Annotated in this window: 51 protein-coding genes and 1 tRNA gene (1 of these 52 running past the window's edge); 28 read left to right on the plus strand and 24 right to left on the minus strand. The window is 73.5% G+C overall.

Features of this window, described 5'->3' with window-relative positions; genetic code table 11:
- Window positions 1-21: 21 nt before the first annotated feature.
- The 5 genes from ABZS66_RS12540 to ABZS66_RS12560 are packed head-to-tail and all read right to left on the minus strand — an operon-like array spanning window position 22 to window position 4,136.
- Window positions 22-975, minus strand: a complete 954-nt coding sequence (locus tag ABZS66_RS12540; protein ID WP_354757225.1) for a zinc-binding alcohol dehydrogenase family protein — start codon at window positions 973-975, stop codon at window positions 22-24.
- Window position 976: 1 nt separating this feature from the next.
- A complete protein-coding gene (locus tag ABZS66_RS12545) occupies window positions 977-1,339 on the minus strand; it encodes a hypothetical protein (protein WP_354757226.1) in 363 nt (120 codons plus the stop codon).
- Window positions 1,336-2,199 carry an extradiol ring-cleavage dioxygenase gene (locus ABZS66_RS12550; RefSeq protein WP_354757227.1) on the minus strand — a complete coding sequence of 288 codons (864 nt, stop codon included), beginning with the start codon at window positions 2,197-2,199 and terminating at the stop codon, window positions 1,336-1,338. Before ABZS66_RS12550 ends, ABZS66_RS12545 begins: the two co-directional genes overlap by 4 nt.
- A gap of 18 nt (window positions 2,200-2,217) precedes the next feature.
- Window positions 2,218-3,000 carry a citryl-CoA lyase gene (locus ABZS66_RS12555; protein ID WP_354757228.1) on the minus strand — a complete coding sequence of 261 codons (783 nt, stop codon included), beginning with the start codon at window positions 2,998-3,000 and terminating at the stop codon, window positions 2,218-2,220.
- The gene (locus tag ABZS66_RS12560; protein WP_354757229.1) at window positions 2,985-4,136 is read right to left on the minus strand and encodes a CoA transferase; all 1,152 of its coding nucleotides are present in this window, start codon (window positions 4,134-4,136) and stop codon (window positions 2,985-2,987) included. The genes ABZS66_RS12555 and ABZS66_RS12560 overlap by 16 nt, the downstream gene beginning before the upstream one ends.
- Before the next feature lie 387 nt (window positions 4,137-4,523).
- Between ABZS66_RS12560 and ABZS66_RS12565 the strand changes: the two genes are divergently transcribed.
- From ABZS66_RS12565 to ABZS66_RS12595, 7 genes are all read left to right on the plus strand, one after another.
- Window positions 4,524-6,290, plus strand: a complete 1,767-nt coding sequence (locus tag ABZS66_RS12565; protein ID WP_354757230.1) for an amidohydrolase family protein — start codon at window positions 4,524-4,526, stop codon at window positions 6,288-6,290.
- Between the two features lie 532 nt (window positions 6,291-6,822).
- On the plus strand, window positions 6,823-9,435 hold the full coding sequence (locus ABZS66_RS12570; RefSeq protein ID WP_354757231.1) for a glucosidase: 2,613 nt from the start codon (window positions 6,823-6,825) through the stop codon (window positions 9,433-9,435).
- Window positions 9,432-11,375: an amylo-alpha-1,6-glucosidase gene (locus ABZS66_RS12575; RefSeq protein ID WP_354757232.1), complete on the plus strand. Its 1,944-nt coding sequence runs from the start codon at window positions 9,432-9,434 to the stop codon at window positions 11,373-11,375. The genes ABZS66_RS12570 and ABZS66_RS12575 overlap by 4 nt, the downstream gene beginning before the upstream one ends.
- Before the next feature lie 104 nt (window positions 11,376-11,479).
- Complete coding sequence (locus ABZS66_RS12580) at window positions 11,480-12,451, plus strand: hypothetical protein (protein WP_354757233.1); 972 nt, start codon at window positions 11,480-11,482, stop codon at window positions 12,449-12,451.
- 53 nt (window positions 12,452-12,504) lie between these two features.
- The gene (locus tag ABZS66_RS12585; RefSeq protein WP_354757234.1) at window positions 12,505-12,936 is read left to right on the plus strand and encodes a hypothetical protein; all 432 of its coding nucleotides are present in this window, start codon (window positions 12,505-12,507) and stop codon (window positions 12,934-12,936) included.
- A complete protein-coding gene (locus ABZS66_RS12590) occupies window positions 12,937-13,263 on the plus strand; it encodes a hypothetical protein (RefSeq protein WP_354757235.1) in 327 nt (108 codons plus the stop codon).
- Window positions 13,264-13,565: 302 nt separating this feature from the next.
- Window positions 13,566-17,459 carry a ThuA domain-containing protein gene (locus ABZS66_RS12595; protein WP_354757236.1) on the plus strand — a complete coding sequence of 1,298 codons (3,894 nt, stop codon included), beginning with the start codon at window positions 13,566-13,568 and terminating at the stop codon, window positions 17,457-17,459.
- A gap of 33 nt (window positions 17,460-17,492) precedes the next feature.
- On the opposite strand, the gene ABZS66_RS12600 is transcribed toward ABZS66_RS12595, so the two are convergent.
- Window positions 17,493-17,747: an acyl-CoA-binding protein gene (locus ABZS66_RS12600; RefSeq protein ID WP_354757237.1), complete on the minus strand. Its 255-nt coding sequence runs from the start codon at window positions 17,745-17,747 to the stop codon at window positions 17,493-17,495.
- A gap of 9 nt (window positions 17,748-17,756) precedes the next feature.
- Window positions 17,757-18,773, minus strand: a complete 1,017-nt coding sequence (locus ABZS66_RS12605) for a medium chain dehydrogenase/reductase family protein (RefSeq protein ID WP_354757238.1) — start codon at window positions 18,771-18,773, stop codon at window positions 17,757-17,759.
- Between the two features lie 82 nt (window positions 18,774-18,855).
- On the opposite strand from ABZS66_RS12605, the gene ABZS66_RS12610 reads away from it, so the two are divergent.
- Window positions 18,856-19,449: a TetR/AcrR family transcriptional regulator gene (locus tag ABZS66_RS12610; protein WP_354757239.1), complete on the plus strand. Its 594-nt coding sequence runs from the start codon at window positions 18,856-18,858 to the stop codon at window positions 19,447-19,449.
- Here the strand turns inward: ABZS66_RS12610 and ABZS66_RS12615 are convergent.
- The gene (locus ABZS66_RS12615; RefSeq protein WP_354757240.1) at window positions 19,430-20,404 is read right to left on the minus strand and encodes an NAD(P)-dependent alcohol dehydrogenase; all 975 of its coding nucleotides are present in this window, start codon (window positions 20,402-20,404) and stop codon (window positions 19,430-19,432) included. The two genes, ABZS66_RS12610 and ABZS66_RS12615, sit on opposite strands and share 20 nt — an antisense overlap.
- 103 nt (window positions 20,405-20,507) lie before the next feature.
- On the opposite strand from ABZS66_RS12615, the gene ABZS66_RS12620 reads away from it, so the two are divergent.
- Window positions 20,508-22,322, plus strand: a complete 1,815-nt coding sequence (locus ABZS66_RS12620; RefSeq protein ID WP_354757241.1) for an ankyrin repeat domain-containing protein — start codon at window positions 20,508-20,510, stop codon at window positions 22,320-22,322.
- Between the two features lie 30 nt (window positions 22,323-22,352).
- A tRNA-Ser gene (locus tag ABZS66_RS12625) sits at window positions 22,353-22,425 on the plus strand.
- A gap of 2 nt (window positions 22,426-22,427) precedes the next feature.
- On the opposite strand, the gene ABZS66_RS12630 is transcribed toward ABZS66_RS12625, so the two are convergent.
- On the minus strand, window positions 22,428-22,802 hold the full coding sequence (locus ABZS66_RS12630) for a DUF488 family protein (RefSeq protein WP_354757242.1): 375 nt from the start codon (window positions 22,800-22,802) through the stop codon (window positions 22,428-22,430).
- Window positions 22,803-22,960: 158 nt separating this feature from the next.
- On the opposite strand from ABZS66_RS12630, the gene ABZS66_RS12635 reads away from it, so the two are divergent.
- Window positions 22,961-23,611: a hypothetical protein gene (locus ABZS66_RS12635; RefSeq protein ID WP_354757243.1), complete on the plus strand. Its 651-nt coding sequence runs from the start codon at window positions 22,961-22,963 to the stop codon at window positions 23,609-23,611.
- Window positions 23,612-24,133: 522 nt separating this feature from the next.
- On the opposite strand, the gene ABZS66_RS12640 is transcribed toward ABZS66_RS12635, so the two are convergent.
- The 3 genes from ABZS66_RS12640 to ABZS66_RS12650 form a co-directional block, all read right to left on the minus strand.
- Window positions 24,134-24,874, minus strand: coding sequence for a BTAD domain-containing putative transcriptional regulator (locus tag ABZS66_RS12640; protein ID WP_354757244.1), 741 nt, complete (start codon window positions 24,872-24,874; stop codon window positions 24,134-24,136).
- A 73-nt stretch (window positions 24,875-24,947) separates the two neighbouring features.
- Window positions 24,948-25,604, minus strand: coding sequence for a response regulator transcription factor (locus ABZS66_RS12645; protein ID WP_354757245.1), 657 nt, complete (start codon window positions 25,602-25,604; stop codon window positions 24,948-24,950).
- On the minus strand, window positions 25,601-26,728 hold the full coding sequence (locus ABZS66_RS12650; RefSeq protein ID WP_354757246.1) for a histidine kinase: 1,128 nt from the start codon (window positions 26,726-26,728) through the stop codon (window positions 25,601-25,603). Before ABZS66_RS12650 ends, ABZS66_RS12645 begins: the two co-directional genes overlap by 4 nt.
- Window positions 26,729-26,845: 117 nt before the next feature.
- Here ABZS66_RS12650 and ABZS66_RS12655 point away from each other — a divergent pair, with 117 nt between their 5' ends.
- Window positions 26,846-27,700, plus strand: coding sequence for a S41 family peptidase (locus ABZS66_RS12655; RefSeq protein ID WP_354757247.1), 855 nt, complete (start codon window positions 26,846-26,848; stop codon window positions 27,698-27,700).
- A gap of 659 nt (window positions 27,701-28,359) precedes the next feature.
- Here the strand turns inward: ABZS66_RS12655 and leuC are convergent.
- Genes leuC through ABZS66_RS12675 form a run of 4 tightly spaced genes read right to left on the minus strand, consistent with a single transcriptional unit; the run spans window position 28,360 to window position 32,234 of the window.
- Window positions 28,360-29,727: a 3-isopropylmalate dehydratase large subunit gene (gene leuC / locus ABZS66_RS12660; RefSeq protein WP_354757248.1), complete on the minus strand. Its 1,368-nt coding sequence runs from the start codon at window positions 29,725-29,727 to the stop codon at window positions 28,360-28,362.
- Window positions 29,724-30,350 carry an isochorismatase family protein gene (locus ABZS66_RS12665; protein WP_354757249.1) on the minus strand — a complete coding sequence of 209 codons (627 nt, stop codon included), beginning with the start codon at window positions 30,348-30,350 and terminating at the stop codon, window positions 29,724-29,726. Before ABZS66_RS12665 ends, leuC begins: the two co-directional genes overlap by 4 nt.
- Window positions 30,351-30,390: 40 nt before the next feature.
- Entirely contained in the window at window positions 30,391-31,590 is a 1,200-nt protein-coding gene (locus ABZS66_RS12670) for a CoA transferase (RefSeq protein ID WP_354757250.1), read from the minus strand.
- A complete protein-coding gene (locus ABZS66_RS12675) occupies window positions 31,587-32,234 on the minus strand; it encodes a GntR family transcriptional regulator (RefSeq protein ID WP_354757251.1) in 648 nt (215 codons plus the stop codon). Before ABZS66_RS12675 ends, ABZS66_RS12670 begins: the two co-directional genes overlap by 4 nt.
- Before the next feature lie 55 nt (window positions 32,235-32,289).
- On the opposite strand from ABZS66_RS12675, the gene ABZS66_RS12680 reads away from it, so the two are divergent.
- Window positions 32,290-33,201: a hydroxymethylglutaryl-CoA lyase gene (locus tag ABZS66_RS12680; RefSeq protein WP_354757252.1), complete on the plus strand. Its 912-nt coding sequence runs from the start codon at window positions 32,290-32,292 to the stop codon at window positions 33,199-33,201.
- Window positions 33,202-33,217: 16 nt separating this feature from the next.
- Here the strand turns inward: ABZS66_RS12680 and ABZS66_RS12685 are convergent, their stop codons facing one another.
- A complete protein-coding gene (locus ABZS66_RS12685; RefSeq protein ID WP_354757253.1) occupies window positions 33,218-34,771 on the minus strand; it encodes a CocE/NonD family hydrolase in 1,554 nt (517 codons plus the stop codon).
- A gap of 98 nt (window positions 34,772-34,869) precedes the next feature.
- Here ABZS66_RS12685 and ABZS66_RS12690 point away from each other — a divergent pair, with 98 nt between their 5' ends.
- The 6 genes from ABZS66_RS12690 (at window position 34,870) to ABZS66_RS12715 (ending at window position 41,998) form a co-directional block, all read left to right on the plus strand.
- A complete protein-coding gene (locus tag ABZS66_RS12690) occupies window positions 34,870-35,433 on the plus strand; it encodes a helix-turn-helix domain-containing protein (RefSeq protein ID WP_354757254.1) in 564 nt (187 codons plus the stop codon).
- Complete coding sequence (locus ABZS66_RS12695; RefSeq protein ID WP_354757255.1) at window positions 35,430-36,191, plus strand: cyclase family protein; 762 nt, start codon at window positions 35,430-35,432, stop codon at window positions 36,189-36,191. The genes ABZS66_RS12690 and ABZS66_RS12695 overlap by 4 nt, the downstream gene beginning before the upstream one ends.
- On the plus strand, window positions 36,188-37,789 hold the full coding sequence (locus ABZS66_RS12700) for a thiamine pyrophosphate-binding protein (RefSeq protein WP_354757256.1): 1,602 nt from the start codon (window positions 36,188-36,190) through the stop codon (window positions 37,787-37,789). Before ABZS66_RS12695 ends, ABZS66_RS12700 begins: the two co-directional genes overlap by 4 nt.
- Window positions 37,790-37,848: 59 nt before the next feature.
- Window positions 37,849-38,805 (plus strand): DUF1861 family protein, encoded by a 957-nt coding sequence (locus ABZS66_RS12705; RefSeq protein WP_354757257.1) that lies wholly within the window; start codon window positions 37,849-37,851, stop codon window positions 38,803-38,805.
- Between the two features lie 46 nt (window positions 38,806-38,851).
- Entirely contained in the window at window positions 38,852-41,677 is a 2,826-nt protein-coding gene (locus ABZS66_RS12710; protein ID WP_354757258.1) for an AAA family ATPase, read from the plus strand.
- 84 nt (window positions 41,678-41,761) lie between these two features.
- On the plus strand, window positions 41,762-41,998 hold the full coding sequence (locus tag ABZS66_RS12715; RefSeq protein ID WP_354757259.1) for a hypothetical protein: 237 nt from the start codon (window positions 41,762-41,764) through the stop codon (window positions 41,996-41,998).
- A gap of 101 nt (window positions 41,999-42,099) precedes the next feature.
- On the opposite strand, the gene ABZS66_RS12720 is transcribed toward ABZS66_RS12715, so the two are convergent.
- From ABZS66_RS12720 to ABZS66_RS12735, 4 genes are all read right to left on the minus strand, one after another.
- On the minus strand, window positions 42,100-43,137 hold the full coding sequence (locus ABZS66_RS12720; protein WP_354757260.1) for a DUF4238 domain-containing protein: 1,038 nt from the start codon (window positions 43,135-43,137) through the stop codon (window positions 42,100-42,102).
- Window positions 43,138-43,192: 55 nt separating this feature from the next.
- Entirely contained in the window at window positions 43,193-43,714 is a 522-nt protein-coding gene (locus ABZS66_RS12725; protein ID WP_354757261.1) for a hypothetical protein, read from the minus strand.
- A gap of 47 nt (window positions 43,715-43,761) precedes the next feature.
- Window positions 43,762-45,162: a S28 family serine protease gene (locus tag ABZS66_RS12730; protein ID WP_354757262.1), complete on the minus strand. Its 1,401-nt coding sequence runs from the start codon at window positions 45,160-45,162 to the stop codon at window positions 43,762-43,764.
- Between the two features lie 93 nt (window positions 45,163-45,255).
- Complete coding sequence (locus ABZS66_RS12735; RefSeq protein WP_354757263.1) at window positions 45,256-45,870, minus strand: hypothetical protein; 615 nt, start codon at window positions 45,868-45,870, stop codon at window positions 45,256-45,258.
- Between the two features lie 27 nt (window positions 45,871-45,897).
- On the opposite strand from ABZS66_RS12735, the gene ABZS66_RS12740 reads away from it, so the two are divergent.
- Window positions 45,898-46,203, plus strand: a complete 306-nt coding sequence (locus tag ABZS66_RS12740) for a GlsB/YeaQ/YmgE family stress response membrane protein (protein WP_354757264.1) — start codon at window positions 45,898-45,900, stop codon at window positions 46,201-46,203.
- Here ABZS66_RS12740 and ABZS66_RS12745 read toward each other — a convergent pair.
- Both ABZS66_RS12745 and ABZS66_RS12750 read right to left on the minus strand, forming a co-directional pair.
- Window positions 46,122-47,348: an MFS transporter gene (locus tag ABZS66_RS12745; RefSeq protein ID WP_354757265.1), complete on the minus strand. Its 1,227-nt coding sequence runs from the start codon at window positions 47,346-47,348 to the stop codon at window positions 46,122-46,124. The genes ABZS66_RS12740 and ABZS66_RS12745 overlap by 82 nt on opposite strands.
- The gene (locus tag ABZS66_RS12750; protein ID WP_354757266.1) at window positions 47,345-47,893 is read right to left on the minus strand and encodes a helix-turn-helix domain-containing protein; all 549 of its coding nucleotides are present in this window, start codon (window positions 47,891-47,893) and stop codon (window positions 47,345-47,347) included. Before ABZS66_RS12750 ends, ABZS66_RS12745 begins: the two co-directional genes overlap by 4 nt.
- 100 nt (window positions 47,894-47,993) lie before the next feature.
- Here ABZS66_RS12750 and ABZS66_RS12755 point away from each other — a divergent pair, with 100 nt between their 5' ends.
- The 7 genes from ABZS66_RS12755 to ABZS66_RS12785 all read left to right on the plus strand — a co-directional run bounded on the left by ABZS66_RS12755 (window position 47,994) and on the right by ABZS66_RS12785 (window position 54,450).
- Window positions 47,994-48,809 carry a trypsin-like peptidase domain-containing protein gene (locus ABZS66_RS12755; protein ID WP_354757267.1) on the plus strand — a complete coding sequence of 272 codons (816 nt, stop codon included), beginning with the start codon at window positions 47,994-47,996 and terminating at the stop codon, window positions 48,807-48,809.
- A gap of 23 nt (window positions 48,810-48,832) precedes the next feature.
- The gene (locus tag ABZS66_RS12760) at window positions 48,833-49,822 is read left to right on the plus strand and encodes a MoxR family ATPase (RefSeq protein ID WP_354757268.1); all 990 of its coding nucleotides are present in this window, start codon (window positions 48,833-48,835) and stop codon (window positions 49,820-49,822) included.
- Window positions 49,823-49,825: 3 nt separating this feature from the next.
- Window positions 49,826-50,743, plus strand: a complete 918-nt coding sequence (locus ABZS66_RS12765; protein WP_354757269.1) for a DUF58 domain-containing protein — start codon at window positions 49,826-49,828, stop codon at window positions 50,741-50,743.
- Window positions 50,744-50,825: 82 nt separating this feature from the next.
- Entirely contained in the window at window positions 50,826-51,788 is a 963-nt protein-coding gene (locus tag ABZS66_RS12770; protein ID WP_354757270.1) for a VWA domain-containing protein, read from the plus strand.
- Complete coding sequence (locus ABZS66_RS12775; protein WP_354757271.1) at window positions 51,788-53,365, plus strand: VWA domain-containing protein; 1,578 nt, start codon at window positions 51,788-51,790, stop codon at window positions 53,363-53,365. The genes ABZS66_RS12770 and ABZS66_RS12775 overlap by 1 nt, the downstream gene beginning before the upstream one ends.
- 98 nt (window positions 53,366-53,463) lie before the next feature.
- A complete protein-coding gene (locus ABZS66_RS12780; protein WP_354757272.1) occupies window positions 53,464-53,892 on the plus strand; it encodes an Hsp20/alpha crystallin family protein in 429 nt (142 codons plus the stop codon).
- A 207-nt stretch (window positions 53,893-54,099) separates the two neighbouring features.
- Window positions 54,100-54,450 (plus strand): MmcQ/YjbR family DNA-binding protein, encoded by a 351-nt coding sequence (locus ABZS66_RS12785; RefSeq protein WP_354757273.1) that lies wholly within the window; start codon window positions 54,100-54,102, stop codon window positions 54,448-54,450.
- On the opposite strand, the gene ABZS66_RS12790 is transcribed toward ABZS66_RS12785, so the two are convergent.
- On the minus strand, window positions 54,447-56,045 hold the full coding sequence (locus ABZS66_RS12790; protein WP_354757317.1) for a Rieske 2Fe-2S domain-containing protein: 1,599 nt from the start codon (window positions 56,043-56,045) through the stop codon (window positions 54,447-54,449). The genes ABZS66_RS12785 and ABZS66_RS12790 overlap by 4 nt on opposite strands.
- A gap of 146 nt (window positions 56,046-56,191) precedes the next feature.
- Between ABZS66_RS12790 and ABZS66_RS12795 the strand changes: the two genes are divergently transcribed.
- On the plus strand, window positions 56,192-56,306 hold the start of the coding sequence (locus ABZS66_RS12795) for a hypothetical protein (RefSeq protein ID WP_354757274.1). Its footprint extends 596 nt past the window's final position; only the first 115 of its 711 coding nucleotides appear in the window; the start codon lies at window positions 56,192-56,194; its stop codon lies beyond the right edge, outside the window.

Here is a 56,306-nt window from a genome sequence, read left to right on the forward strand (position 1 = left end):
CACCCAGGGTGTGAGGGGTGTTCAGAGTGGTGCAATACCGATCTCGCGGCGGCGGGCCTGGCTCGACCAGGCCGACGGGGCCTCCGCGAGCGGGATCTCCTGGTGGTCGACGGTGAGGCGGCCGGCGAGGGCGTGGTCGGCGATGAGCCGGATCGTGGCGCCCTTCTCGGTGGCGCTCAGCTCGTTGTTCGTGTAGCCGAGCACCCGCAGCGAGCCGCTGCGCAGCGTCGCCGAGTCGAGCGGGGCGGTCTCGCCCGCCGAGCTGCCGAGGTTGACCAGGCGGCCGTGCGGGGCCAGGGTGCGCAGCGCGGCCGCGGCCGGGACGCCGAACAGCGGGTCGAGGACCAGGTCGGCCGGGCCGTCCAGGGCCTCCCGGAGGCGGGCGGCGAGGCCGGCCACGTCGTCGCCGTCACCCAGCGGTACGACCGCGTCGGCGCCGAGCCGGCGGGCGCGCTCCTGGGCGGCCGCGGACCGGCAGGCCGCGACCACCCGGCGGGCGCCGTGGAGGCGGGCGATCTGCAGCGCGGCCTGGCCGACGATCCCGCCGCCGCCGAGGACGAGGACCTGCTCGCCGACCCGCAGCTCGCCGCGCCAGGTCAGCGCCTTCCAGGCGGCGACCGCCGACAGGCCGAGGGCGGCGACCAGCTTCGGGTCGACGCCGTCGGGCAGCGCGACGACGTCGGCCGCCGGGACCACGACGCGCTCGGCCATGGAGCCGTCGCCGGGGCGCATGCCGGCGTCGGTCGGGAACCACACGGGAGTGCCGTCGTCGAGGGTGCCGACGCCCTGCACGCCGGGGACGTACGGCAGCGCGGGCGCGCCGAAGTACGAGGTACCGGTGGCGCACAGGACGTCGAGCGGGGTGATGGGCGCGGCGGTGAGGGTGACCGCGACGAAGCCGTCGCCGGGGACCGGGTCGGGCCGGTCCACGACGACGGGCGGCTGTCCACACTGGACAACGGTGAGGGCGCGCATGTCAGGTCGCGATGTCCGGGTACGGCAGGTCGAAGTGGGCCAGCCGGACGGCGTACTGCTTCTGGAACGCGAGCGGCTCCTCGTGGTCGCGCTCGAACATGGCGATGAACAGCGTGAGCGTGAGGAACGGGTGCGCGCCGAGCTCGAACAGCTTCACGTAGTCGTGCTCGACGAGCGCGTCCCGCTCGGTGTCCTCCAGCCGCAGCCAGGTGGTGGCCTCGCCGCTGTGGCTGTTGAGCAGGCTGGCGCCGAGCGACGTCTCCCACCAGGCGACCGTGCCCGCCGGGTCCTCCCGGTAGCGCTCCACCAGGTCCGGATCGCGGTCCACCGTGTACAGGAACTTGTCCAGGAGGTACTTGCTCATGCCGGCGCTCCGTTCGGGTACCAGGTGAAGTACGCCTCCATCGTGTGGAACAGGTCGTAGGTGTCGACGTAATCGGCCTTCCGGCCGTCGCCGGCGACGCCCATCATGAGCATGAAGTCCATGAAGCCGTGGGTCGCGTTGCCCGGCGCGTGCAGGCTGTCCAGGGTCACCTCGGACAGGCAGCCCTCGATGTCGCCGGTGGCGATCCACTCGACGGCACGGCGGTCGAACTCCGGGTCGGGGCCGTGCGGGCCGAACTGGCGCGGCCCGCCGAGCTCCAGCGACAGGTGCCCGGTGCCGACGACCGCGACCCGCAGGTGCGACGGCCACGACTCGACGAGCTCCCGGATCGTGCGGCCGAGCTGCACGAACCGCTTCGGCTGCGGCAGCGGCGGCGCGAAGATGTTCGTGTACACCGGCACGATCGGCAGGTCGGCCTCGGGCCGCAGGGTGATGATCGGGCAGGTGACGCTGTGGTCGATGCGCAGCTCGTTGCTGAACGCGAGGTCGAACCCGGCGTCGAGGCCCTCGCGCAGGATGTGCGCCGACAGGTCCTCCTGCCCGCGCAGCAGCATGCGCGGCAGGCCGAACTCGCGCTCCTCGTTGTACCAGTTGGCGTCGTAGAACGGCGCCTTGCCGACCAGGAACTGCGGCATGTTGTCCAGCCACAACTGATGGAAGTGGTCGGAGCCGACCATGACGAGCACGTCGGGATTCGCTCTGGTCAGCGTCTCGCGGAACTTGAGGATCTTGCGGACCCACTCGTCGGCGAACGGCGGGCGGTCCTCGCCGGTGGCGGTCGACGCCTTGTAGTAGAAGGGGTGGTGGGTCGAGGCGATGACCGCGACAACTTCGGCCATGGCGGTCCTTTCCGGAACCTAGGGGGTGTAGCGGGCGTTGCGGTCGACGGTGCGGTAGATCTCCATGCCGAGGCCGGTGCGGCGCTCCTCGGCGAGGTGGCCGAGCAGCCCGGCGGCCCGGGCCAGCAGCGCGAAGCCGCGCAGCAGGTCGACAGGGAGGCCCAGGTCGGCGAGGGCGGCGCCGCAGACGCCGGCGCCGTTGAGCGGCAGCGTTCGGCCGAGGATCGCCGGGTGGACCCGGCCGATCGCCTCGAACAGCCGCAGGTGCGGCCCGCGCAGGCCCTCCTCGTCGGCGATGCGGATGAGCACCGGGGTGCGCGGGTCCTGGACCTTGTGGACCGGGTGGCCGAGGCCGGGCACGAGGCGGCGGGCCTCGCGGGCGGCGGTGACGGCGTCGGTCGCGAGCGCGTCCCAGCCGGCGTCGTCCTCCGGCAGGTCCCCGGCGGCGGCGAGGGTCTCGGCGAGGAACCGGCCGGCGTCCTCGGTCACGCCCAGGAAGCGGGAGCCGCCGCCGAGCAGGCCGGCCGCCAGCGCGCCCTGCAGCGACTCGGGGGCGGAGACGTAGGTGACCCGGGCGGCGATCGCCGTGGGCGTGAAGCCGTGGTCGGCCAGCGCCACCAGTACCGTCTCGAAGACCCGCGTCTCGGCGGGCGTGGGACGGCGGCCGGCGACGAGCCAGAACGCCAGCTCGCCGAAGCCCACCTTCCCCATCAGGTCGGCGGCCAGGTCCTGGCCGAGCAGCCGGATCTGGTCGGCGTCGGACGTGCCGATCCCGGTCGGGAAGCTCAGCTCTTCAGCCACTGGCGGATCTCCTCACCGTGCTCGTCGAGGTCCGGCGGCGGCAGCTCGTAGCGGGCGGCCGTGCCGGAGAAGCGGATCGGGTTGCGGATGCCGGGCACGCCGCCGGCGAGCACGACCGGGTCCAGGCCCAGCTCGTCGGCGAGGCGCACCCCGCCGTCGATCGTGTTGATCGGCGCGCACGCGACGCCGGCCGCGGTGAGGTCGCGGAACCACTCGTCCTTGGTCCGCGTCGCGAGCCGCTCGACGAGGTACGGCCGCAGCGCCTCGCGGTTGGCGGTGCGGTCCTGGTTGTGCTCGAACCTCGGGTCGCCGACCAGGTGCTCCAGGTCGAGGACCTGGCACAGCTTGCGGAACTGCCCGTCGTTGCCGGCGATGACGATGAGCTCGCCGTCGGCCGTCGGCAGCGGCTCGTACGGGAACAGGCTCGGGTGCGCGTTGCCCATGCGGAACGGGACGGTACCGCCGGCGACGTACCCGCTGGAGTGGTTGACCAACCCGGACAGCGCCGACGACAGCAGGTTGACCTCGACGTGCTGCCCGGAGCCGGTGGCGTCGCGGTGGCGCAGCGCGGCCAGGATGCCGATGCTCGCGTGCAGCCCGGCCATCACGTCGAAGACCGAGATACCGGCCCGGTACGGCGGGCCGTCGGGGTCGCCGGTGAGGCTCATCAGCCCGGAGATCGCCTGCACCATGAGGTCGTAGCCGGGCAGCGCGGCGCCCGCGCCCGAGCCGAAGCCGCTGATCGACGCGTACACGATGCCCGTGTTGCCGGCCGACACGGTCGCGTAGTCGAGCCCGAACCGGGCCAGGCCGCCGGGCTTGAAGTTCTCGATGAGGACGTCGGCGCGGGCGGCCAGGGCCTGCGCGACGGCCAGGTCCTCGGGGTCGCGCAGGTCGAGTGCGATGGAGCGCTTGTTGCGGTTGATGCCCAGGTAGTACGTCGAGACGCCGTCCCGGACGGGTGGCATCCAGGTGCGGGTGTCGTCGCCGCCGGGGCCCTCGACCTTGATCACCTCGGCGCCGAGGTCGGCGAGGAGCATCGTCGCGTAGGGGCCGGCGAGGATCCGCGAGAAGTCCGCCACCAACAGGCCGCTCAGCGGCCCCGGCGGCCGGTCGGCCTGCTCGGTGTGCGTCATCAGCACCCTCTCCGGTCGGCTGTCCGTTAGACGGACGATCGTCCGCGCCTTGTCAGTCTCAGTCTCCGATGGGGTGCTGTCAACCGCCTCCGGCCCGTTCCCAGCATCCTGTCACGCGGCTGGCCGGGCGCCCGCGGAACCCCGTTCGTCAGCGCTGACCGCTAGACGGACCGATGTCCGAAGCCAGCCGCTCCGTCCACCCGCCAGATGGCCGCACCTCGGCCCTCATCCGGCTCGCTGTCCGCTGGGCGAACATGGGTCCGGATGGCAACTGGAAATGTGTCCTTGACAACACGAGGTCACAGGCACAGTGTGATGTCGATCGGTCCGCTAGACGGACGATCGTCCGCCAATTTGCACCGTGAGCTCACATTCCCAGGAGTACTCATGGCAGACACCCACGGCCTCTCCCGCCGCGGCCTGATCGTCGGCGGCGGCACCGTCGCCGCGGCCGCCGCCCTCGCCGCCCCCTCCCCCGCCCACGCCCACACCGACGGCCGCGCCGACGACGAGGACCTGCTCCTCGTCAACGGCCGGATCCACACCATGGACGACCGAGACTCGGTCGTGTCGTCCGTCCGCATCGCCGGCGGCCGGTTCACCGCCGTCGGCCGCGACGCCGAGCGCGGCGGCGGCGCGGCGCGGAAGATCGACCTGCGCGGCCGCACCGTCGTCCCCGGGCTCATCGAGAGCCACAGCCACTTCGTCAGCCTCGCCAACCGCCCCGGCTACCACGTCGCCGAGTGGGAGCTGGCGAAGAACGTCGCCGAGGTCCTCGCCTTCCTCAAGGCCCGCCGCAGGACCGTCCCGCCCGGCGGCATGATCACCGCGATGGGCGCCGGCACGCCCCGCATGTTCGCCGAGCAGCGGCTGCCCACCCTGGCCGAGATCGACGCCGTCGTGCCGGACCGGCCGGTGTTCCTGTACCAGAGCGGCTTCGGCCCGGCCCGGGTCAACACGCTCGGGAAGCAGTTCTTCGAGTCGATCACCGACCTGCCGGTCACGGTCGCCGAGGACGGCACGATCGCCGGCGGCAACCCGAACATGGCCAACCGCGCGCTGTACCACCTCCGCATCCGCCAGACGTTCGCGGACAAGCAGCGCAGCGCGCTCGACGCGATGGCGTACACGGCGAGCGTCGGGCTCACCACGATCCTCGACCAGACCCTGGTCGCGACCGCGAACGGCACCCTGAACCCGGCGGCGCTGGACCCGCAGCCGACCGACGGGCTGCCGACCCTGAACCACTTCCGGATGTACGACGCCTGGCTCGCCCTGCACGCCGAGGGCCGCGCCTTCATCCGGCTGCAGATGAACTTCCTGCACAACCAGGGGTACATCGCCGAACTGGGCGGCCTGGACAAGCAGCTGCCGGAGCTGCGCGAACGCCTGAAGAACCAGTTCCCGTTCTTCGGCGACGACATGCTGCGCACCGGCGGCATCGGCGAGTGGGCGGCCCCCTTCGCCCTGCCCACCAACGCCAACGGCTACGCGGTCTGGCTGGAGTCGCAGCGCCTCGTCGCCAAGGCCCGCTGGCGCAACGAGAACGCCCAGGCGGGCAGCGCCACGTCGACCGCCGCGATCGAGCAGGTCGTCGCCACGTACGAGGCTGTCGACGCCGAGTTCGGCATCAAGGACCTCCGGTGGGGCCTGCAGCACGCCGACTACGCGACGCCGGACCAGCTGGCCCGGCTCAAGAAGCTCAACTGCGGGGTGTCGGTGTCGGGCTTCCGCTGGCTGGGCGGCCTGCCCCGCGCGGACGGCCTGCCGGTGGGCCCGCTGTTCAAGGACATCCTCGCCAGCGGCATCCCGATGGGCATGCACGAGGACGGCATCCACATCGCGCCGCACAACCCGTGGTTCGCGCTGCACTACGCGACGACGGGCCTGAACGTCCTGGGCCAGCAGATCAACCCGGGCCAGCAGATCACCCGCCAGCAGGCGCTGCGCTCCTACACCCGGGGCAACGCCTGGTACCTCAACCGCGAGGACGACCTGGGCTCGATCGAGCGCGGCAAGCTCGCCGACCTGGTGGTCCTGGACCGGGACTACTTCACGGTCGCGGACGCGGCGCTACGGGACACCCGCGCGATCCTGACGCTCGTGGACGGCAAGGTGGTCCACGACACCGGCACCCTCTCCGGCCACCGCTGACTCCAGCCCGGGTCTCGGTCGATCGACCGACCTAGAGAGCACACGGCTCGGTCGGTCGACCGAACGAACGCACTACGCCACTCGCCTACCCGGCTGCCCGGTCCGGTCGGTCGGTCGACCGACCGAAACCACCACCCCAACACCACCTCGGTCGACCGACCGACCGAACGCACCACGCCGCTCGCTCACCCGACTGCCCGGCTGCGTGGGTTCGGTCGGTCGGTCGACCGACCGAACCCACCAAGCCAGCACCACGTCAGTCCGTCAGTCGGTCGGTCGATCGAACTCGCCACAGCAGCACCACGTCAGTCGGTCGACCGACCGACACTCGCCACGCCAGCTAATCCGCCGCAAAGCGGCGAAGGCGGCAGCGCCCTCCATGATCCATGGAGACTTTTGGCTGTCATGGCGACCAGAACTTGCCATCGATCATGAACGGCGCGGACCTCATCGGCGGGGATCGAACAGCGGAGCGCCGGTCACGCCGGGCGGGTGACGTCGGGCGGCGGCGGCTGATGATCCGCTTGTCCATGTGAGCAATCCGGAACGGGAGCGGGTGGCCTCCTTCGGGCGGCCCGAGGACGGGCTGGCGGAGGCCACCCCCTGGTACCAGTGGGGGCCGTACCTCAGCGAACGCGCATGGGGCACCGTGCGCGAAGACTACAGCGACAGCGGCACCGCCTGGGAAGCCTTCCCCCACGACCACGCGCGGTCCCGCGCCTACCGCTGGAACGAGGACGGCCTCGGCGGCATCAGCGACGTCGGCCAGCGGGTCTGCTTCGCGCTCGGGCTGTGGAACGGCCAGGACCCGATCCTCAAGGAGCGCATCTTCGGCCTCACGGGCAACGAGGGCAACCACGGCGAGGACGCCAAGGAGTACTGGTGGTACCTCGACGCCGTGCCCAGCCACGCCTGGATGCGCTGGCGGTACCACTACCCCCAGCGGGCGTTCCCCTACGAGCAGCTGGTCAGCGAGAACCGCCGCCGGTCCCGGGCCGAGCCGGAGTACGAGCTGCTCGACACCGGCGTCTTCGACGACGGCCGGTACTGGGTGGTCGAGACCGACTACGCCAAGGCCGAGCCGGACGACGTCCGGATCCGGGTGCGGCTCACCAACACCGGCCCCGAGCCGGCCACGCTGCACGTGCTGCCCACGGTGTGGTACCGCAACACGTGGTCCTGGGACGACAACGTGACCAAGCCCCGCCTGGCGACGGCCGGTGAGGACGCGATCGGGATCGAGGGGCCGCTGGTCCTCCAGGCCGCCCCCGGGCCCGACGGGACGATGCCGAGCCAGCTGTACTGCGAGAACGAGACCAATGCCCTGCGGCTCTTCGGCGCGCCGGCGGTCACGCAGTTCCCGAAGGACGGGATCAACGACCACGTCGTGCACGGCGCGCCCACGGTCAACCCCGCGCGGGAGGGCACGAAGGCCGCGTTCTGGTACCGCGTGACGGTCGCACCGGGCGAGACCGCACACCTGTCGCTCCGGCTGGCCCCGCAGGCCGACCCGAAGGCGTTCGGCCCGGGGTTCGACGCGGTGCTGGAGCAGCGCCGGGCCGAGGCCGACGCGTTCTACGCGGAGCTGACCCCGGAAGGGACGAGCGACGAGGACGCCCGGACCATGCGGCAGGGCTTCGCCGGCATGATCTGGGGCAAGCAGTTCTACCACTACGACGTCGCGCGCTGGCTGAACGGTGACCCGGCACAGCCGCCCCCGCCGCCCGGGCGGCGCACCGGGCGCAACGCGAGCTGGCGGCACTTGGACGCGGCGGACATCATGTCGATGCCCGACCCGTGGGAGTACCCCTGGTTCGCCGCCTGGGACTCCGCCTTCCACGCCGTCGCGCTCGCCCACCTGGACCCGGCGTTCGCGAAGTACCAGATGATCCTGCTCTGCCGCGAGTGGTTCCAGCACCCGAACGGGGCGATCCCGGCGTACGAGTGGGCGTTCGACGACCTCAACCCGCCGGTGCAGGCCTGGGCCGCGATGCAGGTGTACGACATCGACGGCCGGCGCGACACCGCGTTCCTCATGCGGGTGTTCTCCAAGCTCGTGCTGAACTTCACCTGGTGGGTCAACCGCGAGGACCACGACGGCAACAACGTGTTCGAGGGCGGCTTCCTCGGGCTGGACAACATCGGCCCGATCGACCGCTCGCACCTGCCGCACGGCTACCGGCTGGAGCAGTCCGACGCGACCGCCTGGATGGCGTTCTACTGCCTCAACCTGCTGGAGATGGCGCGCGAGCTGGCCAAGCAGGACCCGGCGCTGCACGACCTCGCGGTCAAGTTCCTGGAGCACTTCGCGCTCATCTCCGAGTCGATGCGCGAACGCGACCTCTGGGACGAGCAGGACGGCTTCTACTACGACGTGCTGCGCGGGCCGGACAACACCGCGGTGCCGCTGCGGGTGCGCTCGATGGTCGGCATCATCCCGTTGTTCGCCACGAAGGCGCTGCACGAGGACGAGTTCGAGCGGGTCCGCCGGTTCGCCAAGAGCTTCGCCGACATCCCGGAGCACCACGTCGTGGGGACCCCCGACACGCGGTTCGTCGCGGTCGGCGTCGCGGCCCACGGGCGGGTGCGGCGCATCCTCAAGCACCTGTTCGACGAGGAGCACTTCCTCTCGCCGTACGGGCTGCGCGCGCTCTCCCGGTGGCACGCCGACCACCCGTTCACCGTGGAGCTGCCCGGCTGGACCGCGAGCGTGGGCTACGAGCCGGCCGAGTCGGTCACCGGCATGTTCGGCGGGAACTCCAACTGGCGCGGGCCGCTGTGGGTGCCGCTGAACTACCTCGTCCTGCGCACGCTGGAGGACTACCACACCAACCTGGGTGACTCGGTGAAGATCGAGTACCCGACCGGATCCGGGCAGCAGCGCACCGCCGGCGAGATCGCCGAGGATCTCCGGCAGCGGATGCTCTCGCTGTACCGCAGAGGCCCCGACGGCCGCCGTCCGGCCTCGGGCTGGGTGCGGACGCTCCAGGACGACCCGCACTGGCGGGACAACCTGCTGTTCTACGAGTACTTCCACGCCGACGACGGCGCCGGGCTGGGCGCCACGCACCAGACCGGCTGGACCGGGCTGCTGGCCGAGCTCGTGGCCCGGCCCGTCGGGCGCCGCACGGAGGTGGAGCGATGATCACGTTCGGCCGGCAGGTCTGCGGCGACCTCGGCGCCGCCGCCGCGCGCGAGTGGCTGGTGACCGACGGCCTCGGCGGGTACGCGATGGGCACCGTCGCCGGCCTGCGCACCCGGCGGTACCACGGCCTCCTGGTGGTTGCCGAAACGGGCGCCGGAACGGGCGCCGGAACGGGCGACGAAGCGGGCAACGGAACGGGCAACGGAACGGGCGGCAGCGCGCGGCGGCTCGGCCTGGCCGCGCTCGATCCGGTGGTGACGGTCGGCGACCGGCGCTGGCGCCTCGCCACCGACGAGTGGGCCGGCGGTGCCGTGGATCCGGCCGGGCATGTGCACCTGGCCTCGTTCGCCCTCGACAACGGCGTGCCGGTGTGGCGATGGGACCTCGGCGACGTGGTCGTCGAGCGGGAGATCGCGATGGCCCACGGCCGTGCGGCGGTCGGTGTGGTGTTCCGGGTACTGCGGGCGCCGCGCCCGGTCACCGTGGAGCTCATCCCGCTGTGCACCTGGCGGGACCTGCACGGCGAGCGCCTGGCGTTCGGCGATCCGCAGGTGACCCCGGTCGCGGGCGGCTTCGAGTTCGAGGGCGCCTACCGGGTGGGCGGCCCCGGCTGGCAGCCCGGCGGCGAGTGGTTCCACGGGGTGTACGCCCGCGAGGAGGCCGCCCGCGGCCTGAACCCGGTCGAGGACCTGTGGGCGGCCGGCCGATTCACCGCCACGCTGGAGCCCGGCGCGGCGATGGAGGTGACGGCGGTCGCCGGCGGCGGCCCGCTGCCGAGCGCCGCGTCGCTGGTCACCGCCGCCCGCAAGCGGGCCCGGAAGCTCGCCCGCCAGGCCGGCTCGGGGGTCCCCGCACCGCTGGCGGTCGCCGCCGACCAGTTCGTCGTCACCACCCCGACCGGCCCGTCGGCGGTGGCCGGGTACCCGTGGTTCGGCGAGTGGTCGCGGGACCTCATGACGTCGTTCGAGGGCCTGTTCCTCACCACCAACCGGCCGGCCGAAGCTCGCGACGTGCTGCTGCGGGCGGGCGCGACGCTCTCGGAGGGGATGCTCGCGAACACCGCCGACACGGGGACCCTGGAGTACAACACCGCCGACGCGGCGCTGTGGTTCCTGCATGCGATCGGGCGGTACCACGCGGTCACCGGCGATCTCGACACGGTCGCGCTGCTGGCGGACGCCATGGACGAGGTCCTGCGGTGCCACCAGCGCGGCACCCGGTACGGCATCGCCGCCGACCCGGCCGACGGCCTGCTCACCCAGGGCAAGCCGGGCTTCGCCCTGACCTGGATGGACGCCCGCGTCGACGGCCAGCCGGTGACCGACCGCCAGGGCAAGCCGGTCGAGATCAACGCGCTGTGGATCGCGGGCCTGTCGGTGACGGCGTCGCTCTTCGACCGCCTGCGCCGCCCGCACGACTGGTCCACCGCCGCGGCCCGCGCCACCGCGTCGTTCCGCCGCCGCTTCCCCCGCCCGGACGGTGCCGGCCTCTACGACGTGGTCGACGGCCCGTGGGGCGACGACGCCTCGGTCCGGCCCAACCAGCTGCTGGCGGTGGGTCTTCCGCACGCCCCGGTCGACGACCCGGCCGTGGTCGAGCTGTGCCGGGCGGAGCTGCTGACGTCGCTCGGCCTGCGCTCCCTCTCCCCGTCGTCCCCGTCGTACGTGGCGCACCACCGCGGCGGCCCGCACGAGCGGGACCACGCCTACCACCAGGGCACGGTCTGGCCCTGGCTGATCGGCCCGTTCACAGACGCGGCGCTGCGGGTGGGCGCCGACACGACGGGCCTGCTGGACGGCCTCGACCTGCACCTGTCGGAGTGGGGCCTGGGCTCGGTCTCGGAGACCGCGGACGGCGACGCCCCGCACACCGCGACGGGCTGCCCGTTCCAGGCCTGGTCGGTGGCCGAGCTGCTCCGCGCCCACGCCCTGCTCCACTGAGGCGGAGCAGGAGCAGGCGCGGAACAGGCGCGGAACGGGGCAGCGCAAGATCGTCCGGTCGGGCATACTGGCCGTCCCCGCACCCCGCCGGCCGACGGAGCACCATGAACCAGCCGCACGACCCCTTCGACGATCTCCAGGACTGGGCGAAAGAGGCAGAGCGGCGACAACGGCGGGCGCACCGGTGGCGGTCCCTGCGGCACCCCGCCGTGCGCAATACCGCGTTCGTCGTCTCGGCGGCGGTGGCGGCGGTAGTGCTGGCGGCCGCGATCGGCGCCGTGCGCAGTCCGGACGACGCCGGGGAGCCGGCGGCCGCCTACCCGACGCAGTCCGTGCCCGAGGGCGTCACCGCCACGACGTCGGCGAGTGCGGTGGTCGTCAGCGGGCCGTTCGACGGTACCCCCGCGGCCGCCTATCCGAAGGGTGAGGCCGGCATCACGATGCCACCGGCGACCGCCGTGGCCGGGTTCACCGTGGCGCAGGTGCAGGCGGCGCTCGCGCAGGTCCGGGCGGCGCTCGTGGCCGGGCGGCTGGACCGCACGATGCTCGTCGGGCACGACCCGTCGGCGTTCCTGGCGCTGCTCGCGCCGAACATCCGCGACGACATCCAGGGCTGGTTCACCAAGGGTCGGCACAGCGGCGTCGCGACCTGGGTCGACCCGTCCGTCACGCTCGACCCGGCCGAGCCGCCCCGGGTCAGCGGCCGGGTGACGTTCGCCGCGGCGACCATCGACGACGTCCCGACGCTCCAGGTGACGACCAACTTCGTCTGGGTCTACGCCTTCACCGGCGGTGCCCAGCCGATCGCCGCCGTGCACGACGAGATCCGCTGGGACTTCCCGACCCACCCCCGGCTCCGCAAGGGCGACGAGGGCGTGTGGATCGGGAACACCAGCTCGTACCTGGCCTGGATCAACTGCGCCGCCGCCGCGAAGGGCCTGCTGGCCCCGGACCGCGGCACGGGCGGCGCGGCGCCCGCGGCGAGCGAGGACCCGGACGCGTTCCTGCGCCCCGACCACGCCCTCGCCATCACCGACGGCTGCGCCGGTGCGTCACCGGGAGCGTCCGCACCGTGAGCCGCCACGCAGCAGACGGGTCGTCGGCGCCGGGCGTGGTTACGCTCGATGCCATGGGGACTGACAACGGGGACGAGTGGACGCCGCGGTCACGGGTCGGCGCGGTGGTCGTCGCGCTGCTGAACGGTGACGCGGAGGGGGCCGAGCGGGCCGCCGGGCAGCCCCCGGAGCCGCACGACACGCCGGTGCTGGACGCCGCGATCCGCCTGGCCGTGCGCAGCCTCTTCGACGAGGACACCCCGCCCGAGGACGTCGCCGCGTTCGTGGCGTCGACGGCCCAGGACGTGGACCTCGACCCGGCCGCCGCGGAGGCCCTGATCCGCACCCAGCTGGGCGAGGAGGGCCTCCTGGACGGGTTCCCGCCCCAGGTGGTGACCGACACGACCTGGTCGATGCTGGGGTATCTCTGCGACCGCCAGCTCGGCCGCGAGGACTCCTTGCAGCTGGTCGAGCAGGCCGAGGAGACGGCCATGCCGGCGGCATAGGTGGACGATCCGCACATCCACGTCGAAGCGGGCATCCCGCGCTCCGGGCCGACCGTGCGCAACCTGCTCGCGTCCACGTTCGGGCTGGTCGGGGAGCTGCCGGCCGAGGTGGAGACCGGGTGCGGGCGGCGGGTGCGGACCGCGATGACCTCCAGCCGGCCGGAGAGCGTCACGTGCCTGGCCTGCCGGGAGCATGCGCACCGGCAGCACCTGCGCCTCGCCGACCAGGTCGAGGAGCTGTCGCGGATGGCCGGGTCGGCCGTCACGCCCGCGCAGGGGGCCGAGGCCGCGGCCCGGTTGCGGGAGACGGCCCGGCGCTTCGCCTAGGCTCTGGCCCAGGCCGCAGCAATTTATGAAGATGAAACCGTTGTGGGGTGTCGGCGAGTCTGCTTAACTGTCCGCACCGCGCCGAGAGAGCGCTCTCTCCAAGATCGGCTCGACCGCCGCGGTGGAAGGGAGGACAACCCCGGCGATCGCCGCCGCACACGGCGATCGGCAGCCACACCCCACCATCCGGTCGGCACTCCGTGGCCCTGGCCGCCTTCGGCGAGGCGACGCGACGGGCCGCGCGACCGGTCCCGCAGACGTGATCGGCGCACGTCGCACATCGACATCCTGACAGGAGCGTCATGTTTCGCAGAGTCCTGCTCTGCGTCGCCGTCGTGCTCGCCGCCACGGGGATCAACGCCGTCCCGGCCTACGCGGCCGACTTCTCGGTGCTTGTCTTCAGCAAGACCGCGGGGTTCCGGCACGACTCGATCCCGGCGGGCATCGCCGCGATCCAGCAGCTCGGCACGCAGAACAACTTCACCGTCGAGGCCACCGAGGACGCCGGCCAGTTCACCGCCACGAACCTGGCCCGGTTCAGGGCGGTCATCTGGCTGTCCACCACCGGCGACGTCCTCGACGCCGCCCAGCAGACCGCGTTCGAGAACTACGTCCGGGGCGGCGGCGGCTACGTCGGCCTGCACGCCGCGGCCGACACCGAGTACGACTGGGCCTGGTACGGCAACCTGGTCGGCGCGTACTTCGCCAGCCACCCGGCGATCCAGCCGGTCCGGGTCCGGGTCGAGGACACCGTCCACCCGTCCACGGCCGGCCTGCCGGCGACCTGGAACCGCACCGACGAGCTGTACAACTACCGCACCAACCCGCGCCCGAACGTGCACGTGCTCGCCAACCTCGACGAGACGAGCTACACGGGTGGCTCGATGGGCACCGACCACCCGATCTCGTGGTGCCGCGCCTACGACGGCGGCCGCTCGTGGTACACCGGCCTCGGCCACACCATCGAGAGCTTCAGCGAGGCCAACTTCCGCACCCACCTGCTCGGCGGCATCCGCTACGCCGCGCAGGGCACCGGCTCCTGCACGGTCGGCACCAACCCGCCGGCCGGGGGCACGTTCTCGCAGGTGAACCTGGCCAAGGGCGTCGCCGAGGTGGGCGAGCCGATGGGCCTGACGGTGCTGCCGAACCGGGGCGTGCTGCACACGTCGCGCGACGGCGTCATCCGGTACACCGACGTCAACGGCAACACGAAGGTCGCCATGACCCTCGCCGTGTACAGCCACGACGAGGAGGGCCTGCAGAGCATCAAGGCGGACCCGAACTTCGCGACCAACAAGTGGGTGTACGTCTACTACGCCCCGCCGCTGTCGACGCCGGGCGGCGACGCGCCGGCCAACGGCACGGCGGCCCAGTTCGCGCCGTTCAACGGCTCGAACCGGCTGGCGCGCTTCACGGTGCGCGACGACTACACGATCGACCCGAACTCGGGCGTCACCGTCCTCGACGTGCCGACCAGCCGGGGAACGTGCTGCCACGTCGGCGGTGACATCGACTTCGACGCGCAGGGCAACCTGTACCTGTCGACGGGCGACGACACCAACCCGTTCGAGTCGGGCGGCTACGCGCCGCTGGACGAGCGGGCCGACCGCAACCCGGCCTACGACGCGCAGCGCACCTCGGGCAACAGCAACGACCTGCGGGGCAAGGTCCTGCGGATCAAGCCGGGCGCGACCGGCGGCTACACGGTCCCGGCCGGCAACATGTTCGCGCCGGGCACCGCGAGGACCCGTCCCGAGATCTACGCGATGGGCTTCCGCAACCCGTTCCGGATGAGCGTCGACAAGGCCACCGGCGTCGTCTACCTCGGCGACTACGGCCCCGACGCCGGCACCGCCGACCCGAACCGCGGGCCGGCCGGCACGGTCTCCTTCGAGCGGATCGCCCAGCCGGGCTTCTACGGCTGGCCGTACTGCTCGAACTACAACACGCCCTACAACGACTACACCTTCCCGAGCGGACCGTCGAACGGCCTGTACAACTGCGCCGGCGGCCCGACGAACAACTCGCCCAACAACACCGGCATCACCGCCCTGCCGGCCTCGCAGGCCGCGTGGCTGCCCTACGGCGGTGCCGGCCCCTCGCGGCCGGAGCTCGGCGGCGGTGGGCCGATGGGTGGCCCGGTCTACAACTTCAACGCGGCGCTGGTCTCCGATGTGAAGTTCCCGGCCTCCTACAACGGGAAGGTCTTCCTCGGCGAGTTCACCAGCCGTTGGATCAAGACGGTCACCCTGAACGGTAACGGCACGGCCGGCGCGATCGAGCCGATCCCGTGGTCCGGAACCGCGATCATGGACATGGAGTTCGGGCCGGACGGCGCCCTGTACGTGCTCGACTACGGCACCACCTGGTTCGGCGGCGACGCCAACTCGGCCCTGTACCGCATCGAGTACAACAGCGGCGCCAACCGGGCACCGATCGCCCAGATCGGCGCCACCCCGTCGACCGGCGCGGCGCCGCTGACCGTGCAGTTCAGCTCGGCCGGCAGCAACGACCCGGACGGCGACCCGATCACGTACGCCTGGGATTTCACCACCGACGGCACCACCGACTCCACGGCGGCCAACCCGACGTTCACCTACCCGGCGAACGGCGAGTACATCGCGACGCTGACGGTTCGGGACAACGGCGGGAGGATCTCGACGGCCAGTACGGTCATCGGGGTCGGTCGGCCGTCGATCACGCTGGTCACCCCGGCCGACGGATCGGTGTTCCAGTTCGGCGACCTGGTGCCGTTCCAGGTGCAGGTCACCGACCCGAACGCCGGCACCATCGACTGCAACCGGGTCGTGGTCAACTACGTCCTGGGCCACGACAGTCACGGTCACCCGATCACCAGCAAGAACGGCTGCAGCGGGTCGATCCAGACCACTGTGGATGGTGAGCACGACGCCAACGCGAACATCTTCGGGGTTCTCGCCGCGGTGTACACCCCGGTCAGCGGGACCGCGGTCCAGGACCAGCACGTGCTGCAGCCGCGGACCCGGCAGGCCGAGCACTACGGCACCATGAACGGCGTCCAGCTCGCCGCCAAGGCCAGCGCGCACGGCGGCAACGCCGTCGGGTACGTCGAGAACGGCGACTGGATCTCCTTCACGCCGTACAACCTGGCCGGCGTCACCGGTTTCAAGGCGCGGGTCGCCTCGGCCGGCCTCGGCGGCACACTGACCGTGCGGGTCGACTCGCCGACCGGCCCGGCCGTGTCGACGGTGCAGGTCGCCCCGACCGGCGGCTGGGAGACGTGGGTCGATGTCAACGGCACGGTGAACCCGCCGGCCGGCACGCACCAGTTGTACCTGGTGTTCACCGGCGGTACCGGCGGATCGCTGTTCGACATCGACGACTTCACGTTCACCTCGGGCACCACCCCGCCGCCGCCCACGTCGACCAACCTGGCCCTGAACAAGCCGGCGACGGCGTCCTCGACCGAGGCGGGCGCCTACCCGGCGACCGCGGCGGTCGACGGCTCGCTCACCACCCGGTGGGCCAGCGCGTTCGCCGACCCGCAGTGGATCCAGGTCGACCTGGGCCAGTCCTACGCGATCGACCGGGTGAAGCTCACCTGGGAGGGCGCGTACGGCTCGGCGTACCAGATCCAGACGTCGGCGAACGGCACCACCTGGACCACGGTCAAGACCGTGACCGGGGCCGACGGCGGCGTGGACGAGCACACGGGCCTGGGCGCCACCGGCCGCTACGTGCGGATCAACGGCACCACCCGGGCGACGGCGTGGGGCTACTCGCTGTGGGAGTTCGAGGTGTACGGCGGGAGCACCCCGCCGCCGCCCACGTCGACCAACCTGGCCCTGAACAAGCCGGCGACGGCGTCCTCGACCGAGGCGGGCGCCTACCCGGCGACCGCGGCGGTCGACGGCTCGCTCACCACCCGGTGGGCCAGCGCGTTCGCCGACCCGCAGTGGATCCGGGTGGACCTGGGCCAGTCGTACTCGATCAACCGGGTGAAGCTCACCTGGGAGGCCGCCTACGGCTCGGCGTACCAGATCCAGGTATCGGCCGACGGCACCAACTGGACCACCGTGAAGACGGTGACCGGCGCCGACGGCGGCGTGGACGAGCACACGGGCCTGGCGGCCACCGGCCGCTACGTCCGGATCAACGGCACCACCCGGGCCACCGCGTGGGGCTACTCCCTGTTCGAGTTCGAGGTCTACAGCTGACCTCCTGACCCGTGGGCAGCCTGCGGTCCGCTCCTACGACCGCAGGCTGTTCACCAGGGCGACGTAGTCGCGCTGGGCGTCCTCCTGGGACGTGCCGGCCACGGCCTTCCAGGCGTCGTACTTCGCCCGGCCGACCTGGTCGAAGATCCCCGGGCGGCTGCCGGTGGCATCGCCCTGGGTGCCCTGCTTGTACAGCGCGTAGAGGCGCAGGAGCACGTCGTTGGACGGGCGGGACGGCAGGGCCTTGGCGTCGGTCTGGGCCTGCTCGAAGTCGTCAGTCAGGGACACCCCGGCAGCCTACGGCACCAGGACGACCTTGCCGGCCACAGTGCGGGACTCGGCCAGCCGCATCGCCTCCGCCGCCTCGGTCAGCGGCAGCCGCGCCGCCACCTGGGCGGTGATCCGGCCGTCGGCCATCGCCCGCAGCACCTGGGTCAGGTCGGCGCGCAGCCGCGCCCGGAAGCGGTCGCGGGCCAGGGCGCGGCCGGCCCAGATGTTGTAGAAGTACGCGCGCCGGCCGTTCGGCAGCGCGTTCCAGCGCCACACCCGGGACAGGATCCGCAGCACCGGGAGCTGCTTGTTGCCCGCGTCGTCGCGGGTCGTCGCGCTGCCGTAGGCGACCAGGGTGCCGCCGCGGGCGAGCAGGCGCCACGACGCGTCGACGCTGGGGACGCCGAGGTGGTCGAAGACCGCGTCGACGCCGCCCGGCGCGAGGGCGCGCACCGCGGCCGGGACGTCGGCGCGGTAGTCGACCGGGGTGACGCCCAGGGCGCGCAGGTGGTCGTGGTGGCGGGGCGCCGCCGTGCCGATCACCCGGGCGCCGGCCAGCAGGGCGAGCTGCACCAGCACCGTGCCCACCCCGCCGCTCGCCCCGTGGACCAGCACGGTCTGGCCGGCCCGCACGCGGGCCTTGCGGTACAGCATCTGCCACGCGGTGATGCCGTTGACCACCACGGTCTCGGCCGCGGCGGGGTCGAGGCCGGCCGGGACCGGGACCACGTCGGCCGCGTCGGCGACGACGTGGCTGGCCCAGCCGCCGACCTTGGTCAGCACCGCGACCCGCTGCCCGAGCAGCGCCGGGTCGGCGCCCGGGCCGGCCGCGTCCACGACGCCGACCAGGTCGTAGCCGGGGACGAACGGGAACGGGGGCTGGTCGTAGTACCGGCCGCGGCGCATCTGCTGCTCGGCGAACGACACGCCGGTCGCCTCGGTCCGGATGAGCACCTGGCCCGCGCCCGGGTCCGGCATCGGAGTGCGGCGCACCTGAAGGCCCTCGGGCTCCACCACGCCGGGCAGGACGATCTCGGTCCGCATGATTATTGCTCCTCACGTTTGTTAGAACATCTAACGCAAGTATTATGGCCTCACAGGACGAGTGTCAAGCGGAGGATCTGGCATGGGGCCACGCGAGCGGTACCGGGAGCAGGTCCGCGACGAGATCAAGGCGCACGCCTGGGAACAGGTGGCGACGGCCGGCGCGACGGCGCTGTCGCTCAACGCCATCGCCAAGCAGATGGGCATCAGCGGTCCCGCGCTGTACCGCTACTTCGCCAGCCGCGACGACCTGATCACCGACCTGGTGCTGGACGCGTACCGCGACCTGGCCGAGACGTGCGAGGCGGCGTACGCGGCCGGGGACACGCCGGCGGGCCGGCTCACCGCGACGGCGGCCGCGATCCGCGGATGGGCCCTCGCCGCCCCGCACCGGTACCTGCTCATCTACGGCACGCCGGTGCCCGGCTACGCGGCCCCGCCGGAGTCGACGGCGCTCGCCTCGCGGATCATGCGGCTGCTGCTCGACGGCTTCACGGCGGCCGGTGCCGCCGCGACGGAGGCCGACGAGCACGCGCTGCGGTTCTGGACGCGCGTGCACGGCGTGCTGAGCCTGGAGGTCGCCGGCCACTTCACGGGCATGGCATTCGACCCCGCGCGGCTCTTCGCCGCCGAGGTGTCCTCAGTGGTACCGCCGGTCAGCCCGCCTGTTCGGTGAGGGTGATCACGACGTTGCCGACCTTGCGCCCGGTGTCGACGTAGCGGTGCGCCTCGGCGAGGTCGGCGAGCGAATACCGGCGGTCGATGACGATCCGCAGCTCGCCCGCCTCGACGAGCTCGCACAGCTTGGCGAGGGCCGCGTGCTTGCGCACCGACATGCCGGTGCGCACCCGCGGCCCGCCGGTCACCGCCGTGCGCACCGCGTGGACGTTGTTCACCAGCCCGGTCGTGGGCAGGTAGCTGCCGTTGCGGGCGAGCACGGGCCGGCAGGCGGCGAACGAGCTGCGCCCGACGGTGTCGAACACGGCGTCGTACGACTCGCCGCTCCCGGTGAAGTCCTCGACGGTGTAGTCGTGGACGCGCGTCGCCCCCAGCGACGTCACGAGCGCCGCGTTGCGCCCGGAGCAGACCCCGTGCACCTCGGCCCCGAGGTGCCGGGCCAGCTGCACGGCGTAGGTGCCGATGCTCCCGGACGCCCCGATCACGAGCACCTTCTGCCCCGGCCGGACCTTCGCCAGGTCGTGCAGGAAGTACCAGGCGGTGGTGAACCCGTCGACGGAGGCGGCCCCCTCGGCGTAGCTGAGCCCCGCGGGCAACGGCGCGACCGAGGCCCGCTCGGCGATGGCCTTGTACTCGGCGTTGGCCCCGACCCCGAACCCGGTGAACCCGAACACCCGGTCCCCGAGCGAGAACCGCCGCACCCCGGCCCCGGTGGCCGCGACCTCCCCGGCGAACTCGAGCCCGAGCACCCGGATCCCCTTGCGGGGCCGCCGCAGCCCGAGAACGACCCGCCCCCACCGCGGCTCCCCCCGCCGCATCCCGCACTCGGCCGAGGTGACGGTGGTGGCGTGCACCCGCACCAGCACCTGCCCGGCCCGGGGCTCGGGAACGGGCACATCCACCGCCGTGAGCACGGACGGCGGACCGTACTCCCGGAACATCACCGCACGCATGCGCTCATGGTGCGGCAGTCCCGCTGTGACTCGACTGAGAACTACCGGCCGCCGGCGAACGCCGACAAATACTGCTCTGCCATCCCGCTATTACACTCGCCGCATGGTCCGGGCCCCGCATCCGTCGGCGGTGCCGGACTGGATGGTCGAGGGCGCCACCGCGCGGCGGCTCGCCGGGGACTGGCGCGGGGCCTGCGCCGTCGCCGGGGTCGACCTCGACGTCGACCTGGGCGCGATCCGGCGGGTCCACGGCACCGAGGTCCTCCGGCGGGTCGAGGACGACCTGACGCACCTCGCGCCCGACCTGCTCCGGTGGCACCTGCCGCGCCGTCCCGACGGGCTGCTGCGCAGCGGGTTCTGGTACCCGCTCGCCCTGTTCCCCGACGGCCATGCCCTCGTCGCGTATCCGCCCGCCTGGTTCGACCGGCCGCAGCGGATCGCCGTGCGGTTCGTGCGCCTCGGCGTCCCGGGCCGCGCCGGGACGCCGGACGACAGCCTGCTCCTCCTTCGCGAGCTCTGGGATTCCAGGTGTACCGCGCAGCTGCGCGCCCGCTGCGGCGGCGTGACCCGGCTGCCGTTCTTCACCACGGGCGGCGCACGGCTGGACGACGACGCGGTGGCGGGCGACGGGCCCGAGGGCCGGGTCGAGTTCATCGCGCAGATCGACGACGAGGGCCGGCCCGCCGACGCGTGGGGCGCCGCCGGCTTCGACCTCGACGTGCTGCTGTTCGACCCGCGCTGGGGCCGCGACCGCACCGACCCGGCGGCGTTCGAGCCGGCCGCCGCCGTCCTGGCCGGCCCGCCCGCCGGGGCCGGCACCGCCGAGCGGGCGGATCGTTCCGATCGGCGCGCGGCCGTGGTCGGCCGGGCGCTGGGCTGGCTGCGGCCCGCGCACTGGTGGCTCGCCGAGGCGGCCGGGCGCGTGCGGCGCCACCTGCTCGACGTGCGGGCGAACGCGCCGTGGGACAACGACCCGGCCCGGGTCCTGCCGTGGCGGACCGACCTCGCCGAGGACGCCGGGCTGTTCCGCGTCGACCTGCGCGGGCGGTGCCTGGTGCTCGACCGGCTCGGCACCCCGCGGCCCCGGGCCCGCCTCGTCGCCACCGCGCGGTACCGCCACGCCGACGCCGAGCGCGAGGCCGCCGAGGCCGCCGAGTTCGGCGTGGTGCTCGACCGGATCCCGCGGATACCGCACGGGCTGGCCCGCCGGCCGGCCGAGCTCGACGCGCTGCGCAGCGGTGAGCTGACGCCGGACGACCTGCACCCGCTCGTCCACGCGGCGCTGTTCCCCGACCGGCCGCCGCCCCGGCCGCGGCCGGCCCCGCCACTGCCGGCGGCCGTGCGGGTGCACTGCGACGAGGCCACCCACGAGGTGGTGCTCCGCGGCGGTACCGTCGCCGTCCCGCACCGGCCCGCCGAGGTCGAGCGGGAGCGCGTGCTGGAGGCGCTCGGCGGACACGTCGCCGGCTGCGTCGCGGCGCGCGACGGCTGGCGCGACCCGGCCGTGCGGATGCCCCGCCGGATGCGGGCCCTGCGGGCCGAGCTGCTCGCCCGGGTGTGGCACGGCGACGGCCCGGCCGTCCTGGCGGCGGTCGTGCAGGGCGTCGACCCGCACGTGCGCGACGAGCGCGGCCGCACGCTGCTGCACCTGCTGCCGTGGCTGTCCGACGAGGAGGGGCGGCGCTCGTCGCCGGCGCTGGTCCGCCGGCTGCTCGACGCCGGCCTCGACATCGACGTCCGCGACCTGACCGGCGAGACGCCGCTGCACAGCGCCGTCGCGCTCGGCGCGCCCGGCCTGGTCCGCGGCCTGCTCGGGGCGGGCGCCGACCCGTTCGCGATGAGCGGCGGCCCGAACCCGCGCGCCGCCGCCTGGACCCTGCGCCCCGAACTCCAGTTCCTGCGGGCGATCCGCCGTTAGGCCCTGTCCTGGCCTAGACTCTCGGCCGGCAGGACCGTAGCGCAGAGGTTGTCGCACCGCCCTGCTCAGGCGAGGGACGCCGGTTCGAATCCGGCCGGTCCTGCCCTATCCGCCTCCGCCTTCGCCTTCGCCGAGCACTCCGGCGAGCACGGCGGCGTGGCTGTGCTCCAGGTCGCGGGTCGCCGTGAGCAGCGTGACGGGGCGCGCCTGCGCCAGGTCACGCAGGTGGCCCAGGGCCTCCTGCCGCTCGGGGGCGGACAGCTCACCCTCGTAGCGCTTGCGGAACTCGGCGAAGCGCTCCGGCCGGTGCCCGTACCACCGCCGCAGCTCGGTCGACGGCGCGACCTCCCGCAGCCACTCGTCGAACCGGTCGGCATCCTTGCGCAGGCCGCGCGGCCAGACACGGTCGACGAGCACCCGCCGGCCGTCGCCGCCCTGCGGGTCGTCGTAGATCCTGCGGGTCCGGACCGTCGCCGTCATACCGACAGGTCTTCCCCACGCCGGACAAGGTGAACACGGCCGCAGGGTAATTCCGCGATCAGCATAACGTATGCACGAGGCCCGATCACTCGGGCGAACAGTCCTGTTGAGCTGGGGTTATGCCGTCGTACGCTCGTCGCTCACGACGACAGGAGGCAATGTTGGTCGATCCCGGCATGGTCACGTGGGCCCAGGTGGTACTGCTCAACGATCGCCCGCTCCGCTACGAACTGGTGCAGGCGCTCCGGATCATGACGACCGTTCATCCGCAGGTGTACCGCCCGCGCCTGGCGCGAGCGCTCTGCACCCTGGTCGACTCCTTCGCCCCGGCCACTCCCGAGACGGCGACGGCACCACTGCTGTCCGAGGCGGCCGGCGTTCTGCGCGAGTGGTCCACGGAGGCGGTCCGCACGAACGCGTTCCAGGAGCCGATCACCCGCCGGCGCGCCCAGGACGACGGCCCGGACTGGGACCTGCTGGCGCTGTCGGTGGCCCTGGAGGGGACGGGCCGCCGCGACGCGGCACTGGCGGCGATCGAGGCCCTGGTGACGGCCGACCGCGCCCGCCGCACGACCCCACGCAGCCGCCTGGCGAGGGCCCTGCTCCACCAGGCCGCGATGCTGTCCCGCCGCGACCGCACCCCGGCGGCCGCGAAGCTCCGCGAGGAGGCCGAACGCCTGCTGCGCCAGGCCGGACCCGAACCGAGGAGCAACGAGCTGGCCGCCTTGCTGACCGATTCGCCGGCTCCCCGGCTACCCAAACCACGCCCGACGCCCACGACAAGCTGGACGACCCCGATCCGCCACTAGCCCTCGCGCGCTCGGTTGCGAGCGCCGCACGCGACCGACGTCCACGGTCAACTCGACCCACCACGAACGCCGGACGCGGGTTCCTGGCACGACGGCGATGGCAGCGTCCGTGGCCCCGGTGCGAATGCGCCGGGGCCACGAGCGGTGTCTGGCGGGCCCGGTCACACGGACGGCCGGGCCGGCCCAGGGCGACCGACACGCGCGGACGAACCGTTCGCACGGACGGCCGCGGCGCGCAGCCGGTGACGGCCACCACCGAACGGGCCCATGCGGAGTGCCGAGCCGCACGCCAGCCCTACGGCGGCCAGGACGCGGCGGCGAGCGGCCGCTGACGGCCGCGGCGCGCAGACGGTCAAGTCCACCCCACTGGCGGGCCGGCGCCGAGTGCCGAGGCACGGCAGCCCGCCCCTACAGCAGCCCATCCCTACAGCAGCCGGGACGCGGCGGTGAGCGGTCGCGAGCACGGCAGCGGCGCGCGGCCGGTCGCGGACACCGCCGAGCGGGGCGGCGCGGAGTGCCGGGTCATGCGGCCGCCCCCGCGGTGGCCGGTACGCGGCGGTGCGTGGTCGTGAGGACGGCCGCGGCGGCCGACAGGGCGGGTGGGATGCGGACGCCGAGCTCGGTCGACACGTCGCAGCCCAGGGCGAACGCTTCGCGGGCGCGGCCCTCGTGGCCCGTCGCGGCCAGCCGGGCGACGATGCGCACGATGCGCCGCTCGTCGTGCGGTGCGGTGCGGTAGGCGCGCTCCAGCCAGTACACCTCGTCGAGGACCCGGCCCTCGGCGGCGGCCAGGTCGGCGAGGCGGTCCAGGACCATCAGATACTGCTGGCGGGTGCGCTCCCGGGCCGCCTCCAGGCCCGGAGTGTCGTCGCCGGCGAGCAGGTCGCCGCGCCACAGGCCGGCGCAGGCGCGCAGCTCGGTGGCGCCCGTGCCGAGGCCGCCGCCCGCCACCGACTCGGCCGCGGTGGCGAGCCGGAACGCGTCGACGGGCGCGTCGAGCACGAGCAGTTCGCCCTGGCGGCGGACGATCCCGCCATACCGCTCGCGCAGCCTGGCCAGCACATTGCGCAGCCGGCGGCGGGCCGTGCGGGCGGGCGTGCTCGGCCACATGACGCCGGTCACGACCGGCAGGTCGGCGGTGCCGCCGCCGCGGACAAGATGCCGCAGGAGGCGCTCGGCGTGCGTCGGCGGACATGTGACGTCGGCGCCGCCCGCGAGGATGCGGAAACCGCCGAGTGCCCTGATCTCAACCCGTTCGTTCATGCCGTCAACGCTAGGAATTGCGGCGGTCCGGCACATCGGAGCACGGCATGGTTCCGGGAGTCAGACCCAGGGACTACTGCGGCCCCGCGAGACCCGTCTCATAGGCGTAGATGACGGCCTGGACCCGGTCCCTGAGGCTGAGCTTGGCCAGGATGCTGCCCACGTGGGTCTTCACCGTGTGCTCGGACACGCCGAGCCGCTCGGCGACCTCGGCGTTGCTCAGGCCGGCCGCGATGGCGGCGAGCACCTCGCGCTCGCGGGCGGTGACGCTCTCGTCGACCGGCCGGCGGGACGGCACCGGGACGGCCCGCACGAACTCGGTGACGAGCCGGCGGGTCGCGGCCGGGCTCAGCAGCGAGTCCCCGCCGGCGACGACCCGCACCGCGCGCAGCAGGTCGGCCCGCGGCGAGTCCTTGAGCAGGAAGCCGGACGCGCCGGCGCGCAGCGAGTCGAAGACGTACTCGTCCAGGTCGAACGTCGTGAGGATGATGACCCGGGCGCGCGGCGCGTGGCGGGTCACCTCGCGGGTCGCGGTGATGCCGTCCATGCGCGGCATCCTGATGTCCATGAGCACCACGTCGGCGTCGGTGTCGCGGGCCAGGGCGGCCACCTGGTCGCCGTCGGAGGCCTCGCCGACCACGCGCATGTCCGGCTGGGAGCCGATGAGCAGGCCCATGCCGACCCGGATCAGCTCCTCGTCGTCGGCGAGCACGACCCGGATGGGGTTCACCGCCCCAGCTTCAGCCGTACCGTCCACGTCCCGCCCTCCGCCCCGTACGACAGCGCGGCACCGACGCTCGCCGCCCGCTCCAGCATGCCCCGCAGTCCGTGCCCCAGCTCGGCCCGGCCGGCCCCCGCGGGGACGGGGTTGCGCACCTCGATCGTTAGCTCCTCCGCCCCGTCCCGGACGTCGACGGCGACCGGCCGGCCGGGGGCGTGTTTCAGCGCGTTGGTCAGCGACTCCTGCACGATACGGAACGCCGCCAGCCCGGCGGCGCCCGCGACCACCCGCGGCTGCGGCATGTCGAGCGTGACGTCGACGCCGGCCTGCCGCATGGTGTCGACCAGCTTCGGGATGTCGGCGGTGGTCGGCAGCGGCCGCAGCTCCTCGTCGTCGCCGGCCCGGACCGTGCCCAGCAGCCGCCGCAGGTCGGCGAGGGTCTCCCGCCCGGTGCGGGCGATGAGGTCGAACGCCTGCGTACCGCCCGCCGTCGCCCCCTCCGTCGCCGCGGCCCCGCCCTCGGCGAGGACCACCATCACGCCGACCGAGTGGCCGAGCAGGTCGTGCATCTCCCGGGCGATGAGGTTGCGCTCCTCGGCAACGGCCCGCGCCGCCTCGGCCCGTCTTCGGGCGCGCTCGGCGACCACGCGTCTTCGGTACTGCTGCAGGACCGCCCGCTGCGAACGGGTCAGGACGCCGGCCAGCCAGGCCACGAACACGACGAGCGTGAGGTTGAACGCCTCGAAGGGCTCCGAGTCATACGGCCGGGTCACGAACATCAGCGGCACCGCCAGCAGCGACGTGGCCAGGCAGACCAGCGACTGCCACACCCGCGCGTAGGCGGCGACGGCGTGGAGCGCGACCAGCGGCCCGATCGGCACCAGCGGGCTGGGCCAGCCGTTGAACCCGAACGCCAGCGCGAACGGGGCGATCGCCAGGTTCACCAGGAACGGCGCCCGCCGGCGGAAGGTGAGCGGCAGCGTCATGCCGGCCGCCGTCACGAATGCCCACGGGGTCACCACGCAGTCGCAGTCCGGCTCGTCGGCGGTCAGCGGCAGCACCGTCGCCGCGCAGGCGAGCACGGCGAGGAAGCCGTCGAGGGCCAGCGGCCACCGGGCCGCCCACCTGGTCATCCGGCGAACCCAGGCGTCGCGCATGCCGGACTGTAGCATCGCAGTTTCGCCATGGGCGCAGCATCGCGCACGGGCGTACCACGGCCGGTGGTACGCACCCGCCGTACCGTCAAACCCATGACGGACGAAGGCCCCACCCTCGCCGGTCTCGTGGCCCGGCTGACCGCCTGGCTCGACCGGCTCATGCCCACCGGCGCGCGGCAGGCCGCCCTGGTCGCCGCGCTCACCGCGCGGTTCGGCGCGGACCCGTCGCCGGTGACCGCGGAGGGCGTGGCCGCCGTCGAGGGCGAGGCCCGCCGCCACTCCCGCCACCTGGCCCTCCACCACGAACCGTCGGGCACCCTCCCGCCCCACACCGAGTCGCGCGGCTGGCCACCGCTCGATCCGGCCGTGGTGCGCGCCCGTGCCGCCCACGTGACAATGGTCGAGCGCCGCTCCGGCGGCGCCTGCGTCATCCGGCTGACCGACCTCGACCCGGTCGACCTGGCCGAGCCGTATGTCGAGGCCGCGTTCGCGCTCGCCGAGGGCGCCTCCCGCATCGTCCTGGACCTGCGCGACAACGGCGGCGGCGACCCGGGCACCGTCGCACTGATCTGCGGCCGATTGCTCGGCGTGACCGAGCTTTCCACGGTGGTGTACCGCGACCGCGAGCACCGCTGGACGACGCCCGCCGGCCGCTGGCTCCGCCAGCCGCTGGACGTCCTGGTCAGCCCACGCACCTTCTCGTCCGGCGAGGCACTGGCCTACCACCTCCAGTCCCGCGGCCGCGCCATGGTGCACGGCGAGACAACCCCGGGCGCGGCCGACCACATCACCCCGATCCGCCTGCTCCCGACGGTGCGCGCGGAGTTACCGGAGGCGTACGTGATCGACACCGTGACCGGCACCAACTGGGAGGGCGTAGGCGTCGTCCCCGACCTGCCCTGCCCGGAGACGGAGGCCCTGAACCGCGCCCTGGAGGCGGGCCGCTGAGGGCCGCCCGCCGCAGCTGCACTCCACCGCGCGACGCCCACACCTCGGCCCCGCGGCGCGGGAGGGGCGGCCGCAGCGCGGGTAGTTCGCGCGGCCATCCTCCACCGAGCCATAGCCGTAGCCGGGGCGCGGGTAGTTCGCGCGGCTACGCGGTCATTGCGCCCCTCCCCCACCGCGGTCCCGCGGCGCGGGAGGGGCGGCCGCAGGGCGGGTAGTTCGCGCGGCCATGCGGTCATTGCGCGATGCCCCTCGCCGTGGTCCCGCGGCGCGGGGCAGCTGCGCGCGGCCATGCCCCGCCGAGCCATAGCCGCGGCGTGGACAGCTCAAGCCGCCATGCCCCCCCGCGCCGTGCCCTCACTGGGCGCCGCCCGCGGGCATCGGGGCCGCCCGCACACGCCGAGACTTCGTCGTGTGCGGACGATGCCGCAACGCCACCGAGCCGTCGTCGCGGTGATGGCCGCCCCCGCTTGTCGCCGTCTCGCCGTGTCCGTTGCGCCGCCTCCGCTGGGCTTCGCGGAGTGGGCTTCCATGATCGTGGGAAACTTCTGGCTGCTATGACGACCAGATCGTTCCCACGATCATGGGGCGGCGCGGGGATTGCCGGGCGTGGAGTGGGCGGTCCGGCCATCGCGGGTGCGCTAGTCGTGGGAAGCAGGGGGTCAGGGGAGGTCGGACGGGGACGTCAGGCGGCCGGTCACTGCCGTGGCCGCCGCCACCGGCGGGGAGACCAGGTGGGTGCGGGCGCCCGGGCCCTGGCGGCCCTCGAAGTTGCGGTTCGACGTCGAGGCGCTGCGGCGGCCCGGGGGCAGGCGGTCGGCGTTCAACCCGACGCACATCGAGCAGCCCGAGTTGCGCCACTCGGCGCCCGCCGCCTCGAAGACCGCGGCCAGGCCCTCGCGTTCGGCCTGTTCGCGGACGCGCATCGAGCCGGGGACGATCAGCATCGTGACGCCGTCCGCGAGGCGGCGGCCGCGCAGGACCGCGGCGGCCGCTCGCAGGTCCTCGATGCGGCCGTTCGTGCACGAGCCCACGAAGACCGTGTCGACGGGGACGTCGCGCATCGGGGTGCCGGGGGTCAGGCCCATGTAGCGCAGGGCCGACTCGGCCGCCGCGCGGGCCAGCGGGTCGGTGAAAGCGTCGGGGTGCGGGACCGTGGCGGTGATCGGGACGGCCTGCGCCGGTGTGGTGCCCCAGGTGACGTACGGGCGCACCGCGGAGCCGTCGATCGTCACGGTGCGGTCGAACGTCGCGCCGGGGTCGGTTCGGAGCGAGCGCCAGGTGTCCGGCACCGCGGGCGGGGACGGGGTGGCCGCCAGGTAGGCGAACGTGACCTCGTCGGGGGCGATCATGCCGGCCCGGGCGCCGAACTCGATCGACATGTTGCACAGGGTCATCCGGCCCTCCATGGAGAGGGCCGTGACGGCGCTGCCGCGGTACTCGACCGCGTGGCCGATCCCGCCGCCGACGCCGACCTCGGCGATGACGGCCAGGATCAGGTCCTTCGCCGTGACGTCCGGGGGCGGCGTGCCGGTGATCTCGACCGCCATCGTGCGCGGGCGGTACTGCCACAGCGTCTGTGTCGCCAGGACGTGCTCGACCTCGGTGGTGCCGATGCCGAACGCGAGGGCGCCGAAGGCACCGTGGGTCGACGTGTGGGAGTCGCCGCACACGATCGTCGTGCCGGGGCGGGTCAGGCCCAGCTGCGGCGCGACCACGTGGACGATGCCCTGGTCGGGGTCGCCGAGGGAGTGCAGGCGGATGCCGAAGTCGGCGCAGTTGCGGCGCAGGACCGAGACCTGTTCGATGACGTCGAGGAGCGGGCCGGTCGTCGGGACCGCGTGGTCCTCCAGGGCGAGGGTCAGGTCGGGGCGGCGGACCCCGCGGCCGGCCGCCCGCAGGCCGTCGAACGCCTGCGGGGAGGACACCTCGTGGAGCAGGTGGAGGTCGCAGTACAGCAGGTCGGGCTCGCCGGGCGCCGACCGCACCACGTGGGCGCGCCAGACCTTGTCGAACAGCGTCGAGGTCACCGCGCCAGCCGCTCGACGACCGCGGCCTCGTCCCAGACCTCGGCGTACTTCGCGGCCAGGTCGAACAGGTTGGCCTCGTGCGGGCGCGGGTCGCGGTCGCCGACGGCCTGGCGGACCACGATCGGCACGTAGCCGTGGGAGATCGCGTCGACGGCGGTCGCGCGCACGCAGCCGCTCGTGCTGACGCCGCACAGCACCACCGTGTCGACGCGGAGGGCGGCGAGCGTGGCGCTCAGGGACGTGCCGAAGAAGGCGCTCGCGTACTGCTTGGCGATGACCAGGTCGCCCGGCCGGGGCGCGATCTCCGGCATGATCTCGCCGAGGTCGCCGCCCTCGCCGGCGACGAAGCTGCGCAGCGCGCCGACCTTGCGGAAGAACAGGCCGCCGTCGACCCCGCCGGGGCCGTACTCGACCCGGGTGTAGATGACGGGCACGCCGCCGTGGCGGGCCGCCGCCAGGACCCGCCCGGTGGCGTCGAGGCAGTCGCGGCTGCCCATGTACAGGTCGGCGCCGGGCTTGAAGTACGCCCGCACCATGTCGATGACGAGCACCGCGGGCGACTCGCCCCACTCGAGGTGGCCGCCGAAGCCCGCGGCCGCGTAGTCATCGTCGAGCTCGCTCATGCACCCTCCGCTTCGCTCCGGAACCGCTCATGCGCCCTCCTCAGATCACGCCGGCGCCGGTGAGCCGGCCCAGCTCGTCGTCGCCGAGCCCGAGCAGGCCCCGGTACACGTCGTCGTTGTCGGCGCCGAGCGCCGGGCCGGTGGACCGCACCTCGCCCGGCGACGCGGACAGCTTCGGGAACACGTTCTGCATGGAGATCTCGCCGACGGCGGGGTCGGTGAGCGTCACGATCGCCTGCCGGGCCGCGAAGTGCGGGTCGGCGAACATGTCCTTCGCCTTGTAGATGCGCCCGGCCGGGACGCCCGCCTCGTGCAGCACGGCGAGCAGGTCGTCGGCCTTCAGCCCGGCCGTCCAGGCCGCGATGACCGCGTCGAGCTCCTCCATGTGCTCGCCCCGGCTGCTGTGGGTGTGGTACCGCGGGTCGGCCGCCAGCCCGGGCTGCCCCATGACGCCGGCGAGGCGCCCGAACACGCTGTCCTGGTTGGCCGCGATGAGCACACTGTCGCCGTCGGCGGTCGGGTAGACGTTGCTGGGCGAGACGTTCGGCAGCACCGGCCCGGTCCGCTCCCGCTGGTAGCCGGCGACCTGCCACTCGGGCAGCAGCGACTCCATCATGGCGAGCACCGACTCGTAGATGGCCGCGTCGACGACCTGGCCGCGGCCCGACTGCTTGCGCTCGTGCAGGGCGACGAGCGTGCCGATGGTGGCGTACATGGCCGCGAGCGAGTCGCCGAGCGAGATGCCGGCCCGCGACGGCGGCTGGCCGGGCGAGCCGGTGACGTACCGGATGCCGCCCATCGCCTCGCCGATCGAGCCGAACCCGGCCTGCTTCGCGTAGGGGCCGGTCTGGCCGAAGCCGGTGACCCGCGTGACGATCAGCCCCGGGTTGCGCTTCCACAGCTCCTCGGGGGCCAGGCCCCAGCGCTCCAGGGTGCCCGGCCGGAAGTTCTCGAGCAGCACGTCGGACTGCGCGACGAGCCGCCGGACCAGGTCCTGGCCCTCGGCGGTGCGCAGGTCGCAGGTGACGGAGCGCTTGTTGCGGGCCACGACGGGCCACCACAGCGACTGCCCGTACGGCTTCTCCCGGCCCCACTGCCGCATCGGGTCGCCGCGCTTCGGGTCCTCGATCTTGATGATCTCGGCGCCGAAGTCGCCGAGCAGCTGGCCGCAGAACGGGCCGGCGAGCAGCGAGCCGAGCTCGACGACGCGGACGTCGCGCAGGGGCAGCGGGCGGGTCATGCATTCTCCTCGATGTTCCGGGGGCCGAGCAGCGACGCCCGCGCCGACAGCAGGTGCGCGCGCATCACGGCCTCGGCCCAGTCGCCGTCGCGGGCGCGCAGGGCGGCGACGATCTCCAGGTGGTGGTTGACGCTGCGGCGGTGCGCCGCCTCGTCGAACGCGTGCAGGGTGCGCATGAGGACGGAGGCGTGGACCAGGTGCGCGACCGTGGCGGCGACCACCGGGCTGCCGGCCAGCCCGTTGAGCGTCGCGTGGTAGTCGGCGTTGAGGCGGTACACCTCCTCCAGGCGACCGGCCTCGGAGTGCTCCTTGAGCTCGGTCGCGATGGCGTCGAGCCGGTCGATGTCCGCGGCCGAGGCGGTCGTGGCGGCGGACCGGGCGGCCAGCCCCTCGAGGCGCGCGCGGATCTCGAAGATGTGGTCGAGGTCCTCCCGCGGGTACTCGACCACGCGGGCGCCCTTGTTGGTGGTGAGCTCGACCAGCCCCTCGGCCGAGAGCCGGCGCAGTGCCTCGCGGACCGGGGTGCGGCTCACGCCGAGCTTCTCGGCGAGGTCCACCTCGCCGAGCCGCTCCCCGGGCGCGTACTCCCCGCCGAGGATCCGCTCCCGCAGCTGCTCCACCGCGCGTTCGCTGGCCGCCGTCATGTTGTATACATCTAGCCCATAGGCGCCGCCGGGGCAAGGGTGCTAGAACACCACCATGTCCGTTGAGATCGTTGAGGTGGGCCCCCGCGACGGCCTGCAGAACGAGCAGGCCCTCGTGAGCACCGCGGCGAAGATTGCATACATCGAGGCGCTCGTGGCCGCCGGCGCGCGGCGGATCGAGGCGACCAGCTTCGTCCACCCGAAGCGGGTGCCGCAGATGGCCGACGCCGAGGCGGTCATGGACGGGGTGCCCCGCGTCGCCGGGGTCAGCTACATCGGGCTGGTCGTCAACGCCCGCGGGCTGGAGCGGGCGCTCGCCGCCGGGGTCGACGAGGTCAACGCCGTGATCGTGGCCACCGAGACGTTCAGCCTGCGCAACCAGGGCATGTCGGTCGGCGCGGCGGTGCGCTCGTTCGCCGCGATCAGCGCCGGCGCGCACGCGGACGGCCGGCGGGTCACCGCGACGATCGGGGCGAGCTTCGGCTGCCCGTTCGAGGGCGAGGTCGGCCCGGGCGCGGTCGCCGAGCTGGCCCGGCAGTGCGCCGACGCGGGCGCCGACGAGATCGCCCTGGCCGACACGATCGGCGTGGGCGTCCCGGCCGACGTCGACCGGCTCGTCGACGCGGTCCGCGCGGTGACCGGCCTGCCGCTGCGGTTCCACTTCCACAACACGCGCAACACCGGCTACGCCAACGCGCTGCGGGCCGTCGAGCGCGGCGCCGCGGCCCTGGACAGCAGCGCCGGCGGGATCGGCGGCTGCCCGTTCGCCCCGGCGGCGACCGGGAACATCGCCACCGAGGACCTCGCCTACGGCCTGCGCCGCTCGGGCGTCGCCTCCGGCCTGGACCACGACGGCATCGTGACCGCGGCCGCGATCGTCGGGCGGGAGCTCGGCATCACGCTGCCGGCCCTGCTCGGCCGAGCCGGCGACTTCCCCGGGGTGGTGGCGGCGCGCCCGGGGCCCTGACGCGCCGCCCTGGGCGTCACCGCACCGGCACGTCCACATAGGACCCGCCGGCGACGGTGACGGTGCTGCCGGACGCGTTCGCGTCGTAGTACAGCGGATCCGTCGTGTCGACGACGAGCGTCAGCGAGTGCCCGGCCGGCAGGTCGTAGGCCGTGGCCGAGAGCGACACGTCCACCGACCGGCTGCCGCCGGCCGTGCCGAGCCAGGTCACGGGGGCGTGGGTGATGAGCTTGGCGTTGCCGAGCAGGTCGAGGTCGTAGAGGTACGCGACCAGCGTGCCCTGGGCCGCGGTTCCCGTGAGATTCAGGTGTACCGAGGGGATCCCGCGGATCCGCAACGCGCTCGACGGCCGCTCGGCCGCCCAGACGCCGGCCCGCAGCCGGTCCACGGCCGGCAGCCAGATCTGCGGCTGCTGCCCGGTGAACGCGCCGACCCCGTTGGTGAGCAGCACGACCCCGCCGCCGGCGACGGTGTCGAGGTCGCCGGGGAGGGTCTTGCTCCAGCCGGTGCTGGGCGCGCCGCCGAGCAGGCCGGTGCCGTCCCACCAGCGGATCTGGCCCAGCCCGTACCGCCGGCTGGTCACCGACGGCCAGGACGGGTACGCCTCGGCGGCGGCGTTGAGCGGGGTGAGCTGGACGGCGGGCTCGCCGGCGATGCCGGTGTCGACGCCGCCGAGGTACTGGTCGAACCACCGGCGGACGCTGGTCCACACCGCGTTGTCCAGCCCGATGATGCCGGTCAGCTCGGCGATCGCGTGGTCGCCGGGGCGCAGTTCCAGGCGCTTCGGGGTGGTCAGCCGGCCGAAGAGGTCGACGAGCTGGTTCGGCGGGAAGAACGAGTCGCCCCACGCGTTGGCGATGAGCACCGCGGGACGGTTGGCGTTGATCGCGTCGAGGTACGTGGCCGGCGAGCGCACCCGCGCCCAGGCCTTCACCTCGTCGACGTTGCGGTTGGCGTTGAAGTCGGCGAGCTTGCCCGACAGGTCGGTGCCGGGGTTGCCGAGCAGGTCGGCGGCCAGGCCCAGCAGCCCGGCCGACTGCTGGTGGCGGGTGTTGTCGCCGTAGAGCGAGTACACCAGGTCGGTCCAGCCGCTCATCATGGCGACCACCCGGATCCGGCGGTCGGCGGCCGCGCCGAGCAGGCTGATCCCGGCGCCGTACGAGACGCCGGCCGCCCCGATGCGGGCCGGGTCGGTGGCGGTGTTCGCGATCGTCCAGTCGATGACGCGGGACAGGTCGGCGAGGTCGCGCGGCCCGGCGGTGTCGATCTCGCCGCCGGACGACCACCAGCCGCGCGGCGTGTAGGAGACGACGACGTAGCCGCGCTGGGCGAACGCGGTGGCCTGGGCGAGGTACTCCAGGTCGTTGAGCCCCCAGCTGGACGGGAACACGATCGCGGGGTAGCGGCCGGCGGCGGCCGGCGCGACGACGTTGGCCTTGAGCGTGACGCCGTCGCCCTGGATGTCGACGAACCGGACGGGGGTGGTGGCCGCCGCGCTCGCCGGCAGCGCGGGTCCGGTGAGGCCGGCCAGCACGGCGACGACGAGCACGGCGAGCAGGCGGAGACGCATGCGGTACCTCCTCGTGGCGGGTGGCGGCAGCGTAGGAGTGGGTACCGAGAATTTGAAGTTCGTGACATTCTCATTACCGGCGGGTAACATGCTGGGTCGTGCTGTACGGAGCCCGGACGCCGCGGCGTCGCGACGCGCAGCGCAACCGCGCAGCCATCGTCGAGGCCGCGAGCGAGCTGATGATGACCCGGCCGGACGCCATTCCGATGCCGGAGATCGCCCGGCGCGCCGGCGTCGGCCAGGCCACGCTCTACCGGCACTTCCCGGACCGTTCGGCGCTCGCCGACGCCGTCGTCGACCACCAGCTCGACCGGCTGGAGCAGGCGGTCACCGACGACTTCCGGTACCTGCTCGGCGAGGTGCTGCGCACGCAGGTCGCGATGCGGCCGCTGGTCGCGCTGGTGCGCCGGTTCGACCAGGCGACGCGGGAGCGGTACCTGCGGCGGGTGGTCACCGCGCTGGCCGGTCCGCTGCGCCGCGCGCAGGCGGGCGGCCGGGTCCGCCCCGACCTCGTCCCGGGCGACCTCATGCTGCTGTTCACGATGCTGGCCGACGTGACCGAGGAGCACGCCGAGCGCTCGATCGCGCTGCTCCTCGACGGCGTTTTCACCCCGGACGGTGCATTGACCCCGGATGGCGGTGGATCTACGGTCGCCGCATGACTGTGCTGTCCGACCTCGTGAAGGCGCTGTCCTCCGGAGCGATCGAGGTCGTCGACCTGACCGCGCCGCTGTCGCCGTCCACGCCGATCCTCACCCTGCCGGAGCAGTTCGGGCAGACCTGGCGCTTCTCGCTCGACGAGATCAGCCGCTACGACGAGCGCGGCCCCGCCTGGTACTGGAACAACTTCACCACCGGCGAGCACACCGGCACCCACTTCGACGCCCCGATCCACTGGGTCACCGGCAAGGACGGCGCCGACGTCTCGCAGGTGCCGGTCAACCGGCTCGTCGCACCGGCCGCGGTCATCGACTGCACGGCCGAGGCGGCCGCCGACCCCGACTTCCTGCTCGAGGTCGACCACATCAAGGCCTGGGAGGCGGCCAACGGACCGCTCCCCGCGGGCGGCTGGCTGCTGTACCGCACCGGCTGGGACGCCCGCAGCGCCGACGAGGCCGCGTTCGCCAACGGCGGCCGCACCCCCGGCATCTCGGTCGAGTGCGCGAAGTGGATCGCCGAGGAGGCGCCGGTGCAGGGCGTCGGCGTCGAGACCGTCGGAACGGACGCCGGTGCGGCGCACTCGTTCGACCCGCCGTTCCCGTGCCACGCGCACCTGCTCGGCAACGACAAGTACGGCCTGACGCAGCTGCAGAACGTGGCGCTCCTGCCGGCGACCGGCGCCGTCATCATCGCCGGCCCGCTGCCGATCGTCAGCGGCTCCGGCAGCCCGTGCCGGGTGCTGGCCCTCGTCGAGAAGTGAACGTCGCCGAGGCGGTCGCCCGCATCCTGGTCGCCTGCGGGGCCGACCACGCCTTCGGGCTGATCGGCTCCGGCAACTTCCACGTCACCAACGCGTTCGTCGCGGCCGGCGGGCGGTTCACGCCGGCCGTGCACGAGGGCGGCGCCGCCAGCATGGCCGACGGCTGGGCCCGCACCACCGGCCGGCCCGCGGTGCTCACCGTGCACCAGGGCCCGGGCGTCACCAACGCGTTCACCGGCATCGCCGAGGCCGCCAAGAGCCGCACGCCGCTGATCGTCCTCGCGCCCGAGGCGACCAACCCGCGCTCCAACTTCCACCTCGACCTGCCCGCGCTGGCCGCCGCGGTCGGCGCCGGCTTCATCCGGGTCTCCTCGGCGGCGGACGTCGTCGCCGCCCTGCGCGAGGAGCGCACGGTCGTGCTGGGGCTGCCGCTCGACGTCCAGACCGCGGAGGCGCCCGGCGGGGCGTCGATACCGCCCGCGCCCCCGAAGCCGGCGCCCGCGGTGGACGCGGCGCCGCTGGCGGCGGCACTGCGGGTGGCCCGGCGGCCGGTGTTCATCGCCGGCCGCGGCGCGACCCGCAGCCACGGCGCCCGGGACGCGCTCGTCGCCCTCGCCGGCCACCGCGGCGCGCTGCTGGCGACCTCGGCCGCGGCGAAGGGCCTGTTCGCCGGGGAGCCGTGGAGCCTCGACGTGTCGGGCGGGTTCGCCACCCCGCTCGCCGCCGAGCTGATCGGCGGCTCCGACCTGGTGGTCGCGTTCGGCAGCACGCTGAACATGTGGACGACCCGGCACGGCCGCCTCATCGACCCCGCCGCGGTCGTCGCCCAGGTCGACACCGACCCGGCCGCGCTCGGCGTGAACCGCCCGGTCGACGTGGGCGTCGCCGGTGACGTGGCGACCGTGGCCCGCTCCTGCCTGGAGCTCCTCGACGAGGCGCCGGGCTGGCGCGGCCCCGCGCTGCTGCAGCGGATCGCCGCCGAGGGCGCCTGGCGGTCGGTGGCCTACACCGACGAGAGCGGCGCCGGCCGGATCGACCCGCGCACGCTCAGCATCGCGCTGGACGACCTGCTGCCCGCGCAGCGCACCGTGGTCATCGACTCCGGCAACTTCATGGGCTACCCGTCGATGTTCCTGTCCGTGCCGGACCGGGCCGGGTTCCTGTTCACCCAGGCGTTCCAGTCGGTCGGCCTCGGGCTGGCCGGCGCGCTCGGCGCCGCGGTGGCCCGGCCCGACCGGCTCACCGTGGCCGCGCTCGGCGACGGCGGGTTCCTCATGTCGGCCGCCGAGCTGGCCACCGCCGCGGCGCTGGGCGCGCCGCTGCTGGTCGTGGTCTACGACGACGCCGCGTACGGCGCCGAGGTGCACCACTTCGGCCCCGACGGCCACCCGCTCGACCTGGTGCGGCTGCCCGACCGCGACCTGGCCGCGATCGGCCGCGGCTACGGCTGCGCCGGCGTCACCGTGCGCACCCGCGACGACCTCGCCCCGGTCGCCGAGTGGCTGGCCGGCGACCGTGCCCGCCCGCTCGTGGTCGACGCCAAGGTCACCGCGGAGCGGGGCGCGTGGTGGCTGGAGGAGGCGTTCCGCGGGCACTGAGGGTGACCTGCCGGGCGATGGCCGCCCGCCGGACCCGTCGCGTCCGGCACTCTGGGAGCATGCGTTACGACGAGCTGGTCGCCGCCTTCGAGCGGCGGCCCGACCGGCCCGCGACCCGGCTCGTGCGGCTGCCCGGCCTCGACGGGAAGCTGCAGTACAACCCCTGCCGCATCGCCGACGGGGACCGGACCCTCCTCGCGGTGCGGGTCGAGTCCCCCGGCAGCTACTGGCGGGACGCCGCGTCGTGGGATCCGGAGGTCCGGTTCTTCGAGCCGGACGGCGACGGCTGGCGGCCGGTTGCCGATGCTCCGGTGTTCGCCGCGTCCGAGGACCCGTTCGCCGCCTGGATGCGCGACCGGGCCGGGCGCCGGCGGCTCGTCTTCGGCGTGGTCACGCTCGACCACGGGGCGGAGCCGCCGCGGGCCGTCACCCGCTTCTACGCCGCCGACGGTGTCGCCTCCCTCGAACCGGCCGCGCCGTTCCTGGAGGTGGCCGGCATGAAGGACATCCGGCTCCTGCAACGCGACGCCGACGTGGTCGTGTGCGGGCGGCCGCAGGGCGGCCGGGCCGGCATCGGCCGGATCAGCGTGGCCGTCACCGACTCGTACGAGAGCGTCACGCCCGAGCTCATCGCCGCCGCGCACGTCTTCGCCGACCAGGTCCACCCGGAGACCAAGCTCGGCGTCAACGAGCTGCACGACCTCGGCGACGGCACGGTCGGCGCGCTCGGGCACGTCGCGGTCGGGCAGGAGGGATCGACGCAGCGGTACTGCGCGGCCTGGTGGACGATCGACCCGCAGCGCCTGACCGCGACCGACCCGGTGGTCGTGGCGACCCGGTCCAGCTTCCCGCCGGCGCCGGCCAAGTTCGACTGGCTGGAGGACGTCGTGTTCCCCGGCTCGCTGACCCGGTTGCCAGACGGCCGCCTCCACGTGGTGTGCGGCCTCGGCGACGCCGTGGTGGCCGAGGCAACGCTGGAGCCGTCGGCGATCCACCCGCCGCTGGCCGTCGTCTGACCCGTCGCGTCGGCCGGAGCTGATCACAGGGTGTACGTTCGGCGGCGTGACGCTACGCGGGCGGCAGACCGAGTGTGACCAGCTCGAACGGCTGCTCAAGGACGTGCGGGCCGGGCAGAGCCGCGTCCTGGTCCTGCGCGGCGAGGCCGGGATCGGCAAGTCGGCTCTGCTCGGGCGGCTCGTCGAACTGGCCGCCGGGTGCACCGTCGTGCGCACGACCGGGGTCGAGCCGGAGACCGAGCTCGCCTACTCCGGCCTGCACCAGCTCTGCGCGCCCCTGCTGGAGCACCGGGCGCGCCTGCCCGAGCCGCAGCGCGAGTCGCTCGAGCAGGCGTTCGGCCTGCGCGGCGGCGACGCGCCCGACGGGTTCCGCATCGGGCTCGCCGTCCTCGGGCTGCTCGCCGAGGCGGCCGCCGAGCGCCCGCTCGTCTGCGCCGTCGACGACGCCCAGTGGCTCGACCCCATGTCGGAGCTCATCCTGACGTTCGTCGCGCGGCGGCTCGGGGCCGAGTCCGTCGCGCTCGTGTTCGCCGCGCGCCCCGCCGCCACCCTGCGCGACCTGCCCTCGCTGCCGGTCGAGGGGCTCGCCGACGCCGACGCGCGGGCCCTGCTCGACACCGCGCTCACCGCGCCGCTCGACCCGCACGTCCGCGACCGGATCGTCGCCGAGACCCGCGGCAACCCGCTGGCCCTGCTGGAGCTGCCGCGCGGCCTCGGCCCGGCCGAGCTCGCGTTCGGCTTCGGCGCGGCCGCCGCGGCGCCCCTCGCCGGGCGGATCGAGCAGGGCTTCCAGCGCCGGATCGAGCCGCTGCCGGCCGACACGCGGCGGCTGCTGCTCGCCGCGGCCGTCGAGCCGGTCGGCGACGTCACCCTGCTCTGGCGGGCTCTCGACCGGCTCGGGGTGCCGCCCGGCGCGCAGGCCCCCGCCGAGGCGGCCGGCCTGGTCGAGTTCGGCCCGCGGGTCCGGTTCCGCCACCCGCTCGTACGCTCCGCCGCCTGGCGCGGCGCCGACCCGGCCGAGCTGCGCGCCGTCCACGCGGCCCTGGCCCACGCGACCGCCCCGGCCGACCCCGACCGCCGGGCGTGGCACCGGGCGCACGCCGCCGCCGGACCCGACGAGGACGTCGCCGCCGAGCTGGAGCAGTCCGCCGGCCGGGCCCTCGACCGGGGCGGGCGGGTCGCCGCCGCGGCCTTCCTCGAACGGGCGGCCGAGCTCACCGCCGACCCGGCCCGCCGGGCCGCCCGCACGCTGGGCGCGGCCCGCGCCCGGTTCGCGGCCGGCCGGCACACCCAGGTGCCCGACCTGCTCGCCGCGGCCGAACTCGGCCCCCTCGACGAGCCGCAGCGGGCCTCGGTCGACCATCTGCGGGCGCGGCTGGCGTTCGCCCGGGGCCGCAACCGCGAGTCCGCGGCCCTGCTGCTGGCCGCCGCCCGCCGCCTCGCGCCGTCCGACCCGTCGGCGGCGCTCGAGACCCGCCTGGAGGCGCTGGGCGCGGCGATCTTCGCGGGCCGCCCGTCCGGCGCGGCGATCGACACCGGTCACACTCCCGGCGCGGGGACCTACGCGGGCCGCTCGTCCGGCGCGGCGATCGACGCCGGCCAGACTCCCGGCGCGGCCCTGCCCGCCGGCCACCCTCCCGGCGCGGCGCTCGTCGCCGGTCACCCATCCGGCACGACCGCCGCCGGCCGGGACAGTGGGACCGCCGAAGCCGCCAGGGCCGTCCGGGGCGACGGGCCCCTCGCGGACGGGCTGGCCGCGTGGTGCCTCGACGGGTACCCCGCCGCCGTCGCGCCGCTCACCGCGGCCCTGACCGACGCCGACCCGCGGTGGCTGTGGCTCACCGCCCCGGTCGCCGTCGAACTGTGGGACGACACGGCCTGGCTGCGCCTCACCGCGCAGGCCGTGGCCGCGGCCCGCGCGGCCGGCAACCTCGCCGCCCTCCCCGACGCGCTCGCCGAGCACGCCGCCGCCCTGCTCCACACCGGCGACCTCGCCGCCGCCGCGGCCCTGCTCGACGAGGCCGACGGGTTCAGCGACGCGATCGGCGCGCGGCCGGTCCCGGTGACGGCCCTCTGGCTGGCCGCCTGGCGCGGACAGGACCTGCCCGCGCTCGACCTGGCCGAACGCGTCGCCAAGGAGGGCCACGCCCGCGCCGAGGGCCGCCTCACCGGCCACGCCGACCAGGCGACCGCGCTGCTGCACAACGGCCTCGGCCGCTACCCGGCGGCCCTCGACGCCGCGCGTCGTGCCGCCGGGGCCGCCGGGCCCGACGACCTCGGCCTGGCCGCCGGTGCGCTGGGGGAACTGGCGGAGGCGGCCTGCCGTACCGGCGAAACCCGATCGGCGAAGGAGGCGGCCGCGCGCATCGGCGAACGCGCCCGGGCGGCCGGCACCGACTGGGCGCTCGGCGCCGCCGCGCTGGCCCGCGCCCTCACCACCGACGCCGAGACCGACTACCGCGAGGCGATCGAGCGCCTGGACGCCACCCGCGGGAGCCTGACGGCGGCACGAGCGCGGCTGCTGTACGGCGAGTGGCTGCGCCGCGACCACCGCCGGACCGCCGCCCGGGACCAGCTCCGCGCCGCCCACTCGGTGTTCGCAGCGGTCGGCGCGCTGGGTTTCGCCGAGCGGTCCCGCCGCGAGCTGGCCGCGACCGGCGAGAAGGTCGTGCGCCCGGCCGACCCGGGCCGGCCGGTGCTGACGCCGCAGGAGACGCAGATCGCCCGGCTCGCCGCGGACGGCCACACCAACCCGGAGATCGGCGCCGAGCTGTTCCTGAGCGCCCGCACGGTCGAGTGGCACCTGCGCAAGGTGTTCACGAAACTGGGGGTCGGATCCCGCAAGGAGCTACGCGCCGCGCTGTCAGGGTAGCGCCGGGGTCACGGCCCGGATGCGCGCCGGGGTCGCCGCTTCGTACCGTGAGTGCAGGGTGCAGCAATCCCGGGGAGGTGCGAGATGCCCGACACGATGGTGATCCGGGCCGAGGCGCTCTTCGCTTCGAGCCTGCAACACTCGGCCTGCCCGGCCGACGACCTGATCCGGCGCGCGGTCGCCGAAACCCTGGTCCGCCTGGGCACGGCCGGCTGCGCGGCCAGCGTCGCGGGCGAGTTCGGCGACCACCCGGAGGTGGCGGTCTCCCGGATGCGCTGGGCGCTGGCCACGGTCCGGGGCGTCTACGCCCTGGCCGCCTGACGACCGGGCGGACCACGACCGTGCTGACCGTGGCGTCACCCAGACGGTGATGTCGGCGAGGTCGCCTGCAGACGCCGTTCATCGGCGACCATCCCGTGGCATCAGTCCCTGGCTGCGGTGTGGCTTGCCTGTGGCGTCGCCGTTGGTGACGGCACAGATCGGCCACGTTCATCGGCGCGGCGGCGTGCGGCTCGTCGCACCGCGTCATCGAGACGGCTGCCGGGCCGAAAGTAGACGTGTCGTTGTGCGGCACGGACCTGAAGGTCGTTCAACTCGTCAACGAGTTGCTCCGGGATGACTCCGAAATCGTCTTTCGGTCCGAGAGAGGCGATGAGCCCAGGAGCGAGCGGCAGCACGATCCGATGAGCGTCGCCGAGCGCGACTCCGCCGGTAGGCCCGATGCCCTCGCGGTCGAACCTGACAGCGAGGGCGGGGGTGTCGCCGATGAGGAACTCGCCGGCGGCGGGTCGGGCGATCTCGAGGCCGGCATCGTTCGCGAAGCGTCTGGCCTCCGCGAACAGGTCTTCGATCCGGACACGTAGCAATGCACCCGAGTCAAACAACGCGTCCATCGGCCGCAGGAGCTCGTCGGCCATTGCTTCGAGCGCCTGTCGGCCGCGGGGCGGCGCGTACAGCCCGTAGCGCTTGTAGAAAGCCCACTCCAGCATTTGTTCGTTGTCAAGCCATTGGACGCGAGCCTGTCCCCGAACGGCGGTCCAGGCATCCTCGTGCATCGTCAACGTCTGGTGACTTCTCACGAAGTGCAGCGCGATTGCGTCGCGGATGACCTGGGCCAGATCGGGGTATCGGAAGAGTGACCTGTCGGCTGCAGCCCGAATCGCTGCGGGCAGCTGGTTCTCGGTCCGTTGCCACAGCAATTCGGCAGACTTGGAAGCGTAGCGCAGGAAGTCGGGAACGTATCCGCTGCGGCTGGTTCCAGCAGCACGGGCCGGCGCGGCCGGGAAGTCGAGGTTCATGCTGGCCAGCAACTGTCCTGGGCGGCCCGGCCAAACATCCGTGAACTCACGCAGAATCGCTTGAGAAACCACGTGCTGAAGTCGGATGTTGTCAGTCGCCTCTCCGGCGAGTTCGCCGAGACGGGTCCAGATGTCGGCCGGCCTCTGGCGAGGTGGCGTCACACTCTTATGTTCGCAGGTCTGGCAACCCAGAAATGCAACGGAATCGCCGGGCGTGTCACGAGCGCAGTTCGCGGTCGGGGAAGCCGTCCGGGATCGCCTCCTCGATGCCCACCGCCTCCCAGAACGGGTCGAAGGGGACCATCAGCTCCGTCAGATGGTGGTGGGCCGTCGTCGCAGTGCGGCCCGCTGCCGCCACCGCCGCGACCTCCACGCCGTACAGAGCGGCGACCGCCGTCCAGGCCGACGGGTCGTTGCGGGACGCCGGGGTCTCGCCGGACGGGCCGACGTCGACGTGCTGGACGGCGTGGCCCGTAGCGTCCAGGACCAGGTGTTCGACGCCCTCCGAGCTGTGGTCCAGCGAGATCGACGCCCGGCGGAAGCCGCCCGCCGCGGTCACCGCAGGGGCCAGCCACTCGTTGCCGAACTCGGCGAAGAGGGTCACCCGGGTGCCGCCGCCCGGGGCCGGGCGGATCCAGGCCTGGACCGGGCGGACCGGGTCGCGGGTCGCGAGTGCGGCCAGGAACGGGTCCGGGTCGCCGTCGAGGTCCACGATGGCCAGGCCGGAGTAGGTCGACATGCGACCGCAGTGTAGGGGTCCCCGGCGGGCCGGGAACCCCCCTCCGGCTACCGGGTGAAGCGGCGGTCCAGGGCGAGGTCGTGGTCGTCGAGCGACGGGACGTACGACGGGCCGGCGAACGACGTCACCGCGGCAACGCCCGCCCAGCGGCGCAGGGCGGCCGTGGCCGTCGCCGACTCCGCCGGGGTCAGCAGGGCGATGTTGGCGCCGTGGTTGGCGCCCGCGGCGACGTATGACAGCGAGTCGCGCGTGCCGCGGCCCAGGCGGAACGGCTCGGCGCCCCACGGGTCGTTCTGGCCGTACACGAACAGCAGCTGCCGGCCGGCCAGCCGCACCCACAGGTCGATGTCGTCCATCGCGAACGGCTGGAAGCGGGGCACGATCGAGCGTGGGATGTAGGACTGGGCGCGGTCCTGGCCGCGGTACCGCTGGAGCCTCGCCAGGTGCGGCAGGGTGATCTCCGGGTAGCCCAGCTGGAACGACGCCTGGAAGTAGTACGGGATGAACGGCTCGATGCCCTGGTCGGTGTTCGAGTCGAGCCCGTAGATCAGGTCCAGCCACTCCCAGATGGCGTCGCTGGACGCGGTCGCGGGCGGCACGTCGACGCAGTCGGCGGCGAGGCTGTACTGCCAGAACGCCCACGTCGTCCCGTTGACCATGAACTCGAAGGCCCGGTCGGCGCTGCCCGTGATCGTGAACGTGCGGCCGTTGGCCGCCGCCCACGCCTGGTAGCGGGCGACCAGCTCGGAGCGCCGGCGCAGCGCCTCGACCTGCACCGCGTCGAGCGCGGCCCGGCATTCGGCGGTGCCGACCCGGGTGAAGAACCGGTCGTACGCCGAGTCCTCACTGTTGACGACGTCCTGCGGCGCCACGTAGGCGACCGTCCCGTCGACGTCGCCGGGGTAGAACCGCCGGTGGTACACCGACGTCATGCCGCCCTTCGAGGCGCCGGTCGAGAGCCACTTCTGGGCGTAGATCGGCTTCAATGCGGCCACGATCCGGTGGTGGTCGGTCGCGGCCTGCCAGATCGTGAGCTCGTCGTCCCAGTCCGGCGGCGCCGGCCGCGACGGGGTGAAGAAGCGCTGCTCGACCGAGATCTGGTTGCCGTCGACCAGCCGGGTCGGCTCGGAGCGGAACGCGAACTCCGGCACGTTGTACCCCGTGGTGTGCAGCACGGTCGGCCGGTCGGTGCCGCGGTGCAGCAGCGTGAACCGCTGCTGGAAGGTGCCGGCCCGCGGGTGGCGGTGGTCGTTCGGCTGGGTGAAGCCGAGGATGAAGAACCGGTAGGGCGCCACCACCGGCTGCTCCTCCAGCACCGTCAGGCCCGGCACGGCCCGCAGCTGCTCGAGGATGTCGGGCTCGGCCGCCGCGGCGGGGCTCGTGACCCCGGTGACCGCGCCGGCCAGCCCGACGGCGATCGACAACAGCGCGTGTCTCATGCGCAGCATGTACTGCCTCCACATCGATCAATTCCGCTGTATCGATGACCCTATCGGCTGGTGGAGGCTGGTGGAGGCGAGCGACCCTAGCCCAGACCCGCGTCAGAGGCGCAATGCCCCGGCGACCGCGTCCGTCAGCTCGTCCGGCGTCAGCGAGCCGTCGACCTCGATCGCCTGCAGCCGGTGCGACGCGGTCTCGGCCCGCAGGCGCTCGGTGAACATCCGGTCGCGCTCCAGCAGGTTGGCGAGGGCGCGCTCCGGGTCGCTGGTGCGCCCGGCGATCTGCCACAGCGAGCCGCGGTGCTCGAACGCTGCCCGGCGGAACTCGGGGGTCGGCAGGAGCCACACTGCCCGGTGCGGCTCGGTGAGCAGCGGCCGCACCAGCGACGGGAGCAGCCGGAAGCCCTCGGCGACGACCGGCTCCGGCGACCCGCGCAGGTCGGACTCGACGAATTGGAAGCCTTCGCCCCGGTACCAGTGAAAGGTCTCGAACATGGTCCGAGGCGTGCGCAGGAGCCAGCGCTCGTCCATGCTCATGGCCGCGAACCGGGCCAGGCAGGGGCAGTCGGCCGGCGGGCAGCGCCGGGCGTGGTCGGGCATCACGTCGTCGGTCGCGTACAGCCGCAGCCCGAACCGGGCGGCGAGCGCCCGGGCGACCGTCGACTTCCCGCCGCCGCTGCCGCCGCCGATCCAGAGCACGTGTCGCACCCGACCCATCTTGCGCCGCCGTCGCACAATGCGGCTGTGGACCTCCAGGACTACTTGGCCGCCGTCATCTTCGGCGCGGTGATCGGCATCGTGGCACGGGTCGTGCTGCCCGGCCGGCAGAACATCGGGATCATCCTGACCGTCCTCATCGGCATGGGCGCGGCCGTGGCCGGCACCTGGGCCGCGGACCGCTGGGACATCCACAGCGACAAGTTTCTCGTGGTGCGCGGGCACAGCTACGACTGGCTCGTGATCGGCGTTCAGGTCGGTATCGCGGTGGTCGGGGTCGCCGTGGCGGCGTTGCTCGCCAAGGCGTTCTCGACCGACGACGATGACGACTGACGGCCCCGGCGCATGAACCAGGCCAGCAGGCCGGCGGCGACGTACAGGCCGGCCTGCACCTCCAGCACCGGCATGACGCCGAGCCGGTCGCCGAGCAGGCCGGCGGCGAGCATGCCGACGCCGCTCGCGCCCTCGTAGACCGCGCCGAAGAGGCCGAAGGCCCGGCCGCGGGCCTGCTCGCCGGCCTCCCGCTGCAGGAAGCTCACCAGGCCGGTCACCATCACCAGGCCCGGCACGCCGGTCAGCACGAACAGCACGACGTAGAGCGGCAGCGCGGTCGTGACGACCGGGCCGTTCCACACCGCGAACGACAACAGCCCGAAGGCGCCGGCCCCGGCCGCGATCAGCACGGCCGGGCCCGGGGTGCGGCGCAGGGTCGCGAGCAGGACCCCGGCGGCGATCGCGCCGACCGCCTGGACCCCGCGCAGCAGGCCGGTCTCGGTCGCGCCGCCGCCCAGCTCGCGGGCGACCCACACGACGAACAGCACGACGAAGATGCCCTGGGCGACCCCGGCCAGCGCGGCGACCACGAACGCGACCTTCACCCGGCCGAGCGGCCCGCGGCCGCCGGCGGCGGGCCGCGCGGGGGCGGGCCGGGCGGCGATGCCAGCAATGAGGGCGGCCGCGGTGAGGAACGTGACCAGGTCGGCGATCACGATCACGCGCAGGTCGCCGACGGCGAGCAGCAGCCCGCCGAGCGGCCCGCCGGCGAGCCGGCCGAGGTTCTGGTTGAGCCCGACGAGCGCGTTGGCCGAGACCAGCTCCCCGTCCGGGACCAGCGCCGGCAGCAGCGCGTTCTTGGCCGGCCCGAACAGCGTGACGAGCGCGGCCTCGACGGCGATGACCGCGTAGAGGACCGGCAGCGCGCTGCTCACGAGCAGCGGCAGGAGCGCGGCGGCCTGGGCGAGGATGACGGCGACGAGCAGCCGGCGGCGGTCGACCCGGTCGGCGAGGCGGCCGGCGACCGGGCCCAGCAGGACCGCGGGGCCTAGTTCGACGAGGAACGCGAACGCGGTCTGCAGGGTCGACTGCGTCCTTTGGTACACCAGGATCGGCAGCGCGACGAGGAGCAGCCAGTCGCCGGTGTCGGAGATCAGGCCGGCGAGCCACAGCCGGCGGAAGTCACGGTGACGCAGTGCGGTCATGCGGCGCTCCCGGGGAATCCGTGGAAGTAGAGGTGGACCTGCGCGGCGTCAGCCGGCGCGTCGTCGCGGGTGGGGGCGATGTACGGCCGGATCAGCGCGTCGATCCGTTCGCCCAGCTCGGTGAGCTCGTCCGGGGTGAGCCGGAGGGTGTACGTCCCGTGCTGGCCCGCGTCGCGCCAGCGCGCCGGCACCTGGTCGCGGCGGGCCATGTACTCGGCGAGCAGCCGCTGGTCGCGCTGGATCGCCACGGCCGACACGACCATCGCCTGCTCGTCGTCCGGCGGTAGCGCGAAACCGGTGATGAGGGCCCGCCACGGACGCTCCCGCCCGTCGTCGGACTCGACCGGCGCGACGAGGCCGGCCTTGGCGAGGGCCCGCAGGTGGTAGCTGCAGTTGGACGGGGTGTCGCCGACCGCCCGGGCGCACTGCGAGGCCGTCGCCGGGCCGTTCGACATGAGATGGGTGAGTACCTCGTACCGCACCGGATGCGCCAGCACGCGCATGGCGCCCGGTTCGGTGATCGTGCGACGCGCCTCGCGACCCATCCAGCCTCCTCGGTACCCCAAACTCTGAAAGTATCTTTCAGAAGCATACTCCCAGATTCGAGTTCACCGAACTCACAGGAATCACGGTTATGTTGAACGCATGGCAACCCTCGACGGGCCGGCCGCACCCGACCAGCAGGGCCCTCAACCGGCTCGCATCCGGCGGTGGCTGCCGATCCTGGGTGTCGCGGTGGCCCTCGTGGTCACCGCGACCATCGCGTTCCGGCTCGGTTCGAGCGACGACGAGCCCGCCGCGCGACCCTCGGCGAAGGCCTCGCCGAGCGCCACCGCGCCCCCGACGATCGCCCAGATCTACGCGGCGGTCGCCCCGTCCGTCGTCACCATCACCGCCGTCGAGGGCACCACCGCCGTCGCGACCGGCACCGGCGTGATCGCCAGCGAGTCCGGCGCGATCCTCACCGCCAACCACGTGGTCGCCGGCGCCGGCGCCGTCCAGGTCACGTTCGTCGACGGCACCCGGGTCGCGGCCCAGGTCGTGCAGGCCGACCCGGAGATGGACATCGCCGTGCTGGCCCCGGCCGGGCTGCCCGAGGTCCTGGTGCCGGCGGTGATCGGCAACTCCGACCGGATCGCCGTCGGCAACACCGTGGTCGCCGTCGGCAACCAGCTGGGCCTGACCAGCAGCGCGACCTCCGGTGTCATCTCCGGGCTCGACCGCACCGCCCGCAGCGAGAACGGCACCGAGCTCAAGGGGCTCATCCAGTTCGACGCGGCGGTCAACCCCGGCAGCTCCGGCGGGCCGCTCGTCAACGCCAAGGGCGAGACGATCGGCATCGTCGTCGCCCTCGCCAACCCCACCGAGGCCGGCACGTTCGTCGGCATCGGTTTCGCCGTGCCGATCGGCGCGGCCCTCGCCGGCGGCACCGGCCCCGGCGAGGACGCACCTCAGCAGTGACGAGACCCGTGAAGGACGCACGCATGGACGTAACAGACAACGGCCACCGGCCCACGGGCCCCGTCGAGCAGGTCCTGTACGAGGTCAAGAAGACCATCGTCGGGCAGGACGCGCTGCTGGAGCGGCTCATGGTGGCCCTGCTCTCGCGGGGGCACATCCTCGTCGAGGGCGTGCCCGGCCTGGCCAAGACGCTCGCCGTGAAGGCGCTCGCCCACGCCATCGGCGGCGACTTCCACCGCGTGCAGTTCACCCCCGACCTCGTCCCCGCCGACATCGTCGGCACCCGGGTCTACCACCAGGCCAGCGGCGAGTTCCAGGTCTCGCTCGGGCCGGTGTTCACCAACCTGCTGCTCGCCGACGAGATCAACCGGGCGCCGGCCAAGGTGCAGAGCGCGCTGCTGGAGGTCATGCAGGAGCAGCAGGTGACGATCGGCCGGGAGACCCACCACATCCCGCGCCCGTTCCTGGTGATGGCCACCCAGAACCCGATCGAGTCCGAGGGCACCTATCCGCTGCCCGAGGCGCAGGTCGACCGGTTCATGATGAAGGTCCTGGTCGGCTACCCGAGCCCGACCGAGGAGTTCGTGATCGTCGAGCGGGCCATCGCGCCGGCGCCGATCACCCAGGCCATCGTCGACCCGCGCCGGCTCATCGAGATGCAGTCGCAGGTCGAGCAGGTCTACGTCGACCCCGCGCTGATCGAGTACTCGGTCCGCCTGGCCAACGCCACCCGCAACCCGGCCGAGGTCGGTCTCGGGGAGCTTCAGCGGTACCTCAGCTTCGGCGCCAGCCCCCGCGCCTCCATCAACCTCGTCCTCGCCGCCCGGGCCATGGCCTACCTCCGGGGCCGCGACTACGTGCTGGTGAGCGACCTGGCCGAGCTCGCCCTCGACGTGTTCCGGCACCGGCTGGTGCTGTCCTACGAGGCCCTCTCCGACGACGTCACCGCCGACCAGATCCTCAACCGGGTCCTGCACGCGCTGCCGGTGCCCACTCCCGTCGCAGCCGGCTGAGCCGTGGCCACCGCACCCGACCGCCTGCTGCGACGCCTGGAGTGGCAGGTGATCCGCCGCCTCGACGGACGCCTCCAGGGTTCGTACCGCACGGTCTTCCGGGGCAGCGGGATCGACTTCGCCGACCTGCGGGAGTACACGGCGGAGGACGACGTCCGGCACATCGACTGGAACGTGACGGCCCGGCTGGACGAGCCCTACGTGCGCCAGTACACCGAGGACCGTGAGGTCACCGCCTGGCTGGTGCTCGACCTCTCGGCGTCGATGCGCTTCGGCGGCGCCGAGCGGGGCAAGGACTCGGTGCTCACCGAGCTGGCCGTGACCCTGGCCCGGCTGTTCACCCTCGGCGGCAACCGGGTCGGCGCGATCCTCTACGACAACCGGGTGCAGCGGATGGTGCCGCCGCGGGGCGGCCGCAACCACGTGCTGCACCTCGCCGGCGAGATCACCCGCACCGCCGCCCGCGCCGCCGAACTGGCACAGGCCCGGCGCGGGAAGAGGGACACGGACACCACCGACCTCGACGCGATGCTGCGGCTGGCCGCCGCGACCGCCCGCCGCCGCGGCGTGGTGTTCGTGGTGTCCGACTTCCTCGGCGACGCGACCTGGGAGGCTTCCCTCGGGCGGCTCACCATGCGGCACGAGGTGGTCGCGATCCGGATCGTCGACCCGATGGAGCTCGACCTGCCCGACCTCGGGCTGGTCGTGGTCGAGGACGCCGAGACCGGCGAGCAGGTGCTCGTCGACACCAGCGACCCGCTGTTCCAGGAGCGCCTGCGGGCCGGCGTCGACGAGCGCGAGGCCGCCGTCGCCGCCGCGATGCAGCGGGCCGGTGTGACCGCCCACCTGGTCGGCACCGACCAGGACCCGCTGCAGGCCCTCGTCGCGATGGTCCGCCGGACGAAGGCGAGGCGCGCATGAGCGGTTCCGGAGCGAAGCGGAGGAGGCCGCTCATCATGGGCTCAGCTTCAGCGTCCGGCGGCCCGAGCGGAGCGGAGGAGGCATGACCTTCGGTAATCCGTGGTTCATCGTCGTCGCCGTGCTCGTGGCCGGGGGGCTCGGCTTCGGGTACTGGTCGCTGCAGCGGCAGCGGGCCCGCACCCTCGCGGCGGCCGGGCTGACCACCGGCCGCGCCGTGCGCCGGCACATCCCGCCGATCATGTTCCTGGTCGCGCTCGCCCTGCTGCTCCTGTCGGTCGCCCGGCCCGAGGCCACCCTGCCGGTCGCCCGCGCCGCCGGCACCGTCGTGCTCGCCTTCGACGTGTCGAACAGCATGGCCGCCGACGACGTCGCCCCGACCCGCATCGCGGCCGCCCAGACCGCCGCCGTCTCGTTCGTGGAGGCCCAGCCCGACAGCGTCGACATCGGCATCGTCGCCTTCGACCAGGGCGCGCTCACCACCCAGCAGCCCACCGCCGACCGGGCCGCGACCACGGCCGCGATCAAGCGGCTGCAGGTCAACGGCGGCACCTCGCTGGGCCAGGCGATCCTCGCCTCGCTCACCGTGATCGTCGGCAAGCCGGTCAGCCTGCCCGACCCGGACTCCGCCGACCCGCCCGCCGAGCTCGGCTACTTCGGCAACGCCACGATCGTGCTGCTCTCCGACGGCGAGGACACCGGCGGCCCCGACGCGGTCGCCGCCGCGCAGCTCGCCGCCACCGCGGGCGTGCACATCGAGACGGTCGGCGTCGGCACCGTCGAGGGCACGACCGTCGAGGTCGACGGCTACCGGGTGGCGACCGCGCTCAACGAGGAGCTGCTCACCACCCTCGCGCAGACGACCACCGGCTCGTACCACCGGGCCGAGACCGCCGAGAGCCTGCGGGACGTGTACGACTCGCTGGACCTGCGGCTGACCACCGAACGCAAGCCGGTCGAGCTGACCGGCGCCGCCGCGGCGATAGCGCTGCTGCTGCTCACCATCGGGGGGCTGCTGATGACCACCTGGTTCGGACGGATCCTCTGATGTCGCTGCACTGGCCGTGGGCCCTCACCGCGCTGCTGGCCTTCCCGCTGCTGCTCGCCTTCCGCTGGTGGACGCGCCGGCGGCGGCGCCGCGAGACGGTCCGGCTCGCCAGCGTCGCGCTCGTCGCCGCGGCCCTGCCCGGGCGTACCTCGTGGAAGCGGCGCATCCCGCTCGCCCTGTTCGCGGTCGGCCTGGTCGTCGTCGGTACTGCGGCCGCCCGCCCGCAGGCGTCCGTGATCGTCCCCGACGACGCCGCGACCATCCTGCTCGCCGTCGACGTGTCCGGCTCGATGTGCTCGACCGACGTCGACCCGAACCGCCTGTCCGCGGCCCAGGACGCGGCTCGCAAGTTCATCCGCGACCACGACGGCGGGGCGAAGATCGGCCTGGTCACCTTCTCGGGCATCGCCGGGCTGCTGGTGCCGCCGACCCGGGACCAGGACCAGCTGCTCAAGGCCATCGACGGGTTGCGGACCTCCCGGGGTACCGCGATCGGCCTGGCCATCCTCGCCTCCATCGACGCAATCGCCGAGATCAACCCGGATGTGCCCCCGACGGGGGTCGAGGTGCCGAACACGACCGGCGGCCCCTCCGGCGACTACGAGCCCGACACGATCGTCGTGCTCACCGACGGCCGCAACACCGACGGCGTCAGCCCGATCACCGCGGCCGAGGCCGCCGCGGCCCGCCGCCTGCGCGTCTACACGATCGGCTTCGGCACCGAGGTGCCCTCCCCGATGGTGTGCACTGCCGACCAGATCAGCGGCGACACCTTCCGCGGCCCGGGCGGTGGCGGCGGCTTCGGCGGGTTCGGCGGCCGCGGGCGCTTCCAGGAGATGGACGAGGCGACGCTGACGAAGGTCGCCGACATGACCGGCGGGAAGTACTTCAAGGCCGAGAACGCCGAGGCCCTCACCGAGGTCCTCCAGGACCTGCCCAGCCAGGTCACGCTCCAGCGGAAGAACACCGAGATCACGTCGTGGTTCGTGCTGGTCGGCGCGCTGCTGATCACGGCCGCTGTGGCGCTCTCGCAGTGGTGGAACCGTTCGCGCCTCCCGGGTGCGCCGGCGCTGGCACTCGCGGCCCGCGCGGGCTCGCCGCCGCGGGCGCCGGCTGCTCCCGGCTCGTCCCCTGGCGGCTCGTCCCCACCCGGCTCGGTCCCACCCGGCTCGGTCCCACCCGGCTCGGCTCCTCGCGGCCCGGTCCTACCCGGCTCGTCTCCGCTTGGCTCGGCCCCTCGCGGCTCGGTCCTACCCGGCTCGGCCCCATCCGGCTCGGCCACTCGCGGCTTGCTTCCTCCGGGCTCGCGCTCTTCCTCCGCGGCGGCCTCCGCCGGCTCGTCGGCCGGCTCGTCCCGGCCCGGCTTCGGGTCGGCCGGCCCGGCTCGGCGTGGCTCGGGCCCGATCGGGGGGCCGCCCACTCCCGGGCTCGGCCGGACCCGTGACGCCGGGCCGCCCGGGCCGCAATACACGGTGCCGACCTTCACGACCGCGCAGCGTGCCGACGCTCCCCCGCCGCTGGAGATCGACCTGGGCGTCCTGCCGTCCGACGAGCCCGACGAGCGGCGGCGCGGCTGAACCGACCCTCCTCGGGAAAATCTTGACGCCGCCGGGAATTGAGTCGACCCGACTCAAGTTCTAGTGAGTGACACGGTTTCCCGAGGAGGTCACCAGCCATGAACACTCTCGCCCTGCGCCGCCGTCGCGACCCGTTCGCCGAGTTCGACGCACTGGTCCGCCGGACGTTCGAGCAGCGGGCCACGGGCTTCAACCCGGCCGCCGAGGTGAGCCGCGACGGCGACGACGCGGTCGTGCGCCTGGAGCTGCCCGGCGTCGACGTCGAGCAGGACGTCACCGTCGAAATCGACCGCGGCCACCTGGTCGTCCGCGGCGAGCGGCGCGACGAGCGGGCCGAGGAGCGCGCCGGCCGCACGCTGCGCGAGGTCCGCTACGGTTCGTTCCACCGCACGTTCGCCCTGCCCGAGCACGTCACCGACGAGGCCGTCACCGCGGAGTACGACGCGGGCGTCCTGACGGTCCGCGTCGCGGGCGCCTACGCCGGCCGCGCGGCCCGCCGCATCGAGGTCACCACCCAGCCGAAGTAACGATCCACCCCGGACAATCGGAGAACGCGGGTTGCCCAGCGCAACCCGCGTTCCGGCATTGAGGCCCGCCGAGCCTCATGATCGATGGCGCGATCTGGTCGTCATGGCAGCCAGATCGCGCCATCGATCATGAGGTGCGGGCCGCGGGGCTACGTCGGTCGATCTACCCTCGAAGACGATGGCAGTGGGAGGACGGGGGCGGCCGGGATGGTGAGCGTCGACGAGGTGCGGGCCGTCGCGGGACGGCTGCCGCGGGCATACGAGGTGCTCGTCCGCGACCGCGTGAAGTGGCGCGTCGGGCAGATCGTCTTCGCCGCCATGTCCCACGACGAGACCGTCATCGGGTTCGGCTACCCCATGGAGGAGCGCGCCGCCACCGTGGCCGCCGAACCGGACGTGTTCCTCATGCCGCCCGACAGCGACCTGCGATACCGCTGGATCTGCGCCCGCATGGAAGCGCTCGACGCCGACCGCATGCGGGAGCTGATCGAGGACGCCTGGATGATGTGCGTCCCGAAGAAGGTCTGGACCGAGTTCCTGGCCCGCAACCCGCGCTAGGCCCGATCCCCCGACGGAGATGGCGACGGCGACGGCTGGTCGGCGGCCGGCTGGTCGGCCCGGCTCGCGCGGATCTGGTGGCCGACGCTCGTCAGGCACTTGCCCGAGTTGAGGTCGAACCGCCACCCGTGCAGCTGGCAGGTCAGCACGTCGTTGTCCACGATGCCGAAGCGGGTCAGGTCGGCCTTCAGGTGCGGGCAGCGGCGCTGCACGTTCCAGCCGCCCAGCTGGATGTCCTCCGCGTCCGAGGTGCGCTGGTGCTCGTCGTACCAGCCCTCGGCATACTGCAGCCGCTCCTCCGACAGGCACTTGAAGAACGCGTAGACGAACTCGTTGTACTGCCCGATGCGCGCCGCCGAGAACCGGCAGGACAGGAACAGCGAGTTGGCCCAGTCGACCTCACCGGTGAAGAGCAGGTGCTCGATGAGGGCCCGCTCGGTGCGGAACCGGTAGCGCACCTTCTCGTCGACGTAGTGGCGCACCTGCTTGCCCGGGAAGTCGATGACGATCGACTCCACCGACTCGCCGTCGTAGCCGACCAGGTCGAAGCGGACCGGGCCGCCGACGCCCTTCGCGAGATACACCGACTCCTCGAGGAGCGGCTCGACGCGCCGCTGCAGCTCCTTGAGCACGTCGATCTCGGGGTGGCGCCAGGTGGTCTTCTCGTGCGCGATGATCGCCTTCTTGCGCTCCCGCATGTCCTCCAGGTGCGCGACCTTGTTGGCGAAGAACTCGTCGACGGGCACCGGGTGCGTGGTGACGCAGTCGTCGGCGGTCAGCTCCGCGACCGACCCGGGCAGGAGCACGACGCCGTTGGTGCCGCCGACCTTCGCATACTCCGACAGGAACACCGACTGGTCGGGGAAGATGTTGCCCTCGTCGCCGAAGATGTCGTTGAACTGCCACAGCTCGTCGTCGAGGAAGCACGGCGGCCCGGCGATCGGGAACACGTGCGACGCCTTGAGGTCGTCGATGTACCGCCAGGTGCGGTCGAACTGCCGGTCGCGCTTCTGCTTGCCGAAGGCCCGCTTGGCCGCCTCGGGCAGCTCGTAGACCATCGGATACCAGATCGCGCCGGAGAACTGCAGCATGTGCGCGTGCACGTGGCCGAGCTCGGCGAAGAAGCCGAGGTCGGTGGGGCGGGCGTCGTTCTGGTTGAGCAGGCGGACCCCGTCATACTCGACCCAGAGCGACGAGTCGCCGATCGGGCCGTCGGTCGGGGAGGTCAGCGCCTGCACCAGGATCTTGAGCCCGCCGTCGAGCTCGTGGACCTCGTTGGTCTTGGTCTCCAGGAAGTGCTTGAAGCCGAGCTCCTCCAGCTCGTCGCGCAGCTCCGACGTGGGGTACTCGGGCAGGAGCACGGTCGCCTTCTTCGACACGAACCGCTTGAGGTGCGCGGCGTCGAAGTGGTCGCGGTGCAGGTGCGAGACGTAGAGATAGTCGACGTCGCCGAGCGTCTCCCAGTCGAGCAGCGAGTTGTCGGGGAACGGGAACCACGATGCGAAATACGCCGGATTGACCCACGGATCGCACAGGATGCTGCCGGCGGCGGTGTCGATCCGCATGCTCGCGTGGCCGGTCCCGGTGATGCGCAGCACCACTTCTCCCCTTTGCTGGAGGGATATTTCCTGTTCCGCGTCGAACCTACCCGACGGGTCTGACAACTCACGAGGCACGCTCCGGCGGCGAACCGTCGGGAAGGCGACCCGTATCAGACCGGTCACAGAGCGTTCCTACGAGCATGGACGACAACCTGCTGTACCTGCGTTCGTATCTGCTGATGCGGGCCGTCATCGGCCTCGTCGGCGTGGCCCTGCCGTTCGGGCTGGTGATCGGCGACTGGGCGCTCGAGCACG

The sequence above is a fragment of the Dactylosporangium sp. NPDC005572 genome, from assembly GCF_040605515.1.
Taxonomy (GTDB): Bacteria; Actinomycetota; Actinomycetes; order Mycobacteriales; family Micromonosporaceae; genus Dactylosporangium.

What these genes read in the sequence shown, in the direction of transcription:
- ABZS66_RS12565 (WP_354757230.1), top strand. Translation starts at nt 4,524, where the DNA reads ATGGCAGACACCCACGGCCTCTCCCGCCGCGGCCTGATCGTCGGCGGC.
- ABZS66_RS12630 (WP_354757242.1), bottom strand. Translation starts at nt 22,802, where the DNA reads ATGACGGCGACGGTCCGGACCCGCAGGATCTACGACGACCCGCAGGGC.
- ABZS66_RS12595 (WP_354757236.1), top strand. Translation starts at nt 13,566, where the DNA reads ATGTTTCGCAGAGTCCTGCTCTGCGTCGCCGTCGTGCTCGCCGCCACG.
- ABZS66_RS12750 (WP_354757266.1), bottom strand. Translation starts at nt 47,893, where the DNA reads ATGGGTCGCGAGGCGCGTCGCACGATCACCGAACCGGGCGCCATGCGC.
- ABZS66_RS12725 (WP_354757261.1), bottom strand. Translation starts at nt 43,714, where the DNA reads ATGTCGACCTACTCCGGCCTGGCCATCGTGGACCTCGACGGCGACCCG.
- ABZS66_RS12775 (WP_354757271.1), top strand. Translation starts at nt 51,788, where the DNA reads ATGTCGCTGCACTGGCCGTGGGCCCTCACCGCGCTGCTGGCCTTCCCG.
- ABZS66_RS12695 (WP_354757255.1), top strand. Translation starts at nt 35,430, where the DNA reads ATGACTGTGCTGTCCGACCTCGTGAAGGCGCTGTCCTCCGGAGCGATC.
- ABZS66_RS12550 (WP_354757227.1), bottom strand. Translation starts at nt 2,199, where the DNA reads ATGGCCGAAGTTGTCGCGGTCATCGCCTCGACCCACCACCCCTTCTAC.
- ABZS66_RS12705 (WP_354757257.1), top strand. Translation starts at nt 37,849, where the DNA reads ATGCGTTACGACGAGCTGGTCGCCGCCTTCGAGCGGCGGCCCGACCGG.
- ABZS66_RS12755 (WP_354757267.1), top strand. Translation starts at nt 47,994, where the DNA reads ATGGCAACCCTCGACGGGCCGGCCGCACCCGACCAGCAGGGCCCTCAA.
- ABZS66_RS12545 (WP_354757226.1), bottom strand. Translation starts at nt 1,339, where the DNA reads ATGAGCAAGTACCTCCTGGACAAGTTCCTGTACACGGTGGACCGCGAT.
- ABZS66_RS12730 (WP_354757262.1), bottom strand. Translation starts at nt 45,162, where the DNA reads ATGCTGCGCATGAGACACGCGCTGTTGTCGATCGCCGTCGGGCTGGCC.
- ABZS66_RS12745 (WP_354757265.1), bottom strand. Translation starts at nt 47,348, where the DNA reads ATGACCGCACTGCGTCACCGTGACTTCCGCCGGCTGTGGCTCGCCGGC.
- ABZS66_RS12610 (WP_354757239.1), top strand. Translation starts at nt 18,856, where the DNA reads ATGGGGCCACGCGAGCGGTACCGGGAGCAGGTCCGCGACGAGATCAAG.
- ABZS66_RS12680 (WP_354757252.1), top strand. Translation starts at nt 32,290, where the DNA reads ATGTCCGTTGAGATCGTTGAGGTGGGCCCCCGCGACGGCCTGCAGAAC.
- ABZS66_RS12605 (WP_354757238.1), bottom strand. Translation starts at nt 18,773, where the DNA reads ATGCGGACCGAGATCGTCCTGCCCGGCGTGGTGGAGCCCGAGGGCCTT.
- ABZS66_RS12640 (WP_354757244.1), bottom strand. Translation starts at nt 24,874, where the DNA reads ATGAACGAACGGGTTGAGATCAGGGCACTCGGCGGTTTCCGCATCCTC.
- ABZS66_RS12665 (WP_354757249.1), bottom strand. Translation starts at nt 30,350, where the DNA reads ATGAGCGAGCTCGACGATGACTACGCGGCCGCGGGCTTCGGCGGCCAC.
- ABZS66_RS12580 (WP_354757233.1), top strand. Translation starts at nt 11,480, where the DNA reads ATGAACCAGCCGCACGACCCCTTCGACGATCTCCAGGACTGGGCGAAA.
- ABZS66_RS12685 (WP_354757253.1), bottom strand. Translation starts at nt 34,771, where the DNA reads ATGCGTCTCCGCCTGCTCGCCGTGCTCGTCGTCGCCGTGCTGGCCGGC.
- ABZS66_RS12670 (WP_354757250.1), bottom strand. Translation starts at nt 31,590, where the DNA reads ATGACCCGCCCGCTGCCCCTGCGCGACGTCCGCGTCGTCGAGCTCGGC.
- ABZS66_RS12760 (WP_354757268.1), top strand. Translation starts at nt 48,833, where the DNA reads ATGGACGTAACAGACAACGGCCACCGGCCCACGGGCCCCGTCGAGCAG.
- ABZS66_RS12735 (WP_354757263.1), bottom strand. Translation starts at nt 45,870, where the DNA reads ATGGGTCGGGTGCGACACGTGCTCTGGATCGGCGGCGGCAGCGGCGGC.
- ABZS66_RS12770 (WP_354757270.1), top strand. Translation starts at nt 50,826, where the DNA reads ATGACCTTCGGTAATCCGTGGTTCATCGTCGTCGCCGTGCTCGTGGCC.
- ABZS66_RS12785 (WP_354757273.1), top strand. Translation starts at nt 54,100, where the DNA reads ATGGTGAGCGTCGACGAGGTGCGGGCCGTCGCGGGACGGCTGCCGCGG.
- ABZS66_RS12585 (WP_354757234.1), top strand. Translation starts at nt 12,505, where the DNA reads ATGGGGACTGACAACGGGGACGAGTGGACGCCGCGGTCACGGGTCGGC.
- ABZS66_RS12560 (WP_354757229.1), bottom strand. Translation starts at nt 4,136, where the DNA reads ATGACGCACACCGAGCAGGCCGACCGGCCGCCGGGGCCGCTGAGCGGC.
- ABZS66_RS12575 (WP_354757232.1), top strand. Translation starts at nt 9,432, where the DNA reads ATGATCACGTTCGGCCGGCAGGTCTGCGGCGACCTCGGCGCCGCCGCC.
- ABZS66_RS12620 (WP_354757241.1), top strand. Translation starts at nt 20,508, where the DNA reads ATGGTCCGGGCCCCGCATCCGTCGGCGGTGCCGGACTGGATGGTCGAG.
- ABZS66_RS12780 (WP_354757272.1), top strand. Translation starts at nt 53,464, where the DNA reads ATGAACACTCTCGCCCTGCGCCGCCGTCGCGACCCGTTCGCCGAGTTC.
- ABZS66_RS12635 (WP_354757243.1), top strand. Translation starts at nt 22,961, where the DNA reads ATGTTGGTCGATCCCGGCATGGTCACGTGGGCCCAGGTGGTACTGCTC.
- ABZS66_RS12715 (WP_354757259.1), top strand. Translation starts at nt 41,762, where the DNA reads ATGCCCGACACGATGGTGATCCGGGCCGAGGCGCTCTTCGCTTCGAGC.
- ABZS66_RS12615 (WP_354757240.1), bottom strand. Translation starts at nt 20,404, where the DNA reads ATGCGTGCGGTGATGTTCCGGGAGTACGGTCCGCCGTCCGTGCTCACG.
- ABZS66_RS12655 (WP_354757247.1), top strand. Translation starts at nt 26,846, where the DNA reads ATGACGGACGAAGGCCCCACCCTCGCCGGTCTCGTGGCCCGGCTGACC.
- ABZS66_RS12650 (WP_354757246.1), bottom strand. Translation starts at nt 26,728, where the DNA reads ATGACCAGGTGGGCGGCCCGGTGGCCGCTGGCCCTCGACGGCTTCCTC.
- ABZS66_RS12675 (WP_354757251.1), bottom strand. Translation starts at nt 32,234, where the DNA reads ATGACGGCGGCCAGCGAACGCGCGGTGGAGCAGCTGCGGGAGCGGATC.
- ABZS66_RS12540 (WP_354757225.1), bottom strand. Translation starts at nt 975, where the DNA reads ATGCGCGCCCTCACCGTTGTCCAGTGTGGACAGCCGCCCGTCGTCGTG.